We start from the raw sequence: 56368 nt of genomic DNA, 5'->3' as shown, positions 1-56368 counted from the left end.
CCTGAAGTCCGGCGACACCCTGTGGGACGGCCTGGTCAAGCGCTACGGGCTGGGCGTGAAGTATGTGGACGGCATGGAGACGACCTGGGCGTCTGTCGCGCCCTACGTCGATGCGCAGCGCCACGCCGAGGTGGCTGACTACCTGAAGATCCAGCGCGACGAAGCTCAGTGGTGGCGCGATGCGTCGGTGGCGTGGTTCGGGTCGTTCTCGAAGCGCCCGCTGCCGACGGGTGAGAAGGCCCCGCCGAAGACGCTGGAGGAATACGAGGCGATGACGTTCCCCTACGCGCCGGGAATCTAAACCGAAGCGGGAACGGTGCAACACTCTCCTCCCCCTCTTGGGGGAGGTGGCGCGCCCGCGCAGCGTGGCGTGACGGAGGGGGCTGGTCATGAGTCGGCCGCGCTGGCCCCTCCACCGGCTTCGCCGGTCCCCCTCCCCCAAAGGGGGAGGAGAGGGAAATTTCGCGGTCGTGGGGTGGCGGGTTGGTCCGCGGTATGCGTCGATCCCGTGACTCACCATCTCGGGGCTCCGCATGAAACTCCTCGCCTCGGCCGTCCTGGCCACGCTGCTCGCGACGACCGCGGTCGCCGCCCCGCTGAACGTCCCCGTCGCCAAGAAGGCCATCGACGTCCAGCTGGACCGCGACTACCCGGCGCTGGAGGCGCTGTACAAGGACATCCACGCCCATCCGGAGCTGGGTTTCCAGGAGGTCGAGACCGCCAAGAAACTGGCCGCCCAGATGCGCGCGCTGGGCTTCACCGTCACCGAAAACGTCGGCAAGACCGGCGTCGTGGCGGTGCTGAAGAACGGCGACGGGCCCAAGATCCTGATCCGCACCGAGCTGGACGGCCTGCCGATGCAGGAGAAGACGGGCCTGCCCTTCGCCAGCCAGGCGACGGCGATCTATCGCGACGAGAAGGTCTTCACCGCCCACGCCTGCGGTCACGACATCCACATGGCCGCCTGGGTCGGGACCGCCAAGCAGCTGGTCGCCATGAAGGCCAAATGGAAGGGCACGCTGGTCTTCGTCGCCCAGCCGGCCGAGGAGCTCACGTCCGGCGCGCGGGCCATGCTGGCCGACGGGCTGTGGGACAAGATCGGCGGCAAGCCGGACTACGGTTTTGCCCTGCACGTCGGCAACAGCCCGGCGGGCCAGATCTCGTACAAGCCGGGCGTGCTGACCTCGACCTCGGACGGCATCGACCTGACCTTCATCGGCCAGGGCGGGCACGGCTCGATGCCCAGCGCCACGATCGACCCCATCATGATGGCCAGCCGCTTCGTGGTCGACGTGCAGAGCGTGGTCAGCCGCGAGAAGGACCCCAGCCAGTTCGGGGTCGTCACCATAGGCTCGATCCAGGGCGGCAGCGCGGGCAACATCATCCCCGACCGGGTCCGGCTGCGCGGCACGATCCGCACCCAGGACGCGGCCGTGCGGGAGAAGATCCTGGCCGGCGTCCAGCGCACCGCCAAGGCCGTCGCCGCCATGGCCGGGGCGCCCGAGCCGGAGCTGAAGCTGACCTCCGGCGGCAAGATGGTGGTCAATGACGCCGATCTGACCGCCCGGACGGGCGCGGTGTTCAAGGCCGCCTTCGGGGCCAAGGCGGTTCTTGAGGACAAGCCGGGCTCGGCGTCCGAGGACTATTCGGAGTTCGTGCTGGCGGGGGTGCCGTCGGTCTATTTCGGCATCGGCGGCTATGCGCCGGCCGAGATCGAGAAATTGAAAGCCGAAGGCAAGCCCGTGCCGACCAACCACTCGCCGTTCTTCGCGCCGACGCCGGAGCCGACCATTCGCACGGGGGTGGAGGCGATGACGTTGGCGGTGTTGGGGGTTCTGCAGAAGTAGCGCCGGAGAGCGCCCCCTCCGTCTCGCTGCGTATCCGCAGCGATCCACCTCCCCCGCTTCGCAAGGGAGGAGGCAGCTGCACCCTCCTGCCCTGCTTGGGGGGGAGGTGGCGCGGCGCCGATAGGCGACGTGACGGAGGGGGCGCTGCGGCTACAGTCCCAGCACCCGCCGCACCACGAACTCCAACGCCTCCGCCGTCACCGGCCGCCCCGTCGCGTGGTTGTTCATCGCCAGGCCGCTCAGCACGTCGATCACCAGGTCCGGATCGGTATCGGCCGCGATCTCGCCCCGCGCCATGGCCCGTTCGACCACCGCGCGGTTGTGCGCCCGGCGGCGGGGGAAGACGTCCTGGTGCCAGGCGACCAGCTCGGGACGCACCGGCGCCTCGGCGATCATGAAGCTCATGCACGGGCCCAGCACCGGGTCATTGTAGAGCCGCAGCATCGACTGGCCCATGATGACGAGGTCGGCCACCACGTCGCCGGTGTCCGGCGGGGCCTCGAAGCGGAAGGCTTCGTCGAAGGCCTCGGCCACGGCGTCCAGCGGCCCGGCCCAGCGGCGGTAGAAGGTGGCGCGCGGCGCGCCGGCGCGCTCGCAGATGCGCTCCAGGGTCAGGCCCGAGAAGCCGCGCTCGGCCAGGACGTCCAGCGCCGCGCGTTTCAACCGCCGCTCGACCTCCGGGTCGCGCGGCCGGCCGGGGCCGCGTTTCAGGGTGATGGCTTCGGCGGTCATCGGGTGAGCATAGGGGAGGAGCGCCCCCTCCGTCACGATGCGTATCCGCATCGCGCCACCTCCCCCGTTTTACGAGGGAGGAGGAAGCGGCTCTTCTCCTGCCCCGCTTGCGGGGGAGGTGGATCGGCGCCGATAGGCGACGAGACGGAGGGGGCGCTACTCCGCCGCGCAGTTATCCCGGATAAACTGCATATGCTCCGGCATCGCCTCCGCCGACCTGGCGATCACCGACTTGATCTCGGCCATGCGGGCCTTGAACAGCCCCTCGTCCATCGGATCCGCCATCGGGTCCCAGCTCTCGGGCAGGATCCCCTGGCCGATCAGCACCGCGAACCATGAGGTATCGTTGAACAGCTCCTCGTTCTCGCGGAAGATCCGGCCCGAGCCTTTGAACAGCGCGATCTTGTCGGCCAGGTAGTCGGGGATCTCCATCTCCCGCAGATAGTCCCAGTACGGCGTGTCGTTCCGCTGGGTGGCCTTGAAGTGCAGGATCAGGAAGTCCCGGATCTTCTCGTACTCGAAGGTCATGGTGCGGTTGTAGCGGTCGATGTCGGCCTGGAAGAACCGGCGGTCGGGGAAGTGGGCCAAGAGGCGCGAGATGCCGACCTGGATCAGGTGGATCGACTGGCTCTCCAGCGGCTCCATGAAGCCGGCCGACAGGCCGATGGCGATGACGTTCTTGACCCAGCTGCTCCGTCGCCGACCCGCGGTGAAGCGCAGGAAGTTCGGGTCGGCCAGGGGCTCGCCGTCGAGGTTCGCGAGCAGGTCGGCCAGGGCCTCGTCGTCGCTGACATGGGCGCTGGAATAGGCGTAGCCGTTGCCCAGGCGGTGCTGCAGCGGGATGCGCCACTGCCAGCCGTGCGGCCGGGCCGTGGCTCGCGTCGCCGGGGCCAGCGAGCCGCCCAGCGCACACGGCATGGCCACCGCGCGGTCGTTGAGCAGCCAGTGGCTCCAGTCCTCGTAGCCGGCCTTCAGGGTCTGCTCGATCAGCAGCCCCCAGAAGCCGGAACAGTCGATGAAGAGATCGCCCTCGATCACCTGACCGCTTTCCAGCGTCACCGAGGTAACGTGCCCGCTCTCGCCGTCCTGCTGCACCGACTGGATGCGGCCCTCCTGGCGCACGATGCCCCGCGCCTCGGCATATTCCCGCAGGAACTTGGCATAGAGCCCGGCGTCGAACTGGAAGGCGTAGGCGATACTGCCCAGCGGCGAGTTGGCCTGGCCGTTGGGGCGCATGAACTTGCTCTGGCGACCGGCCACGGTCTGCAGGCTGTATTCGCCCAGGTCGTCGGACAGGCCCATGGCCCGCGCCTTCAGCCAGTAGGCGTGGAACGATACCCCCTCCATGTCGACGCCATAGGGGCCGAACGGGTGGTGGTAGCTGTGGCCGATGTGCTTCCAGTCGACGAAGTCGATGCCCAGCTTGAACGTCGCCTTGGTCTTCTTGACGAAGTCGTTCTCGTCCAGCCCCAGCATGCGGTTGAAGATGTTGATCTGCGGGATCGTGGACTCGCCCACCCCGACCGTGCCGATGGCCTCGGACTCGACCAGCGTCACCTTCGTGTAGCCGTCCTTCAGGAAGCGCCCCAAAGCGGCGGCGGTCATCCAGCCGGCGGTGCCGCCGCCGACGATGACGACGCGGCGCAGGCGATGGTTCTCAGTCATTTCGCAAATTCCGGGGCCGCGCAGTAGCGGGCGATGAAGGCTTCGTGGGTGGGCAGGGCCTGGGCGGTCTGGCCGATGATCGTCGACAGGCGGGTCAGCTGGGCTTTCAGCATGTCGGCGGGCAGGGCGTCGGCCAGCGGGTCGTGACGGCGCGGCATGATCCCCTGGCCCAGCAGCACGGCGATCCAGTTGGCGTCGGCGAACAGGTCGTAGTCCGAGCCGAACAGCCGTCCCGAGGCGGCGAAGAGATCCATCTTGCGCCGCAGGGTCTCGGGGATCGCCATCTCGCGGGCCGCTTTCCAGTAGGGCTCGTCCCGGCCGTTGGCGTGGAAGTGCAGGATGATGAAGTCGCGGATCAGCTCGACCTGCAAGGCGGTCAGGCGATTGTACTCGGCGATCTCGACCGGATCGAAACCGCGATCCGGGAACAGGGCCAAAAGCTTGGTGATCCCCGCCTGGATCAGGTGGATCGAGGTGCTCTCCAGCGGCTCCAGGAAGCCGGACGACAGGCCGATGGCCACCACGTTCTTGACCCAGGCGTCCTTGCGCCGACCGGCCTGGAACCGCAGGAAGTTCGGCTCGGCCAGGGCTTCGCCGTCCAGCGTGGCGCGCAGGCGGGCGACGGCCTCGTCATCGCTGATGTGCTTGCTGGAATAGACGTAGCCGTTGCCGGTGCGGTGCTGCAGCGGAATCCGCCAGCGCCAGCCGGCCGTGTCCGCCGTGGCGCGGGTATAGGGGGTGAGGCCGTCGCCGCCGGTCACGCAGGGCATGGCCACGGCGCGGTCGTTTGGCAGCCAATGGCTCCAGTCCTCGAAACCGGCCTTCAGGGTCTGCTCGATCAACAGGCCCCGGAAGCCGGAGCAGTCGACGAACAGGTCCGCCTCCAGCGTGCGGCCGTCGTCCAGCGTCACGCCGGTGACGAAGCCGGTCTCGCCATGCTGCTGCACGCTGGCGACCTTGCCCTCGACGCGGATGACACCGCGCTTTTCGGCCTGGCCGCGCAGGAATTTGGCATAGAGCCCGGCGTCGAAGTGGAAGGCGTATTTCAGGCTCGACATCACCTGGCCCGGGTCTTTCGACGGCAGGGCGAAACGGCCCAGGTGCGAGGCCTGGGCCGACAGGTTGAAGGCGTCGATGGGCGGGGCCCAGCCTTCATGATGGGCGCGCAGCCAGACCTGGTGGAACTTCAGCGCCTCGATATCCAGGCCATAGGCCCCGAACGGGTGCAGGTAGCGGTGGCCCGGTCCCATCCAGTCGACGAACTCGATGGCCAGCTTGAAGCTGGCCTTGGTGGCCAGCATGAACTCGGCCTCGTCGATGCCGAGGATCTCGTTGAAGGTGCTGATCGGCGGGATGGTGGCTTCGCCGACGCCGACGGTGCCGATCTGCTCGGACTCGACCAGGGTGATGGCGGTGGTCGCGGGCAGGGTCTTGGACAGCGCCGCGGCTGTCATCCAGCCGGCGGTGCCGCCGCCGACGATGAGGACGGTGCGGATGGGGGAGGGGCTCATGGGTTGCGGCCCGTATCAAAAAAGCTCGTCATCCCGGCCGCAGCGAAGCGGAGAGCCGGGACCCAGGGGCGACTGCGTTGCGTGGGCCCCTGGGTCCCGGGTCGGCTACGCCGCCCGGGATGACGAGGGTTGTTGGCGATAGGGTCACCCACGCGGCATCGCCTCCGCCGTCTGTTCCAGCACGGCCTTCATCCGCCCCAGCATCTCCCGCGTCTGCGCCAGCGGCGCGCGCTCGACCAACGGATCCCACCGCTTGGGCGTGACGCCCCGCGCCAGCAGCGCATGCACCCACGACCCCTCCGGCCAGGTCTCCTCGTCGTACATCACCACGCGTCCCCGGCTTTCGAACTGCCCGATCTTCCAGGCCAGCTCTTCCGGCGGCGCATCAAGCACTCCCCAGCGCAGGATCGCCATGTCCCGAGCCCGCTCGACGGCCATGGCGGTCAGGCGGTTGAACTCCGCCACCGCCGCCGGACCCGTCGGCAGCAGGGCCGCCAGCCGCGAGACGGTGGTCTGCAGCAGATGCAGGTCGCCGCCATCGGCCGCGCCGATCGACGCCAGCGCGCCGCCGACGGCCACGACATCGCCCTCGACCGCCCGCGCCCGACGGCCGGCCTTCAGCGGCGCGTCGTGGGCGAAGGTCGCGATGCGGTCTTCGACGCCGGTCAGCCGTGCGCCGGTCGGAAGCCAGGCGCTCCAGTCGATCCAATCGCCAGGTTCGCCCGAGGCGTCGACCACCAGGTCGGCGTCGGGACGGTGGTCGACCAGCTCGGCGCCGGCCTTCAGGGCGACCGCTTTCAGGGTCTCGGCGTACGCGGCGGCATCCAGCAGCAGGCCGTGATCCAGCGTCGACAGCGGCGACCGGGGATCGGCGCTCCTCGGCGCGAAGCGGCCCTTCGCCGCCGCCCGGGCCGTCAGGCTCCAGGCCTCCAGCGGCGCGGTCTCGCCATGCGCCTTGGCCCGCAGCCAGTAGTGGTGGAAGGGCAGGCCCTCCATCATGGCGCCGGTGTCGCCGAACGGCTCCAGCATGTCGCCATGGCGCAAGCCCAGCAGCGGCGCGCCGACCTCGATCCCCAGCCGCGCGTGCAGGCCCAGCAGCGCGGGGAGGCCCACCAGCTGGCCATGCGCCGGCGGGGCGGTCTCGCGCACGGCGATCCGCGCCGCGCGGCCCGCGGCCCCGGCCAGCACGGCGGCGGTCAGCCAGGCGTCGACGCCGGTTCCGACGATCAGGATCTTCATGCCCGGGTCCTCCCCTCGACGAAGGCGCGCAGGAAGTCTTCGTGCGCCGGCATGGCCTGGACGGTGCGGGCCACCGCGGTCTTGGTCTCGGCCAGGATCTGGGCGGCGTGGGCGGGATCCAGGGCTTCGGCCAGCGGGTCATAGCCGTCGGGCATGATGTTCTGGCCCAGATAGACGGCCACCCAAGACGGCTCCTTGAAGAAGCCGTCCTTGTAGTTGGCCACCACGCCGCGCTCGCGCCAAAGCTCCATCTTCCAGGCCAGGCTGTCGGGGATGGGCTTGTCGCGGCGGTCGCGCCAGAAGTCGGAATCCTCACGCTGGTTAGCGTGGTAGTGCAGCACCAGGAAGTCGCGGATCCGTTCGAACTCCAGGTCCATGACCCGGTTGTACTCGTCCTGGTCGGCCTGCTCGCAGCCTCGGTGCGGGAAGAGCTCGAGCAGGGTGGTGATCGCCACCTGGATCAGGTGGATCGAGGTGCTCTCCAGCGGCTCCAGGAAGCCCGACGACAGGCCCACGGCGACCACGTTCTTCAGCCACTGCTTCTTGCGCCGGCCGGTCACGAACCGCAGGAAGCGCGGATCGGCCTGAGCCTTGCCGTCCAGCTTTTCCACCAGCACGCGGGCGGCCTCGTCGTCGGCGATGAAGCCCGAGCAGTAGACATAGCCGTTGCCCACCCGGTGCTGCAGCGGAATGCGCCAGCGCCAGCCGGCGTCGTCGGCCGTGGCGCGGGTATAGGGCTTGGCCGGTTCGACGGAATCGCAGGGCACGGCGACGGCGCGGTCGCAGGGCAGCCATTGCGTCCAGTCATCGTAGCCGGCCTTCAGCGCGCCCTCGATCAGCAGGCCCCGGAAGCCCGAGCAGTCGACGAACAGATCGCCCTCGATCGCCTGGCCGCTCTCCAGCGTAATGCCGGTGACGAAGCCGTCCTCGGGACGTTGCTGGACGCTGGTCACCTTGCCCTCGGTGCGGACCACGCCCCGGGCCTCGGCATAGTCGCGCAGATAGAGGGCGTAGAGCGTCGCGTCGAACTGGTAGGCGTAGTTGAAGGTCGAGCCCAGCGAGCGCGGATCGGCGGCGGGCGGCACGAACTTGCCGGCGAAGGCGGCCATGATCGGCAGGCTGTAGACCTCGATCGGGTCGACCGTTCCTTGCCCCCGCGCGGCAAGATGTCGCGCCCGCAGCCAATGCTGATGGAACGGCGCGCCGCCGATCGGATGGCCATAGGCGCCGAACGGATGGATGTAGGTCTCGCCCTTGCGCCCCCAGTCGCGGAACTCGATGCCCAGCTTGTAGGTGGCCTGGGTCCGGCGCATGAAGTCGGCCTCGTCCAGGCCCAGGCGCGCGTTGTAGTGGCGGATGTGGGGGACCGTGGCCTCGCCCACGCCGACCGTGCCGATCTCGGCCGACTCGATCAGGGCGATCTCGATGGGCAGGCCCTTGAGCATGGCCGAAAGCCCGGCGGCGGTCATCCAGCCGGCGGTGCCGCCGCCGACGATGACGATCTTGCGGATCGCTTCGGTCATCTGATGCTCCCTCCCCAGAGCATTCGTCCCCATTGTCGTGACCGGGGGACAAAACAGCAAATTGACAACGCTGTCTTACGTTGTCATCCTTCTTATCAAGCCGGACGTCGAGATCCGGTTCGTCGTGGCCGCACCACGAGTGGGGAGGATACCAGGTCGGGACCAGAGGCTGCAGGACCGCGGTGACGCGAGGCCTCTCTCCAGAATGGTAGCGTTCCCATTCCTACGGCTACTCGAACCGGACCCGTGTGACAACGGCTTGACGAGCAGTGGTCTATCATGTGATCTGACAACAATGGTCACGGTAACATGACCGATGGTAGCGCTACCTTGCTGCCATAACGAACAAAAGGGGAGGTGGACTAATGGGAACGGCCAACAGGCCGTCCGCGACTCGCGGACGTATTTCTTTCGCTGACAATCTGAAGTACGGGGCCTCGGCGCTTGCGCTGGGCATGCTGATGGTCGGCGCGCCGGCCATGGCGCAGGACAAGAAGGATGACGCGCAGACGGTCGACGAAGTCGTCGTCACCAGCATCCGTCAGAGCCTGAAGAGCAGCCAGCAACTGAAGCAGTCGTCCGACATCATCGGCGACTCGATCACCGCTGAAGACATCGGCGCCCTGCCGGACCGCTCGGTCACCGAAGCGCTGTCGCGCGTGCCGGGCGTGTCGATCAACCGCTTCGCCGCGGGCGTCGACCCCGACCACTTCTCGACCGAAGGTTCGGGCGTGGTCGTGCGCGGCCTGAACTTCGTGCGTTCGGAACTGAACGGCCGCGACACCTTCACGGCCAACAACGGCCGTATCCTCAGCTTCGCTGACGTTCCCTCGGAACTGATGGGCGGCGTGGACGTGTTCAAGAGCCCCTCGGCCGACCTGATCGAAGGCGGCATCTCGGGCACGGTGAACCTGCGCACGCGCCTGCCGTTCGACAGCAAGGACCGCATCCTGTCGATGTCGGCGGAAGTCAGCTACGGCGACTTCTCCAAGAAGTACCGTCCGACCTACACCCTCCTGTACAGCAACCGCTGGGACACCGCCGCCGGCGAGTTCGGCCTGCTGGCCAGCTATGTGGACTCGCGCCTGGCCAGCCGCAGCGACGCCATCCAGGTGTCGAACTTCGGCTGCCGCACCAATCTGGGCCAAGCGATCTCGGATTGCGGCAATGGCACGAAGGGCGTGTGGTTCCCGCGTGGCGCGGCGTTCCGCTCGACGGAAAACGAGCGTCGTCGCGAAGGCCGCGCCTTCGCCGCTCAATGGAAGAGCAACGACGGCACCATGCAGGCCGCGTTCCAGTACCTGCGTTCCAAGGCCAAGGCCGAGTGGACCGAGCGCGCCATCGAAATCGCCACCGACAACGTCACCAGCAACGGCGACTCGCGTCCGGTCGAGGGCACCACGTTCTCGTTCGACGACCAGGGGGTCTTCACCAAGGGCGTCATCACCGGCACGACCGGTTGGCGTGACGACCAGAACGGCGCGGATCCGCGCACGCCGATCGACGGCCTGCAGTCGAACAACATCCGTCGTGACGAAAGCCAGACGACGATCACGTCGGACTACGGCTTCAACTTCAAATGGACCCCGAACGAGCACTGGGGTGTCCTGTTCGACGCCCAGCACGTGGACTCGTCGGTCGACGCCATCAGCATGGGCCTGTGGGCTTCGACGTTCCAGAACGCCGCGATCGCGCTGAACGGCAGCGGCCTGCCGGACATCAGCTTCCTGCCGCCGTCCAACGGCCAGACGATCTCGAACTGCGCGCCGACCAGCGCCAGCTGCCCGTCTTATATGCGCGGGGCCCACAGCAGCTTCAGCGACCCGTACAACAACTTCTGGCGCTCGGCGATGGACCACATCGAGCAGTCGGAAGGCAAGGAAGACGCCGTCAAGGTGGACGTCGAGTACAAGTTCAACGACGACACCTGGTTCGACTCGGTGAAGGCCGGCGTGCGCTGGTCGGAACGCGATCAGACCACCCGCTTCTCGACCTACAACTGGGGCGTGCTGTCCGAGATCTGGGGCGGCGGCGGTCCGGTCTGGATGGACGATCCGATCAACAGCAACCCGACCACGGCCGGCGGCTTCAACAGCACCTCGCAGGTCGAGTCCTACGCGTTCGACAACTTCCTGCGCGGCAAGATGGTCGTCCCGACCGGCAACCAGCCGCGTCTGTTCTACGTCAACAACACGGTCGACAACTACGCCGCCGTCTCGCAGTTCGCCCTGTCGGTCGGCGACGAGTGGCGCGACCGCCTGACTGGCGGCTGCCCGCAGAACTGGGTCCCGCTGGCGCAGCGTTGTAACGTCGTCGCCGGCACGCCCTTCCTGCCGCAGGAAATCAATCCTGTGAACGAGAAGACCCAGTCGGCCTATCTGATGACCCGCTTCGCCGGCGACATCGGCGAGGCCCGCGTCAGCGGCAATATCGGCCTGCGCTACACCAAGACCAACCGTCAGGCCTCGGGCTTCCTGTCGTTCCCGCAGGCCACCGGCCTGGCGACCGAGCAGGACTGCGTGGACGCCTTCGCCGAGTGGCAGGCGCTGCCGGATCCGAAGGAGCCCTTCACGCCGTCGTCGTTCTGCGGTCTGACGCCGCAGGTCCGCGCCGCCGCCCGGGCCTGGGCGAACGGCGCGGTCACGCCCAGCACGGTGAAGACCTCGTTCGACTACTGGCTGCCCAGCCTGAACGTGAAGGTGGTCATGCCGCATGGCCTGCAGTATCGCTTCGGCCTGTCGAAGACGATCACGCCGCCGGACATCGGCCTGACCCGCAACTACTTCGGCCTGGCGCTGAACACCAATGCCGACGGCATCTCCAACGGCGTGCCCTCGGGCAACGTGACGGTGGGCAACCCCTACCTGAAGCCGACCCAATCGAAGAACATCGACGCCTCGGTCGAGTGGTACTTCGCCCCGGTCGGTTCGCTGACGGTGGCGGCCTTCTGGAAGCAGCTGACCGACGTCAACTTCAACTCGACCGCCCGCGTGCCGTTCACCAACAACGGCGCCACGTTCGACGTGCTGGTGACGACGCCCGGCAACTCGACCGTCAAGTCGACGGTCAAGGGCTTCGAAGTCGGCTACCAGCAGTTCTACGACTTCCTGCCCAAGCCGTTCGACAAGCTGGGCATCAACGCCAACTACAGCTACATCGACAGCTCGGGCGTGCCGCAAAGCACGCTGTCGGCGACCGACCCCGACGTGGCCGCCGGCCGCATCACCACGGTCGACACCAGCAAGCTGCCGCTGCAGGGCCTGTCCAAGCACAACGCCAACTTCGCGGTGGTCTACGAGACCAGCAAGGTGTCGGCGCGCCTGGCCTACAACTGGCGTTCGGACTTCCTGCTGACCGTCCGCGACGTGATCGTGCCGTTCGCCCCCGTGATGAACGAGGCGACCGGCCAGCTGGACGGCTCGATCTTCTACAACGTCACGCCGAAGATGAAGATCGGCCTGCAGGGCGTGAACCTGACCAACGAGACGACCCGTACGACGCAGATCCTCAACAACGAACTGCTGAAGACCGGTCGCTCGTGGTTCATGGCCGACCGCCGCTACACGCTGGTCCTGCGCGCCAGCTTCTAAGGTTCGTGGACGCCGGCTCGAGGGTCTCCCCCTCGGGCCGGCGGATACGGATGGATGGGCTTTTCCGGCTTTCGATCCTCGTTTCGAAAGTCGGCCGGAAGAGCCCGGTTACTCCTGCCAACTGTCTTTGTTTTGGCGCGCATCGTTCCTCCAAGACGGTGCGCGCCTTTTTCTTGGGAGCGTGACGCATGAGCCTTTCGCGTCGAGATCTTCTGGCCCTGGGCGCGGCTGGAGCCGCCAGCGCCTACGCCGGCTGCGCCTTTGCTGATGAAACCCCGCTGCGCGACCTGGCCAAGGCCAAGGGCGTCTATTTCGGCAGCGCCGTCGGGGCGGGCCCCAAGGGCTCGATCACCGGCTCGTTCGAAGACCACGCCTATCTCGAGATCCTGGCCCGCGAGTGCGGCGTGCTGGTGCCCGAGAACGAGCTGAAGTGGTACGTCGTCCGCGCCCGCGGGCCCCAGTACTATGACTTCGGCCGCGCCGACCGCATCGCCGAATTCGCCAAGCAGAACGGCCAGGCCCTGCGCGGCCACACCCTGCTGTGGCACCACCCGCAGTGGTTCCCCGAATGGACCAAGACCTACGACTTCGGCTCGAAGCCCGCCGAGGCGGCGGCCAAGATGGTCACCGAGCACATCCAGGCCCTGTGCGGCCGCTATCCGCAGATGATCTCGTGGGACGTGGTCAACGAGACGGTCGATCCCAAGGACGGCTCGATCCGCTCGACGTTCCTATCCGACGCCATGGGCAAGGAGCAGGTGCTGGACCTGTCGTTCCAGGTCGCCCGCCAGGCCGCGCCCAAGGCCCGGCTGGTCTACAACGATTACATGAGCCAGGAAGTCGGCAACGAGAAGCACCGCTACGGCGTGCTCAAGCTGCTGGAGGGCTTCAAGAAGCGCGGCACGCCCGTCGACGCCCTGGGCATCCAGAGCCACATCGGGGCCGAGAACGCCGACAGCTTCACCGGTTTCGGCAAGCCGCAGACCCAGGAATGGACGGCCTTCCTGAACGACGTCACCGGCATGGGTTACGACCTGCTGGTCACCGAGTTCGACGTCCACGACAAGGGCCTGCCGGCCGCCTTCGGCCCGCGCGACGCCGAGGTCGCGGCCTACGCCAAGGCCTTCCTCGACCAGATGCTGTCCTACAAGCAGACCAAGGAGATCCTGGCCTGGGGCATGGTCGACAAATATTCGTGGCTGCAGAACCAATGGTACCGCCAGGACAAGCTGCCCAAGCGCCCGACGTTGTATGATGACGACTACAAGCCCAAGCCGCTGCGCGAGGCTGTGGCGGCGGCGTTCCGGGCGGCGCCGGCGCGGTAGGGCTTGCTGACCTTTGGGATGATTTCAGAAATCCCGTTTCCCCGGCGAAAGCCGGGGCCCAGATCATGGGGCTGTGAGCGCCAGGATTGGTCAAAGCTCAGGCTGAATCTGGGTCCCGGCTTTCGCCGGGAAGACGGAATAGGGGAGTGTTGTTGATGCGTATTGTGACCGCCGCCCTGGCTCTGGCCCTGCTGGCCACCACAGCCCAAGCCGCCTCCAACACCGCCCAGTTCACCAACTTCATCTACAGCGGCAGCGACCCGTCGGACTCGGTCAAAACCGCCCCCGGCCAGTACCGCAACCCGATCGTCCAGGGCTTCTACCCCGACCCGTCGGTCACCCGGGTTGGCAACGACTTCTACCTGGTCAACTCGACCTTCGCCTGGTTCCCGGGCCTGCCGGTGCACCACTCGACCGACCTGGTCCACTGGGAGCAGATCGGTAATGCGCTGGACCGCCCCGGCATGCTGGACTTCAAGCGCCTGGGCCTGTCGCGGGCCGTGTTCGCGCCGGCCATCACCCATCACGACGGGCTGTTCTACATCCTCAACACCTGCGTCGACTGCGGCGGCAACTTCCTGATCACCGCCAAGGATCCCAAGGGGCCGTGGTCGGATCCGGTGTGGCTGCCGGAAGTCGGCGGCATCGACGCCTCGCTGTTCTTCGACGATGATGGCCGGGCGTGGATCGTCAACAACGACAACCCGCCTGGCCCTGCCGAATACCAGGGCCACCGCGCCATCTGGATCCAGGAATACGACCCCAAGGCCCAGAAGACGATCGGCCCCCGCAAGGTGCTGCTGGACAAGGGCGTGGATCCCTCCACCAAGCCGATCTGGCCCGAGGGGCCGCACATCCTCAAGAAGGACGGCTGGTACTATCTGGTCGCCGCCGAGGGCGGCACGGCAGAGGGTCACAGCCAGGTGGTGCTGCGGTCCAAGTCGGCGACCGGGCCATATGCTCCGTATAAGGACAATCCGATCCTGACCCAGCGCGGCCTGCCCAAGGACCGCCCGCTGCCGATCACCTCGGCCGGCCACGCCGACATCGTCGACGCCCCGGATGGCACGTGGTGGGCGACCTTCCTGGCCGTGCGCCCCTACGGCGACGACACCTACAACACCGGCCGCGAGACTTTCCTGCTGCCGGTCGAGTGGAAGGATGGCTGGCCGGTGATCCTGCCCAACGGCCAGACGATCCCGTACACGCACGCCGCGCCGAAACTGCCGGCCCTGAAGGCGCCGCCGACCTCGGGTCCGTTCCGGGTCGCCGAGACCTTCGCCGGGCCCGAGCTGCCCAAGAGCTGGATGACCATGCGCATCCCGACCTCGCGCTGGTGGTCGGTGAAGAGCGGCATCCTCAGCCTGGAGGCCCGCGCGGCCAAGATCGGCGACAACGACCAGCCCAGCGTCTGGGCCCGCCGCCAGCAGCACATGAACGCCACGGTCCAGACGACGGTGCTGTTCACGCCCAAGGCCGATGGCGACAAGGCCGGCCTGGTGGCGGTGCAGAACGACGACTTCTACTGGTTCGTCGGCCTGGTGCGCGACGGTGGGCGGACGGTGGTGCGCGTGGAGAAGCGGGCCGGGAAGAATGATCCGGTCGACGGCGTCGTGGTGGCGGAAAAAGCTGTTTCCCTCAAATCGGGCCAGGGTTTGAACTTGAAGATCACGGCCAAGGGCGGGGCGCTGGATTTCGCCTGGGGCACGGCGCCGGGGGCTTGGGACACGCTGGTGGCGGGGGCGGACGGGACCTCGCTGAGCACCAAGGTCGCGGGTGGGTTCGTCGGGACGATGCTGGGCGTCTACGCGCATGGCGCGGAGCAGTAGCGCGAGGCTGGACGGTTCTTCTCTCCTCCCCCTTTGGGGGAGGGGGACCGCCGAATGGCGGTGGAGGGGCCAGCGCCGGCCGACTCATGACCAGCCCCCTCCGTCACGCCACGCTGCGCGGGCGCGCCACCTCCCCCAAGAGGGGGAGGTGAGGGTGAGCCGCCGGCCCCTACCGGTACTTGTACAGCTTCACCCGCTGCACCCCGAACGCCGTCGGCGGCAGCCGCACATGCCGCCCCTGGTGGGTCTGGTCCCCGTTCAGCCAGCGCCCGTCGACCCACTGACCGCCGTCGAAGCTCACCTCCCGCACGCTCTCCAGCCCCACGCTCGCCCCCTGCGTCGCGAAGGTGATCGTGATCCCCCGACCCGCCACCAGGAACTCATCGGCCGAGAGCTGGATCACCAGCCCGCCATGGCTGGCATAGTCCTGCGCATCCTTCGGCGTCCACGGATCGACCACCGTCACCGTGAAATCCCACGCCCCGAAGCTGGCCTTCCGAGGCGTCAGGTCCACCGTCCCGTCATAGGCCACCGGCGCCCGGAACCCTCGCATGGTCTTGCCGCCGTTGTGGGTGATGATCAGCGGCGTCAGCTGGTCCAGCAGCCGATACGCCGCGCCCAGGGCCTTCACCCCCTCGGGCGGCAGGTTCTCGATCGAAAAGGGCGAGAAGCCGATCGCGTCATGCTCGCCGATCGCCCAGAAGGCGTTGCCGGGGGCGGGCGTCTTGCCGGCCTGGTCGGCCTCGGGGATGAACAAGGGCTGGTCGGCCCGGTCGTAGGGCGGCATCCATTTGACGAAGTCGGCGAAGTAGATGTCCGGGCTCAGCATGTCCAAGGACGGCGCCGCCGCCCGCCACAGGTCGATCAGATGCGGCAGCGGCCCGGCGCTGGGATAGCCGCCAGGGACCGTACCCGGCCGGGGCAGGGCGGCGTTGACATACATCGGCAGCCCATAGGCCTTTTTGCCGGCCGCCGTCACCGCCTCGACATAGCGACCGAAGGTCCAGGCCTGCCACAGCTCGTCGGTCGCCGCAGAGGCGCCGAACACCGCTTCCCAGGCGCCGGTCTTCTTGGCCCCGGTCGCCTTCAGCACCGCCGCCGGCACGGGCTTCCTGAAGTCGTCCTCGGCCGCTTTGCCGTGGTCCCGCGCCTGGGGCAGCATGCCGATCTCGTTCTCGACCTGGACCATCAGGACCGTGCGCTTTTCCCCGTCCACGGCCTTCAGGTGCGCCATCATCGCGGCATAGGCCTTGGCGTCGGCGTTGCGGGTGGCGGGGTACGAGGCGCTGAGGATCTCGACCGCCTTGCCTTCCGCCGTGCGGGCCAGGGGGAAGCGGATCTGGTCATGTTTCACCCAGGCAGGCGTGTAGGTCGACATGCTGTTCTTCCACGCCCCGAACCACAGTAGGACAAGGCGCATGTCGTTGGCGCGAGCTTGCTGGATCATGCCGTCCAGCACGGTGAAGTCGAACTTCCCCTCGACCGGTTCGATCTGCTCCCAGGTCACCGGCGCCAGCACCGTGTTCAGGTTCGCCGCCTTCAGCACCGCCCAGTGGCCGGACAGATCCTTGAGGTCCGAGCTGCTCGAATTGCCCAGCTCGCCGCCCAGGATCAGGAACGGTTTGCCGCCCACCAGCAGCCGATGCGCGCCGTCCTGACGGGCGATGCGGGGGATGTCTTCGGCATGGGCGGGGATAGCAAGGCCCAGGGCCAGGGCGGCGCTCAAGGTGGTAAGACTGTTTCGCATGGCAGAGGTCAGATGACGTCATGACACTTGTAAGATCAATGCTCAAAATGGCCGTGGCGGTGGGCCTCGCGGTCGCCACCCCGGCCGCCGCCCAGTTCCCGCAACGCGACGTCGCCGCCGGTCAGGCCGAGCATGCGCGGATGCTGAAAAGCCTGGGCATCGACAAGCCGCTGCGCCCCGGCGTCGACGGCTACAACAAGGCCGCGCCCAACGCCGTGAACTACGACGAGGCCAAGGCCGGGCCGTTCAGCCTGCTGCCCGACCCGCTGGCCTTCCCGGACGGGCGCCCGGTCCCCGACGCCGACGCCTGGTGGAAGACCCGCCGGCCCCAATTGGTCGAGTTGTTCGAACGCGAGGAACACGGGCGGATCCCGAAGAATGCGCCGAAGGTCACCTGGACGGTGGTCAAGGAAACCAAGACCGTCCGCGCCGGTGTGCCGGTGGTCGAAAAGCGCCTGGCCGGGGTCGCCGACAACCGCCGGGCGCCGTCGATCAGCGTGACCCTCGACCTCCTGGTGGTGACGCCCGAGGGCAAGACTGGCGTCCCGCTGATTCTGGAGCTTGGCTTCCCCGACGGCCCGCCCTGGGCGCGCAATCGTCCGCCGCCGCCCGGTCCGGATTGGCGCGACCTGGTGCTCGCAAGGGGATGGGGCTACGCGATCCTGGATCCCACCAGCGTCCAGGCCGACGACCCGGGCAAGCTGAATCAGGGCATCATCGGCCTGACCAATCGCGGCCACCCCCGCAAGCCCGACGACTGGGGCGCCCTGCGCGCCTGGGGCTGGGGCGTCAGCCGCAGCATCGACTACTTCGAGACCGACCCGGCGATCGACGCCAAGCGGGTCGGGATCGAGGGGCTGTCGCGCTACGGCAAGGGCGCGCTGGTGGCCATGGCCTACGAGCCGCGCCTGGCGGTCGGCCTGATCGCCTCGTCCGGCGAGGGCGGCGCCAAGCTGCATCGCCGCAAGCGCGGCGAGCAGGTCGAGAACCTGGCCGCCGAGGGCGAGCACCACTGGATGGCCGGGAACTTCCTGAAATATGCCGGCCCGCTGACCGCCGACGAGCTGCCGGTGGATAGCCACGAGCTGATCGCCCTGGTCGCGCCGAGGCCGCTGTTCATCAGCGTCGGCAATGACGAGGCCGACGCCTGGACCGACCCGCGTGGGATGTTCATGGCCACCGTGGCGGCCGGGCCGGTCTACCGCCTGCTGGGCAAGAAAGACCTGGGGGCGACGACCTTCCCCGCGCCCCTGACCCTGATCGCCGACGGCGACCTGGCCTTCCGCCAGCACGAGGGCGGGCATACGCCGGGTCCCAACTGGCCGTTCTTCCTGGACTTCGCGGCGCGGTACTTCGAGGGGAAGTAGCGGCGAAGCGCCCCCTCCGTCACGCTGCGTATCCGCAGCGCGCCACCTCCCCCGTTTCACGAGGGAGGAGGAGGCTGAACCCTCCTGCCCCGCTTGCGGGGGAGGTGGATCGGCGCCGATAGGCGACGAGACGGAGGGGGCGCTTCACCGCCACGCAACCCCCAATCCCGGGGGTGTCCCCATAACGGCGTTCCGTGAGAGTTGCGGCCGTGCTTGTCCTGCCCCAAGCTCGGCTCATCCATGCGTACGTCGTCACCCACCACCCTGTTGCTCGGCGTCGTCCTGCTGTGCGTGGCGACCGCCCTGGCTGGCGTGTGGATGGCGTTGAGCCCGGCTTGGCTGGGGGCGGGCTTCGACACGCGTCCTGATGGGGCGATCACCATCACCCGCCTGGACCCGCAAGGGCCGCTGGCGCGGGCCGGGGCCAAGGTGGGGGATCGGCTGGCTGGAATCGGCGCCGACCCGACGGCCCCGGCCTTGCGCGCCGCCGAGATCGGCGGGCTGGACAGTCCGGCCACCCAGGCAGAGGCCCATCAGCGCCGCCGCCTGCAAGGCGCCTTCGCTGACGCCCTGAAGGCGCGGCCGCTGGTGGTGCGGCTGGCGGGCGCCGACAATGTCCAGCGCCCCGTGACCGTGGACGACCGGCCCCGGCCGCTGACCACCTTGAACTCCGAGTTCTGGGCTAACCTGGCGTTCGGCCTGATCGCGGCCCTGATCGTCGGCTGGGTCTGGGCGCTGCGGCCGCGCGACCTGGCCACCCAGCTGTTCGGGCTGACGGGCCTGTCGATGCTGGCCTTCACCTTCGGCTGGGCCGTCAATTCCAGCGTCGAACTGGTCGCCGACGCTGCCCTGGCCCTGACGTCCCAGCTCTTGAACATGACCGGCGCGGTGGCGTTCGGCGGGGCGATGATCGCCTTCTTCCTGGCCTATCCCAAGCGGGTGACGCGGTGGCCGGTGGCGTGGCTGATCCCGCTGTGGCTGCTGGGCTGGGCGATGACGCCGCTGCTGCCCGGCAACCCCTCGCTGGACAGCACCGGCCAGGCGGTGACCTCGCTGGAGATGGCCCTGATCATCGTCGCCATCGGCGTCCAGGCCTTCGCCAGCCGCAAGGATCCCGCCGCCATGGCCGCGACCCGGTGGCTCGGCCTGTCGGTGATCGTCGGCGCCGGCGCCTTCATCGGCAATGTCGCCGTGCCCATCGCTCTCGGCCGCGCGCCGTTCCTGGACCCCCGCTACTCGCTGGGCTTCTTCGTGATCATCTATGTCGGCATGGCCGTGGGCCTGCGCCGCCACAAGCTGTTCGAGCTGGACCAGTGGGCGTTCCGGATCCTGTTCTACCTGAGCGCTGGCGCGGCCATGCTGGCCCTGGACGGCCTGCTGATCACCGCCCTGGGCGCGGCGCCCAGCACGGCGCTGGGCGTGTCGCTGCTGGTCGTCGCCTTCGCCTACCTGCCGTTCCGCGACGTGCTGTGGCGGCGCACGATCGGCCGCAAGACCATGAAGGAGCACGAGATGTTCGCCGCCGTGGCCCAGGTCGCCCTGATCCACGACGCCGAGGCCCGCGCTGGGGCGTGGAAGGCCCTGCTGTCGCGGGTCTACGAGCCATTGGAGATTTCCGCTGGCGGGCCGCTGGTCCGCGCCCAGATCCTGGACGAGGGCGTGGCGCTGGGCCTGCCCGCCGCCGCCGGGACCACGGCCCTGACCTTGCGCTTCCCGTTCCGGGGGCGAGGCCTGTTCGGCACGGCCCAGGCCCAGCTGGCCGATCAGCTGGTGGGGCTGCTCAGCCAGATCGAGGAAGGTCGCGACGCCTATGCCCGCGGGGTCGTGGAGGAGCGCCTGCGCATCGCCCGCGACCTGCATGACGACGTCGGGGCGCGGCTGCTGTCGGGCCTGCACCGCCAGGACCTGTCCCAGACCCGCGAAGCCATGCGCGGCGCGATCGGCGACCTGCGGGCCATCGTCTCGGGCCTGTCGGGCCACGACCTGCCGCTGGAGGCGGTGCTGGCCGACCTGCGCCATGAGACGTCCGAGCGGCTGGAGGCGGCGGGCCTCTCCCTGGACTGGCCGCCCGTCGAGCTGGCCGACCCCGACCGCACCGCGCCCTACCGCGTCTACAAGAACCTGACCTCGGCCGTGCGCGAGGTGGTGTCCAACGCCATCCGCCACGCCGGCGCGACGACCGTGGCGGTGACCGTGCATGAGGACGGCGGGCGGCTGGAGCTGACCCTTAGCGACGACGGCGTCGGCCTGCCCGGTGAGCCGGGCCGGCGCAGCGGCCTGGCCAACCTGGAACGCCGCCTGGGCGAGATCGGCGGGGCGGTCGAGATCCCCGAGACCACCAAGGGCACGGTCATCCGCCTGTCGGCCCCGATCGACGCGAGCGCCGCCGCATGAGCCTGCCGTCTACCGCCCTCGTTCTGGAGGATCAGGCCGAGACCCGCGAGCACCTGCTGGCGGCGTTGTCGGAGGCCTTTCCGGGCGTGGTGGCGAAGGGGGCGGCAGACCTGGCCGAGGCGCGGTCGTTCCTGGACGCCGGGGCGCCGGATCTGGCGCTGGTGGACTTGGGGCTGCCGGACGGGCGCGGCGTCGACTTCCTGCGCGACCTGGCCGAGCGCTCCGGCGGCGCGACCCGGTCGGTGGTGGTGACCATCTATGCCGACGATCACCACCTGTTCGACGCCATCGCGGCGGGGGCGGGCGGCTACCTGCTCAAGGACATGGGCCGCGACGAGCTGGTCCGCTACCTGCGGCGGCTGGAAGCGGGCGAGACCCCGCTATCGCCGGCCGTGGCGCGGCGGATGCTCGACTACTTCCGCAAGCCCCAGGCGGTCACGGAGCCCGAGGCGGCTTTGACCCCGCGCGAGACCGAGGTGCTGCGGCTGATCGGCCGGGGCCTGCGCTCGGGCGAGGCGGCCAAGGTGATGGGCGTCACCGAGCTGACCGTGGCGGGCTATGTGAAGGCGATCTACCGCAAGCTCAACATCTGTTCGCGGGCGGAGGCGGCGCTGGAGGCGGCGAAGCGGGGGTTGGTCTAGGGCGGCTGGCAAGACCAACAAAATCCCGTTTCCCCGGCGAAGGCCGGGGCCCAGGTTCAGCCTGAGCGGCTGGGGATGATCCGAGATACGGCCCGTTAGCGCGGGGAGCGCTTGTGGGTTCGATCTGGGCCCCGGCTTTCGCCGGGGAGACGGAGGAGGGGCGAACTTTCGCCGCGAACTTCGGCTCAAGGATCGCTACGGTGTCGCCGACTGACACCAGCGTTCGAAAGACTCTTGATGCGCCTTCTCGCTCCTCTGGCCCTTGCGGCCTTCCTCGCCGCCGGCGCGGCTCACGCCCAGGTCACGCCGACCGCGCCGCCGCAGCTGAACGCCGGGCCGTCGGCCAATGCCGTGGCCGGCAAGGCCTTCCTGGAGAAGAACGCCAAGGCGCCGGGCGTCGTCACCCTGCCGTCGGGCCTGCAATACAAGATCACCACCAGCGGCCCCAAGACCGGCCCGTCGCCGAAGCTGGGCGACATCGTCAAGGTCCACTACGAGGGCAAGCTGCTGGACGGCACGGTGTTTGACTCGAGCTTCGCGCGCGGCAAGGCGGTGATCATGCCGGCCGACGGCCTGATCCCGGGCTGGCTGGAGGCCCTGCCGCTGATGAAGGTCGGGGACGAGTGGACGCTGTATATCCCGGCCGAGCTGGGCTACGGCGGCCGCGACATGGGCGAGATCCCGCCGGATAGTACGCTGGTGTTCCGGCTGCAGCTGATCGGGATGCTGGCGGTGGACTAGCGGTCTTACTTGCCCCCTCCGCGCTTCGCGCTCCTCCCCCGGAGGGGGAAGAAGGATCGTGGCGCACCTTCCGCCCCCTTCGGGGGCGGACGACCGCGAAGCGGTCAGGTGGGGGCAAGTGACCGGTTGTTACTTCTGCCGCGACTTCATCAACGGCTGGATCCGCTCCCCGAAATCCTCCACCCCCTTCACGAAGTCATCAAACGTCAGCAGCACCCCGGCCGTGCCCGGCACCGCCGCGATCTCGTCCATCATCCGGGCGATGCTCTCATAGCTGCCCACCAAGGTGCCCATGTTCAGGTTCACCGCCGATTCCGGCGCCGCCAGCTGGGTCGTGTTGGTCGTGGCCCCGGCCTTGGCATTGGGCGCGGCCTGGTTGGTCAGCCACGCCAGCGCCTCCTGGTCCGCCCCCTCGCGGTAGGACTGCCACTTGGCCATGGCCTTCTCGTCGGTCTCGTCGGCGATGATCATGAACAGCAGGAACGACTGCACGTCGCGGCCGGTCTTTTCCGCCGCCGCCTCCAGGCGCTTGTTCACCGAGGCGAAGGCAGTCGGCGTGTTGGTCCCCTTGCCCAGGGCGAAGCTGTAGTCGGCATATTGCGCCGTGAAGGCCAGGCCCTCGTCGGACGAGCCGGCGCAGATCAGCTTGGTCTCCTTGGGGTGCGGGCTGACCCGGCAGTCGTCCATGGTGAAGTACTTGCCCTTGAAGTCGGAAACCCCGGTCTCCAGCAGCTCCTTCAGCACGGTCGTGTATTCGGCCAGGTAGTTGTAGCGGTCGGTATAGTGCGCCTCGCCCGGCCACAGGCCCATCTGCGAGTACTCGGCCTTCTGCCAGCCGGTGACCAGGTTGATGCCGAAGCGCCCCGGGGCGATCGAGTCGATGGTCGAGGCCATGCGCGCCACGATGGCCGGCGGGATGGTCAGGGTGGCGACGGTGGCGAAGATCTTGATCTTGCTGGTCACGGCCGCCAGGCCCGACATCAGGGTGAAGCTCTCGAGATTGTGCTCCCAGAACTGGGTCTTGCCCCCGAACCCGCGCAGCTTGATCATCGAGAGCGCGAAGTCGAAGCCGTACTTCTCGGCCTTCTGGGTGATTTCTTTATTGAGCTCGAAGCTGGGCATGTACTGCGGAGAGTTCTCCGAGATCAGCCAGCCGTTGTTGCCGATGGGGATGAAGACGCCGACCTGCATGGGAATTGCCCCTTTGTCTGATCTCTAAAGTCCGTTTCCCCGGCGAAGGCCGGGGCCCAGATTCATCCGGGACGGTTTGGGTTGATCCGAGATGCGCCCCGTCAGTTCGCGGGAGGCCCTGGGTTCGATCTGGGCCCCGGCTTTCGCCGGGGAGACGGGGGAGGGGAGAGGCATCACGCCCCCTCCAGGAACTTCACCAGTCCCTCGTTGAACGTCTCCGGATCCGTCACCGTGAACCCATGCCCGCCCCAGGCGACCTGCTGGAAGTCCGCGTTCGGAAGGCGGCCGGCCAGGCGTTGCGAGCACAGCGGCGGCACCAGCATGTCGTCGGCGGACGCCGAGATCAGCACCCGGTGGGTGATCTCCTCCAGCCGCGCGTCGATGTCGAAGGCCAGCAAGGCGTTGATCCGGGCCAGCATCACCTCGCGCGGCGGGAAGCCGGCCACGTGGTGGGCCTCCTCGGCCTGGAGCCGGGTGTGGTTCCGCGAGATCCAGTCGGCCGGATAGAGGAAGATCGGCTGGGCGTGGACGTACGCTTCCGGCCCGGTGTCGTTCAGCAGGTGGATGCGGGTGTCGAAGCAGCGGCGGATGTGCGGGTCGGGCCGGCTCCAGCCGTTGACCACCACCAGCTTGGCCAGGCGGTCGGGATGGTCGAGGGCCAGTTGCAGGCCGGCATTGCCGCCGGCCGCGTGGCCGACGACATGCGCTTTCGCGAGGCCCAGGGCGTCCATGACCTTGACCATGTCGTCTGCCATGTGGGCGACGGTGTAGTGGGGCGGCAGTTCGCGGGTGCTGCGCCCCGTGCCCCGGTGGTCGTAGGTGACCACCGGCCAGCGCTCCAGCAGCGCCGCCATCTGCGGCCCCCAGAACGCGCCGGAACCGCCCAGGCCCGACGACAGCAGCACGACCTCGCGGCCGGCCACGGGGCCGCCATGCAGTTCGTAGAACAGGCCGTCGACGACGCCGGAACTCACAACCCCACCCCCAATCCGACCATCCCCGCGAAAGCGGGGACCCAAGCTGAGTGAGCGGATTTCAGCTCGGCCGCGCCACGCCCCGAAAGGCCGCTTGGGTCCCCGCTTTCGCGGGGATGATCGGGGGACGGGGAAGTCATTATTTCTTACCGATGTGCGCCACGGACGCGATCTCGACCACGAAGCCGGGCTTCACCAGGCCGCACTGGATGCAGTAGCGGGCCGGTTTGTCGCCGGGGAAATACTCGGCATAGACCTTGTTCATCGGCGCGTAGTGCGACCAGTCGGTCAGGAAGATGTGGTTCATGGTCACGTCCTCCATCGTGCCGCCGGCGGTCTCGATCACCGACTTGATGGTCTCCAGCACCTGCCGGGTCTGGGACTCGGCGTCGTCGGGGAAGGCGACGTTGTTGTCCTTGTCGAAGGCCAGGGTGCCCGAGACATAGACGATCCCGTCGGCCAGCGTGCCGGGCGAGAAGGGGGCGATGGGGACGCCGGTCCCGGGCGGGGTGATGACGGTCTTGGGCATCCTGGTTTCCTTCTCATCCTCACCAAAACCCCGTTTCCCCGGCGAAAGCCGGGGCCCAGATTCATCCGGGGCGTTTGGGGTGATCGCGCTCTTCGGTCTGTCAGTTGCTCAAAGGCTTGTGGGTTCGATCTGGGCCCCGGCTTTCGCCGGGGAGACGGGTTAGGGAAAACGGGTCAGGGGGAGGGCGCCAGCTGCCCGAACGCCCCCTTGAAGTCCGCCGTCGTCGACACCCACCCAAAGAACGTCTCGATGTTGAACAGGGCCGCCTTCTGGACGAACTCCGGGCCTGCCTGGTGGGTGGCGTCCTCCAGCACTGTGCCGAAATATTCGAGCATGAAGCCGTCGCGCAGGGTCGACTCCACGCAGACATTGGTGGCGATGCCGACGAACACCAGGTGCCGGATGCCGCGCGCCCGCAGCACGCTGTCCAGCTGGCTGTTGAAGAAGCCGCTGTAGCGCGTCTTGTGCAGCTGGATGTCGCCGGCTTGCGGCTTCAGCTCGTCGACAAGCTCATAGTCCCACTGGCCGCGCGCCAGCAGCTTGCCGTGCAGCTCGGGCTTGGCGCGCATGGTCTTGAGGGCGTTGGACTTCCACCAGTTGGGCGAGCCGGGACCGCCGGCCTCCACGTACTGTTCGTCCCAGCCGTTCTGGAAATAAACCACCTGCATGCCGGCCGAGCGGGCCACCTCGAGCACGCCCTTGATCTGCTGGATCACCGCCGCCGCGCCCGAGATGTCGAAGCCTGCCAGGTCCAGGTAGCCGCCCGGCGAGGCGTAGGCGTTCTGCATGTCGATGACGATCACCGCCGTGGTCTTGGGATCCACGGGAATGGGCTCGGGCCGCGCGGGCAGCATGACGGCGCCGGGGCTGAGCGGGGTGATCGGAGAGCTCATCGACTTGGGCTCCTTGTGGTTCTCGGCGGGTATGGAATACCATCTCGCCGAACGTTGCAATCCGAACCATTCGGTCCATGTTTGACCAAATGGTCCAAGTTCGAGATCGCATGACCGACCCGGCGACCAAGACCGTCAAGGCTCCGCGCAAGACCGCCGCGAAACCGGCTTCCGGCGCCCGCAAGCTGGTCAAGGCCGCCCAAACCGTGGGCGACGGCGGGCCTGTGGATAACTTTCCGAAAGGGCGGCGCGCGCAAGCCAGCGAGGCCCGCAAGGCCGCGATCCTGAAGGCGGCCCTGGCCGTCTTCGCTCGCCAGGGCCTGGACGGCGCCAGCCTGGAGGCCATCGCCCAGGCGGCCGGGATCTCGAAGGCCAATCTGCTCTACTACCACCCCTCCAAGGAGGCCCTGTACGTGGCGGTGCTGGAGCAGGGGCTGTCGCTGTGGCTGGCCCCCTTGAGCCGCTTCACCGACGGCGACGACCCCGCCGACGCCATCGCCGCCCTGATCGGCGCCAAGCTGGCCATGAGCCGCGACCATCCCGAGGTCTCGCGCCTGTTCGCCCTGGAGATGCTACGCGGGGCGCCGCTGCTGAAGCCGGTCCTGTCAGGTCCGCTGAAGGCCGTGTTCGACGCCAAGGTCGCGGTGGTCCAGGCCTGGATCGACGCTGGCAAGCTGGGCAAGGTCGATCCGCCGCATCTAATCTTTTCGATCTGGGCCCTGACCCAGCACTATGCCGATTTCGCCGTCCAGGTGCGGGCGCTGGCGGGTAAGTCCTTGTCGGACAAGGCTTTCATGGACGAGACCCAGAGCGCCCTGACCGCCCTGGTGCTGGACGGCGTCCGACCCCGCTAGGCGCGCTGCGGCCACGCGTCACGTTCCCCTCGCGGGCGAGCGCGGCCAAGGTGGCCGCATGGTGGGGACCGCATCCAAAACACAGGCTGCCGGCGAGCGGCAGACGCGACTGATCGTCGGGATCGTCGGCGCGGCCGCCGTGCTGGTCATCGTCTCGATCCTGGGCGCCCTGGCCCTGATGGCCATGGCCGCGCGCCAGCTGGACCGCATGGAGTCGGTCGACGAGGTCGCCATCACTCAGCGCACCATCGCCCGCGGCCTGGAGCGGATGGAGCGCGAGCTGACCTCGGCCACCGTCTGGGACGCGGCCTACACGGCCATGGGCTGGACAATGGATCCGGTCTGGGCCGACGCCAATTTCGCCACCTATTATCACGACCAGTTCGACCACGACCTGACCTTCGTCCTGCGTTCGGGCCAGGTCGGCTACGCCTCGCGCGGCGGCAAGCGGGTCAAGACCCAGGACCTGGGCGACTTCCCCGAGGAGACCGTGTCGATCGCCGCCGAGCTGTCGGCCGAGGCCCGCCTGGCCCGCCAGGCCGGCAAGCTCAGCACGGCCGGCGAGGTGACCCGCACGGGCCTGATGGCCGTCGACGGATCGGTCTATCTGGTCGCCTTCGCCGCCGTCACGCCCGAGAGCGCCCAGGGCGCGGCCGCTTACGAAGGCCCGCCCGCCATTGTCGTCACCGCCCGCCGGATGGGGCCGGTCTTCGTGACCCGCCTGGCCGCCGACCTGGGCTTGCACGACCTGGTGCTGGTGACCGACCGCGAGGCCCGCGAGCCGCACGTCAACCTGACCGACATTCGCGGCCGGCCGCTGGGCGCCTTGGCCTGGGACGCCGAGAACCCGGGCCTGACCCTGCTCAAGAGCATCGCCCCCTGGGTCGTCGCGGGCTTCCTCGTCCTGGGCGCGGCGGGCGTCGTGCTGCTGCGCCGCGTGGCCGAGGCCCTGCGCAAGCTGGAGACCGGCCGCCTGGACCTGATCGCCGCCAAGGAGCAGGCCGAGGCCGCCAACGAGGCCAAGACCCGTTTCCTGGCCAATATGAGCCACGAGGTCCGCACCCCGCTGAACGGCGTGCTGGGCATGGCCCAGGTGATGTCGGCCGACACCCTGTCCGAGCCCCAGGCCAAGCGCCTGCGGATCCTGGAGGAGTCGGGCCAGTCGCTGCTGGCCTTGCTGAACGACATCCTTGACATTGCGCGCCTGGAGAGCCGCGCCGTGCGCCTGCGGGCCGAGATCTTCGACCTGGCCGGCCTGGTCGAAGCCTCCTGCGCGGCCTTCTCGGGCGCGGCGGCCGCCAAGGGCCTGACCCTGACCGTCGACATCGCCCCGGACCTGCGCGGTCGCTGGACGGGCGATCCGATGCGCCTGCGCCAGGTGCTGGGCAACCTGGTCGCCAACGCCGTCAAGTTCACGGGCGAGGGCGGGGTCACCGTCCGTGTGCGTCCGGCGACCAAGGGCGGCCTGCGCTTCGAGGTCGAGGACACCGGCATGGGCGTAGCGACCGAGCACCAGGCCGAGCTCTTCAAGACCTTCTCCCAGGTCGACAGCTCGATCACCCGCGCCCACGACGGGGCGGGCCTGGGCCTGTCGATCTGCCGCGAGCTGGTCGAACTGATGGGCGGCACGATCGGCATGCACAGCTCGCTGGGCCTGGGGTCGAGTTTCCACTTCACCGTGCCGCTGACCCTGGCCAGCGTGGACCGGCCGGCGCTTCGGGTGGTGCGCTGAAAACCCTCTCTCATGGAGAGAGGGAGGGGCCCGCGCCGAAGGCGTGGGAGGGTGAGTGGGTAGGCGAAGCCCCTGGACGATCTTGGCGTTGTTGCGAGCGATGTGCCGGCACGCCGGTTGAGGGTGAAGCCACTCACCCTCCCACCGCTTCGCGGCGGGCCCCTCCCTCTCTCTAAGAGAGAGGGTTCAATTGTGGGCCTGCACAGTTCGCGCGCACCTGGACTGTCAGGGCGCCGATAAATCGGGGCCTCACCCCGACCCTGCCCTTTTAACCACCTCCGCCTCTCGCCCCATCGCCCCACGCCATGACCCCCTAGCTCCGCACCGTCGGAGTCGGCGGTTCAGTAGGGGATGGGCTTTCAAGATGGATTCGCGTTCAGGGGCGCCGACCCGGCGTCAGCTGCTTTCCGCCATCGCCAAGGTCGGCGGCACGGCGGCCCTCTATCAGGCGATGACCACGCTGGGCCACGCGGCCGAGACCCAGTTCCACGGGCCGCCGAACCTGCAAGGCGCGCGCTCGGGGGCCAAGGTGATCGTGCTGGGCGCGGGGCTGGCGGGCATGCTGGCGGCGTTCGAGCTGCGCAAGGCCGGCTATGAGGTCCAGGTGCTGGAGTTCCAGAACCGGGCCGGCGGCCGCAACTGGTCCCTGCGGGGCGGCGATACCTATACGGAACTGGGCGGCGCGACCCAGAAGGTCGGCTTCGCCCAGGGCAACTACCTCAACCCCGGCCCCTGGCGGATCCCGCACCACCACCGCACCCTGCTGCACTACTGCAAGCAGTTTGGCGTGGCCCTGGAGCCGTTCATCCAGTTCAACCATTCGGGCTGGGTGCACTCGTCCCAGGCCTTCGGGGGCAAGCCGGTGCGCTTCAACGCCGCCGCCGCCGACTTCGAGGGCAATATCGCTGAGCTCCTGGCCAAGTCGGTCAACGCCAAGGCCCTCGACGACACCGTCACCCAGGAAGACCGCGACCGGCTGCTGGAGGCCCTGAAGGGCTGGGGCATGCTGGACAAGGACTACAAGTACTCGGCCTCCTTAAGGGCCTCGTCGCACCGCGGCTTCGAGCGGCCGGGCGGCGGCGGCGTCGACGGCGCGCCGATCCCGTCCAAGGACCTCTACAGCCTGCACGACGTGCTGGACCCGCAGGTCTGGACCTCGATGGCCTTCTTCATGGGCAGCGAGATGCAGACCACCATGTTCCAGCCGGTGGGCGGCATGGACATGATCGGCAAGGCGTTCGCCAAGCAGGTGGACGGGCTGATCACCTACAACGCCAAGGTCAGCAAGATCGCCCAGGACGACAAGGGCGTGGTGGTCAGCTGGACCGACACCGTCACCGGCAAGGCCGCCGACGCCAAGGCCGACTACTGCGTCTGCACCATCCCGCTAGGCATCCTGGGCCAGATGGACCTGGCCGTGACCGACGAGATGATGGCCGCCATCAAGGCCGTGCCGTACTCCGGCCAGGTCAAGATCGGCCTGGAGATGAAGCGCCGCTTCTGGGAGGAGGACGACTTCATCTATGGCGGCCACAGCTTCACCGACCAGGAGATCGGCCTGATCTCGTATCCGAACAACAACATGTTCGGGAACGGGCCGGCGGTGCTGCTGGGCGCCTTCGCCCGCGACCTGGGGGCCTTCCGCCTGGCCGGCATGACGCCCGAGCAGCGGATCGAGGTCGCCCTGCAGCAGGGCTCGGTGCTGCACCCGGGCAGCTACCGCAAGGAGTTCGCCAGCGGGGCCTCGGTGGCCTGGAGCCGCGTGCCCTGGACCCTGGGCTGCTGCGCCCGCTGGAACGAGGAGACCCGCAAGGAGCACTACCAGACCCTGGTGGCCATGGACCGCCGGATCGTCCTGGCCGGCGAGCACGCCTCGTATGTCGGCTGCTGGATGGAGGGCGCGCTGCTGTCGTCCATCGACGCCATCACCCGTCTGCACAAGCGCGCCCTGGAGGCTTGAGGCTCATGAAGAAGTTCGTTGTTCTGACGGCGCTGCTGCTGGCGTCTCCCGCCGTGGCCCAAGACTCGGCCGGCGGTGTCGTCCGCGTCCCCAAGCCGGTGACCGGCGAGCAGGTCTATGGCGCGGTCTGCCAAGCCTGCCACATGGCCGACGCCAAGGGCGCGACGGGAGCGGGGACCATTCCGCCGCTGGCGAGCAACCCGAAGCTGGCGGGGGCGGCCTATCCGATCATGGTGGTGGCTGGCGGGAAGGGCGCGATGCCGGGGTTCAGCGGGACCTTGTCCAACGCCCAGATGGCCGAGGTGGTGACCTATGTGCGGACCCACTTTGGCAATGCTTATGCCAAGCCGGTGACGGAAGCGGATGTGGCGAAGATTGCGAAGCCGCCGCCGGCGGCGTCGCACTAAGCGAGGGAGCATAGGTCATCTCTCCTCCCCCTTTGGGGGAGGGGGACCGCCGAAGGCGGTGGAGGGGCCAGCGCCGGCCGGCTCATGACCAGCCCCCTCCGTCACACCGCGCTTCGCGGGTGCGCCACCTCCCCCAAGAGGGGGAGGAGAGGTGAGCCCCGGGCCGACTAGCCCTCCACCACCGGCACGATCGCCTCCAGCAGCAGCCGCGTCCCTTCCTCGCGCCCTTCGGCCGAGTAGTACCCGTCCAGGAACGCCCCAACCTCCGTCACCACCAGCCGCGTCCCGGCCCCCTCGGCCCGAAACTCCAGCGTCGCCACCGACGCCGAGGCCAGCGGCTCGCCGTGGTGCATCCAGTACGTGTAGACGATCCGCGCGTTCGGGATGATCTCCAGATACCGGTTGTAGAACCGGTGCGGCGGCTCGCCCGGCGGGCCGCCGATGCTGTGTTCCTCGCCGCCGACGCGGAAGTCGTACTTCTGGTCGGGGACGCCCCATTCGTCGGGGCCCTTGAACCACTTCTTCTTCTTCTCCGGGTCGGCGAAGGCCGCGAACACCCGGGCGGGCGAGGCGGCGTAGGTGCGCTCGACGGTGAAGGTGGCGTGGATCACGTTGCGGTCGGTCATTTCGGGTCCTCTTCGGCCGCCAGGAAGTCCCCCAGGCGGTCGAGGCGTCGCTCCCACTGGGTGCGCCTCTGGTTGATCCACTGTTCGGCCAGACTCAGGACGTCGGGGTTCATCCGGCAGGTGCGCACCCGGCCGACCTTTTCCGACGTCACGATCCCGCCCGCCTCCAGCATGGCCAGGTGCTGCATGACCGCCGGCAGGGACATGTCGAGCGGCCTGGCCAGTTCGCTCACCGAGGCGGGGCCTTGGCTGAGCCGCTCGACCATGCCGCGCCGCGCGGGGTCCGCGAGGGCCTGGAACATGAGGTCGAGCGAGGGTTGTTGGTTAGGCATGTGCTTAAGTATCTCGACATGCGGAAATAGTCAAGCGATCGCCTAACTATCGAGCCCAGCCTTAGGTGGATCGCCACTCAACAGTGAGCTAACCCCAGCCCGACTTTCCCCGCGAAAGCGGGGATCCAAGCCGAGTCACAGGGTCACCTCTCGGTCTAGCCCCATCCTGAAAGTCAGCTTGGGTCCCCGCTTTCGCGGGGATGATCGGTGATGGGGGATGAGCTTCCCGTTGACTGCGCCTGGAGCCTCAGGCGGCCTTTTTCATGAAGGTCATCAGGCTGTCGGCCCGGTGCAGGAAGATCATCTGCGGGTGCTGCATGATCACGGTCTCGATGAACCGGGTCACGCCGTCCAGATAGTGGCTGTTCTGGTAGTCGTGGAAGCAGATCAGGCCGGTGTCGGCCACGAACGGGAACCAGGCGTCGAAGTCGGCCTGGGTGCCGTCGAACGAGTGGTCGCCGTCGATGAACAGCATCCGCGCCTGGCCCGTGAAGTCGCGCGCCACGTCGACGCCCGAGCCGACCAGAGGCCGCACATGCGCCTGCAGCCCGGCGGCGGCGATGTTCTGGGTGAAGGCGCCGTAGGTGGTGCCTTCGTTGACGATCTCGGCGGTCTCTTCGTGGCCGCCCTTCTGGTGCTCGGGCGAGCCTTCGAAGTGGTCGACGGCATAGACCACGCCGCGCCCGGACGTGGCGCAGCCTTGAGCCAGAAAGCAGGTCGAGCGGCCCTTGAAGCTGCCGATCTCGACCACGTCGCCTTCGGCCGGCCACTCCTCGGCCAGGGTCAGGAGAGCGTAGCCCTCCTGCCAAGACAGGAACCCCGGCACGCCGGCGAACGCCGCGACCCGCTCGAAGCGGGCGGTGTTCAGGCTGATCTGCGAGAGAAATTCCTGGGGTGTCATCGCGGGCGTCCTATCAATCCAGACGAGTAGACGCGGGCGCCCGCGATTCGAGAACCCTTAGCCCAGCTTCACCTTGCCATCGACCCGGCGGGCGATGCCCAGCGGGTTTTCGGTCTTCAGCTCGGCCGGCAGCAGCGCTTCGGGCAGGTTCTGGTAGCTGACCGGACGCAGGAAGCGGGCGATGGCCAGGGTGCCGACCGAGGTCGCGCGACCGTCCGAGGTGGCCGGGAACGGGCCGCCATGGACCATGGCCGGTGCCACTTCCACGCCGGTGCCGAAGCCGTTCACGAGAATGCGGCCGGCCTTCAGCTCCAGCGCCGGCAGCAGGGCGGCGGTCAGGGCGTGGTCGGCCTCTTCCAGGTGGACGGCGATGGTCAGCTGGCCTTCCAGGGCGTCGATGACCTTGGCCAACTCGGCCTCGTCCTTGGCCCGGACCACGACCGAGGCGGCGCCGAAGACCTCCTCGTGCAGGCGCGGATTGGCCAGGAAGTCGGCGGCGGCGACGCTGAACAGCGCCGCGCGGCCGGTGTGGCTGCCGTCCGGACCGGGCACGCCGCGCGCCACGGTGGTGACTTCCTTGGCCTCGGTCAGGGCCGCGACCCCGTGGGCGAAGGCCTTGCAGATGCCGGGGGTCAGCATGACCGAGGCCGGAGCGGCCTCGACCGCCTTACCAGCCGCTTCGACGAACGCATCCAGCTCCGGCCCGTCGATGGCCAGGATCAGGCCGGGATTGGTGCAGAACTGGCCCGCGCCCAGGGTCAGGGCGGCCACGAAGTCCGGAGCGATCTTTTCCGCGCGGGCCTTCAGGGCGCCCGGCAGCAGGATCACGGGATTGATGCTGCTCATCTCGGCATAGAACGGGATCGGCTCGGGGCGGCCCTGGGCGATGGCCAGCAAAGCCAGGCCGCCGCGGCGCGAACCGGTGAAGCCGGCGGCCTTGACGCGCGGATCGGCGACCAGGGCCTGGCTGACCTCATAGCCGCTGTCGTGGATCATCGAGAACACGCCCGGATGCAGGCCGACCGAAGCCACGGCGGCCTGGATGGCGCGGCCGACCAACTCGGACGTGCCGGGGTGCGCCGGGTGGGCCTTGACGATGACCGGGCAACCGGCCGCCAGGGCGCTGGCGGTGTCGCCGCCGGCCACCGAGAAGGCCAGCGGGAAGTTCGACGCGCCGAACACGGCCACGGGGCCCAGCGGCACGTTGCGCAGGCGCAGGTCCGGACGCGGAAGCGGCTTGCGGTCGGGCATGGCCGGGTCGACGCGGGCTTCCAGGAAGCCGCCGTCGCGCAGCACGCTGGCGAACAGGCGCAGCTGGCCGGTGGTGCGGGCGCGCTCGCCCTCCAGGCGCGGACGGGGCAGGCCGGTCTCGGCCATGACGCGAACGATCAGGTCGTCGCCCAGCGCCTCGATGTGCTCGGCGATGGCTTCCAGGAAGGTAGCGCGGGTCTCGTAGGGCAGGGCGCGATAGCCGGCGAAGGCATCAAACGCCAGGGCGGCGGCCTCTTCGACATCGGCCTTGGTCGCGCCGCCGAACGCGGGCTCCAGGACCTCGCCGGTCGCGGGGTTCTCGCCACGGATCTCGCCGTTGGTTCCCTTGCGGCTCTTGCCGCCGATCAGAAGCTCGCCCGTCAGATTCACGTTCGTGGTCCTTTAGTTCCAATATTGTCGGACATATGGGCGCGGTACCATGACAAGTCCAATACGATTGGCGGATCGGTGGGGCGTTGGCGGTGGATCGTCCACAGGAAGGTCAATTCAGCACAGGCCCCCACCTGACCTGCTCACGCAGGTCTGTCCGCCCCCAAACGGGGCGGAGAGGGAAGCCGTCCCTCCGTCCGGGTGGCGCTCTCTCCTCCCCCTCTTTGGGGGAGGGGGACCGGCGAAGCCGGTGGAGGGGGCTGGTCAGGCCCTTCGACTACGGGGATTGAGCGACCTGAACGCTCTGAATTCGCGAGATCGACTCGCGTGAAATCAACGACTTGTCACTTTTACGCGGTCCTCGATCATCCGCGCCCGCTGGCGCCGTATCTTTGTGTCATGGCCGGAAGAAGCGACGAGGCGAAGGGCTGGAGCGAGACGCTGCAGACCCGCCTCAGCGAGAAGATGGACAAGCTTCTCGAGAGATTCCTGGAGACCGAAGACCCCGCCGAAAAGGCCCAGATCGAGAAGGACGCCCGCACCTGCGGGGTGTTCGCCCGATCGGCCAAGGCGATCGCGACCATGGTCCCCGAACCCAAGACCATAGCCGCCGCCGACGAGGCGGCCAATGACGACGAGGCTTCCATGCATGACGGCATCCCCGACGATCCCGAAGAGCTTCAGGCCGCTCTTGCCGAGCGCTTTGCTCGCATGGCTGACCTCATCGAACAGAAGCGGCGCGCCGCCCTGGCCGAACCTGGAGCCGCCGGATCAGCAACGGCTGTTGAGCGCGCTGCTGGCCGATCCGGCGCTTCACCAGCAGAGCCCGGATCATGAGGCCTGGTCGACCTGGCTGATGCTGGGCGGGCGCGGCGCCGGCAAGACCTTCGCCGGCGCGCGCTGGATCACCTTGCAGGCTCTTGCGCATCCCGCCCTGGCCCTGGTCGGTCCCACCCTGCACGACGTGCGTGAAGTGATGATCGAGGGACCGTCGGGCCTGAAGGCGATGGGCGGTCCGTTGTTTCGCCCCCGCTGGGAAGCCTCGCGCCGGCGGCTGGTCTGGCCCAATGGCGCGGTGGCCTACGCCTTCTCGGCGGAGGATCCCGACAGCCTGCGCGGGCCCCAGTTCCACGCCGCCTGGGCCGATGAGTTCTGCGCCTGGCGACGGCCGGCCGAGACCCTGGCCATGCTGCGCTTCGGCCTGCGCCTGGGGACCGATCCTAGGCTGGTGGTGACCTCGACGCCCAAGCCCACGCGGGCGTTGAAGACCTTGATGGTCGAGCCAGGCGTCCACCTGACGCGCGCCGGCACCTCGCTCAACGCCGGCAACCTGGCGCCCGCCTTCCTGCGGACGCTGGAGAGCCTGTACGGCGGCACGCGCCTGGCCGCCCAGGAGCTGGATGGGATCATCGTCGAGACCGACGGCGGCCTGTTCCGCGCCGAGGATCTTGCCCGCTGCCGGGCGGCGCGACCCGCGCGGCTGGACCGCGTGGTCGTGGCGGTGGACCCGCCCGCCACGGCCGGCGGCGACGCCTGCGGGATCGTGGTCGTGGGCCGCCGGGACGACCGGGCGTTCGTGCTGGCCGACGAGACCGCGCGGGGCCTGTCGCCGGCGGGCTGGGCGGCGAGGGCGGTTAGCGCCGCGCGGACGTGGGCGGCTGACGCGCTGGTGGCCGAGGCCAACCAGGGCGGCGACATGGTTCGCTCGGTATTGGCCCAGGCCGATCCGCCGTGCCGGATCAGGCTGGTGAAGGCCTCGGTGGGCAAGCGCGCAAGGGCCGAGCCGGTGGCGGCCTTGTACGAACAGGGCCGGGTCTTGCACTGCGGGGCCTTTCCGGCGCTGGAGGAGGAACTGATGGCGCTCGGGTCGGGGGACCTGGAGCACAGCCCGGACCGCGCGGATGCGCTGGTTTGGGCGGTGAGTGAGTTGATGCTGAGCGGACGGGGCGCGCCGCGGTTGCGCGGCCTCTAAGACCCTCCGCCTAGCGGGGGAGGTGGCCCGAAGGGCCGGAAGAATGGCAACGCAAACCTTCTTCCCCCTCCGGGGGAGGAGGATGCGCAGCATCCGGAGGGGGCAAGTGAGCGATGTGTTCTCGCATCGTCGAAAGCGTATCGTCTACTGAAGCCAAGACGTCGCGGGCGGGAATGCGAAGCGTCCGTATGCCGATCGCGACGAGCCATTGATCGCGCGTAGCGTCCCGCCGAGGTCGTGATCCAAGGCAGTGGTCGTAGCCGTCCACCTCCACGGCCAGCCGCAAGGATGCGCAATAGAAATCCAGGACGTACGGCCCAACCGGATGTTGGCGGCGGAACTTCAGATCGTTCAGGCCGCCACGCCGTAGAGCGTGCCAGAGGTTCAACTCCGGTTTGGACATTTGCTTCCTGAGGCGTCGCGCATTCGCGACGGTCGTCTTGGGCGCTGGCATTGCGAATTCCCTGACTTGCCCCCTCCGGGCCTGCGGCCCTCCTCCCCCGGAGGGGGAAGAAGGCAGGTTTGTCGCCTTCCTCACTCCTATAAATTGTTCTCTCTTTGTTCTCAACTCCGAAATCGGAGCTCTCAACCATGCCCCTCTTCAAACCCCGCCCGCCGGAGCGCAAAGACTCCCGCGCCGCGCGCCTCATCGCCCTGACCACCGGCGGCCGGCCGCAGTGGACGCCGCGCGACTACGGCGCTCTCGCCGCCGAGGGGTTCGCCAAGAACCCCGTCGCCTATCGCTGCACGCGCCTGATCGCCGAGGCGGCCGCCTCCACGCCGCTGGCCGTCTTCGCCGATGGCCGCCGCGCCGATGATCACCCGCTGAAGACGCTCCTCGACCGACCCAATTCCGAGCAGGGCGGGCCAGACCTGATGGAGCAGTTCTTCGGCAACCTGCAGGTCGCCGGCAACGCCTACCTGGAAGCGTCCGGCGACGCCCAGACGCCAAACGCCATTGGCGAGCTCTACGCCCTGCGCCCCGACCGCATGACCCTGGTGCCCGGCCCGCGCGGCTGGCCGCTGGCCTATGACTACCAGGCCGCCGGCCGCACGGTGCGGATCGCCCGCGACGCCGACGGCTGGCTGCCCGTCCTGCACCTGAAACTGTTCAACCCGACCAGCGACCACTACGGCTTCTCGCCGCTCGAAGCGGCGGCCTTCGCGATCGACGTCCACAACGCCTCCAGCGCCTGGAACAAGGCGCTGCTGGACAATTCGGCCCGGCCGTCGGGCGCGCTGGTCTACTCCTCCAAGGACGCCGGCGACCGCCTGACCGACGAGCAGTTCGACCGGCTGAAGACCGAGCTGGCCAGCGCCCATTCGGGCCAGGCCAATGCCGGCCGGCCGCTGCTGCTGGAAGGCGGGCTGGACTGGCGGGCCATGTCGCTGACGCCGGCCGAGATGGACTTCACGCAGGGCAAGCACGCCGCCGCCCGCGAGATCGCCCTGGCCTTCGGCGTGCCGCCGCAGCTCTTGGGCATCCCCGGCGACAACACCTACGCCAACTATCGCGAGGCCAATGCCGCCTTCTGGCGCGGCACGGTGATCCCGCTGGCCGAGCGGGCGGCGCGGGCGCTGACCGGCTGGCTGGGCGCGAAGTTCCCCGGCGCGCGGATCGCGCCCGACCTGGACGCCGTGCCGGCCCTGTCGGCCGAGCGCGACGCCCTGTGGAGCCGGCTGCAGGCCGCGAGCTTCCTCACCGATCCCGAGCGTCGCCGCCTCGCGGGGCTGGAACATTGAGCGGCCCCGCAACCCGTTGGCGGTTCGATCGCCAGGTGTCGCTGGGCCTGGTCATCACCGTCTTCCTGCAGGCCGCCGCCGCCCTGATGTGGGCCGGCCGCGCCTCGGCCCGGATCGACGACATGCAGCGCCGCCTGGACGCTCAAGCGCCAGTGGCCGAGCGCCTCGCCCGCCTGGAGGAACAGGCCACCGCCAGCCGCCAGAGCCTGGCCCGTATCGAAGCCCGCCTGGAGCGCAGCCATGACTGATGAGCTGAAGGTTGAAGGCTACGCGTCCCTGTTCTGGACCCGCGACCTCAACGACGACGTCACCGCCGCCGGGGCCTTCGCCGAAAGCCTGGCCGGCGGCGCGCCGGTCGTGATGCTGCACCAGCATGACGAGGCCGAGCCCGTCGGCGTCTGGGACGAGGTTGTCGAGGACGCCAAGGGCCTGTTCGTGCGTGGCCGGATCCTGCGGACCACGCCCCGCGGCCGCCTGGTCGCCGCGCTGGTCGAGGCCGGCGCCCTGGACGGCCTCTCCATCGGCTTTCGCCAGGTCAAGGCCCGCACCCAGGGCCGCCTGCGCGTGCTGTCCCGCGTCGAGCTGTGGGAGGTGTCGATCGTGACCTTCCCGATGCTGCCCCAAGCCCGCCTGAATTTGGCGCGGCTAACCCGATCCGCCTAGCGGATATCTGCTCCCTAAAACCCGGAGATCCCCATGAAGGAAACCAAACACGCGGCCTCGCCCGAGGCCCGCGCGGCGCTGGCTGACGTCCTGACGGCGTTCGAGAGCTTCAAGGCCGCCAACGACGCGCGGCTGGCGGCGATCGAGACCAAGCGGGCCGACGTCCTGCTGGAAGAGAAGGTCGGCCGCATCGACGAGGCCATGTCCCGCGCCCAGGACCGCCTGGACCGCATCATGGCCGACCTGCGCAGGCCCTCTCTTTCGGCCGATGCGCCGCTGGCGCATGTCGACGAACGCAAGGCCGCCTTCGACCGCTATGTGAAGACCGGCGAGACCCCCGCCGCCCTTCTGGAAGCCAAGGGCCTGTCCGAAGGCGTCGCCACGGCCGGCGGCTATGTCGCCCCGCCGGAGCTGGAGCGGCTGATCCTGCGTCGCCTGGCTGCCACCAGCCCGATGCGGGAGATCTGCCAGGTCCGCACCATCGGCGCCGGGACCTTCCGCAAGCCCGTGTCGCCGACGGGCCTGGCCGCCGCCTGGGTGGCCGAGACCGCCGCGCGGCCGGAGACCACGGCCCCGACTCTGGACGTCATCGACTTCCCGGCCGGCGAGCTCTACGCCAGCCCGGCCGCGACCCAGGCCCTGCTGGACGACGCCTATGTCAGCATCGACGAGTGGCTGGCCGAGGAGGTGCAGGACGCCTTCGCCGCCCAGGAGACCACGGCCTTCGTGACCGGCGACGGGGTCAACAAGCCCAAGGGCCTCTTGGCCTACACCGCCGCGCCGGACGCCAGCTACACGTGGGGCCAGGTCGGCTATCTGGCGACCGGCGTCGCGGGCGCATGGCCGGCGTCGAACCCGACCGACAAGCTGATCGACCTGATCTATGCGGCCAAGACCCAGTACCGCCAGAACGGCCGCTTCGTCATGAACCGCCGCACGGTCAGCGCGGTGCGCAAGTTCAAGGACGCGCAGGGCAACTACATCTGGAACGCGGCCCTGCAGCCGGGCCAGTCGGCGTCGTTGCTGGGCTTCCCGGTCACCGAGATCGAGGCCATGCCGGACGTGGCGGCGGGCGCCTGCCCGATCGCGTTCGGCGACTTCGAGAAGGGCTACCTGATCGTCGACCGCGCCGGCGTGCGGGTGCTGCGCGACCCGTACTCGGCCAAGCCGCACGTGCTGTTCTACACCACCAAGCGTGTCGGCGGCGGGGTGCAGAATTTTGATGCGGTGAAGCTGCTGAAGTTCGCGGCGAGCTAAGTCCCGTCACTTGCCCCCTCCGCGCTCCGCGCTCCGCCCCCTGCGGGGGGCGGACGGCCGCGCAGCGGCCAGGTGGGGGCAAGTGACCCCAATCCAGGAAACCCCCATGCAATCCCTCACCCTGGCCGAGGCCCGGGCGTTCCTGCGCGTGCCTGACACGTCGGAAGACGCCGTCCTCACCCTGCTGATCGACGCCGCCGAAGCCCGCATCGCGGCCGCCGCCGGCCTCGCGCTCAGCCCCGCCAGCCCAGCGCCGCTGCGCCTGGCCGTCCTCACCCTCGTCGCCCACGCCTACGAGCATCGAGACGCCGGCGAACCCTCGCTGGCCCTCGTCGAGCCGTGGCTGACGCCCTATCGAAAGGCGCGGCTGTGAGCGACAAGCCCCTGATCGACGCCCTGGTCGCGGCGCTGAAGGCCGCGCCCGCCGTCACCGCCGTGGCCGGCCAGCGGATCCACGCGACCGCCCCGCGCCTGCCGACATACCCTTGCGTCGTCGTCACCCGCACCGAGAACCGCCCGGTCGGCGAGAACGACGCGACAGAGCACCTGCTGACCATCACCTGCGCCAGCCGCTTCGGCGGACCCGAGGAGGCCCGCGCCCTGGTCGCGGCCGTCCGCGCGGCGCTGCATGACGCGAGACCCGCGCTGAGCGGCCGGCGGCTGGTGAACCTGCGCGTGCCCTATGCCGACGTCTTCGCCGGCGCCGATCGCGAGACCACCCTGGGCGTCGTCCGCGTGCGCGCCGTCACCGAAAATCCCTAAGCCCGGAGAACCGCCATGGCCGCCCAAGCCGGCAAGGACATGCTGCTGAAGATCAGCGACGGGGCCCAGACCCCGACCTTTCACACCGTCGCGGGCCTGCGCGTCCGGACCATCAGCCTGAACGCCAAGACCATCGACGCCACCGACAGCGACAGCGCCGGCCGCTGGCGGGAATTGCTGGCCGGGGCGGGGGTCAAGTCGGTGGCCGTGTCGGGCTCGGGCGTCTTCCGCGACGCCGCCTCCGACGCCCAGGTGCGCCAGAGCTTCTTCGACCAGTCGGCCCGCGTGTGGCGGCTGGTGATCCCCGACTTCGGCCAGCTGGAGGGCGCGTTCCTGGTCGCGGCCCTGGACTATGCCGGCGAGCACGACGGTGAGGCGGCGTTCGCGCTGAGCCTGGCCTCGGCCGGCGTCGTGACCTTCACGGCGCTCTGATGCTGGCCCCCAATCCCGCGCGCGGCGAGGTCGTCGTGACGATCGCCGGCGCCCCTCGGCGGCTGTGCCTGACGCTGGGCGCCCTGGTCCGGATCGAGGCGGCGCTGGGTCTGAGCGACTGGAGCCAGCTGCCCGACCGGATCGCCTCCCTGTCGGCCGGGGACCTCTCGTCTGTGCTGGCGGCCCTTCTGGACGGCGGTGGCGAACCGCCCGAGATCGCCGCCCGCGCCTCGGTCCCTGAAGCCGCCAGCGCCCTGGCCGCCGCCCTGGCGGCCTGCGCGTGAGCTGGGCCGCGCCGCTGCGGTTGGCGATGTCCCTGGGGATCGCGCCCGAGGCCTTCTGGCGCTTGTCGCTGAAGGAGTGGCGTGCGCTGACCGAGACGCCGGCGGCGCCCGTGCTGACCCGCACCGACCTTAGCGCCCTGATCGCCCGCTATCCCGACGAGGAGACCCGATGAGCTTCGAAGAAGACGGTCTGTCGACTATCCCCGCGAAAGCCGCTCAAGCCGCCGCCGCGCTGGAGACCCTGAAGGCCCCCGCCGAACGCGCCGCGCGTTCGATCGACGAGGCCTTCACCCGCGCCGGGACCTCCCTGGCGCGGTCGCTGGCCAGGGCCGCCGCGGACGGCCAGGTGTCGCTCGGCGAACTGGCGAGGGCGGTGCTGGGCGCGGCGAGCACCGCGCTGAAGGGAGGCCTGGGCGAGGCGCTGTCGAAGAGCTTTTCCGGCGCCCGCGCGGACGGTGGTCCGGTGCTGCCCGGCGGCGCCTATCTGGTCGGCGAGCGGGGGCCGGAAGTCTTTCGTCCGACCGCCGCCGGCAATATCGAGCCGGCCGGCGGAGGAGGGGTCTCGGTGACCGTGAACGTTCAGGGCGGCGAGATCAGCGGCCTGGTCCGCTCCGACGCCCAGCTGGCCCAGGCCCTGGCCCGGGCCGTCAGCCTGGGGGCAAAGCGGCTCTAGGCCGCCGCTGGCGCCTCGACGACGGCTGCCGGTTTGCGCCTGCGGCTGCCGACATAGATGAAGAAGCTCCAGTTCACGATCGAGATGGCCAGGTTCATGACCGTCGCCGACATCGGCGTCCCGCTCGGGTTGATGGCGTTGAGGAAGCCGATGATGAACCCGATGACGAAGCCGGCGCAGGGCGGGAACAGCACCCACCAGGGCGAGGCGCCGAAGTCCCGCAGGCGACGGGCGCCGAAGACCGCCCAGGGGATGAAGCTGGCGAAGCTCCAGAAAAGCCTGTTGGGATAGATGAGCATGACGCCCAGGGTGATCGCCGTCACGGTGGCGACCATCCAGATCCAGAACTCGCGCCGGCCGCCTCGGCCGGTCACATAGGCCTTCAACTTGTCCATTCGCCGCGCCCCAAGGTTGATCTTGGGTTGTAGAGGCGCGGCGGCTGGAACGTAAACCCCTACAGCGCCAGAGCCGCCGTGTTGGGCGGCACGGGGCCGTACTTGTTCTCGCTGGTCACGCCGGTGCTGCAGCCGACCCACAGGGTGAAGGCCAGCCAGATCGCGAAGGCGACGAAGAACGACATCACCAGGCCGCCGATGCTGGCCAGCATGGCCGCCGTCGGTTCGCCGTCGTTGAAGCCGGTCATGATGGCCGAGATGCCGACCGAGGCGATGGCGCCGAACACCAGGACCGGGCCCAGCACCCACGGCAGCACTTGCCACCAGCCGGTCTGACCCATGTCGTGCAGGCGCTTGGTATGGATGCAGACGCTGGAATAGATCGTCGCCAGCGAAATGGCCCAGCCGATCACCGGCAGCCAGCCGGCGACCACGTTGACGCCCAGCAGGACAAGCCATCCGATCCAGAACGCCTGGCGGCCGATGCGGCCTTCCGGCGACAGGAACAGGGTCTTCCAATCCATTTCGATCTCCAATCTCAGGCTCAATAGTTAGAGCCCGACGACCCGCCGATGAAGTGAAAAGCGGGTCATGACGCAGTCTTAATGGCGTTCGAGCCGAACGGCTCCGCTTTTCCGCAAACCTTTTCACCAAATGGGGGCGTCGCCATGAGCGAGTTCCATGAGGCGCGCCTGCCCGCGCGCCTGGCGTTCGGCTGCACGGGCGGCGTCGAGCGGCGGGTCGACATTGTCACCCTGGCGTCCGGTTTCGAGCGTCGCACCAGTCCGTGGACGACCGGCCGTCGTCGCTACCTGATCGCCACCAGCGCCCGGCCGCTGGACGAGATCGCCGAGCTGCTGGCCTTCTTCGAGGCGCGGGGCGGGCGGCTGGCGGGGTTTCGGTTTCGGGATCCGACGGACTTCAAGTCGTGCGCGCCTTCGGCCCAGCCGGCGGCGGGCGACCAGGGGATCGGGACCGGCGACGGGACGAAGAAGGTTTTCCAGCTGGTCAAGGCGGGGCGGACGATCGCCAAGCCTGTCGCCGGGACCGTGAAGATCGCCGTGGCCGGCGTGGCCGCACCGTTCTCGCTGGATGCGACCACCGGCCTGGTGACCCTGGTCACCGCCCCGGCGGTCGGCGCGGCGGTGACGGCTGGGTTCGAGTTCGACACGCCGGTGCGCTTCGACCTCGACCGGTTGGACGTGACCCTGGAGGGCTTCGCCGCGGCGCGGGTGACGGCCTGCGCGCTGGTCGAGGTGCGGGTCTGATGCGCGCGCTGCCGGAAGGGCTGGATGCGGGCCGGCTGTGCCAGGCCTGGATCGTCACGCGGACCGATGGGGTGAAGCTGGGCTTCACCGACCACGATCGCGACCTGGTGGTCGACGGGGTCGTGTGCCGCGCCGGCGGCGGCTGGAGCCCCGGTGCGACCGAGACCGCCGTTGGCTATGCGCCGGGGCAGGGCGCGGCGCTGGGTGTGCTGGACGCCGACGGGGTCACCGAGGAGGACCTGACGGCGGGGCTCTATGACGGCGCGCGGGTCGCGGCGCTGCGGGTGGACTGGAGCGCGCCGAGCCGCCTGGTGCGGCTGTGGACCGCGAGGATCGCGGCGGTGTCGCGCGAGGGCGAGGCGTTCACCGCGACCCTGGCGGGGCCGCTGGCCGAACTGGAGCGGGTGGCGGGGCGGACCTTCACGCGGCTGTGCGACGCGCGGTTGGGCGATGAACGGTGCGGGATTTCTCCGGCGGCGGACGCGGCTTGCGACAAACGCTGGGCGACCTGTGTCGGCGTGTTTGCGAACGGCGTGAACTTCCGGGGTTTCCCGACGGCGCCAGGCGAGGACTTCCTGACGCTGTATCCGGTCGAGGGGGAGCGGAATGATGGGGGGCGGCGGTGAGGGGCGGGGCCGCTCCATCAAGATGCTCCCCCGCGATGCGAGGGAGCTGTCGCGGAGCGACTGAGGGGGCTAGCTGGAGCGAGGCCGAGCTGGCCTCCTCCGGCCCTTTGGGCCACCTCCCCCGCATCGCGGGGGAGGATCTAGTGGCGCTCACCCGCCCCTGGCTGGGCACGCCCTACCGCCACCAGGCCTCGGCCCTGCACGCCGGCTGCGACTGCCTGGGCCTGGTCCGAGGCGTCTACCGCGGCCTCCACGGCGCCGAACCCGAACCCCCGCCGCCGTACCGCCCCGACTGGGCCGAGACGGGCGGTCGCGAGCTGCTGCTCGAAGCCTTCCACCGCTGGCTGATCCCCGTCCACACGCCACAGCCCGGCGACGTCCTGGTCTTCCGCATGGCCCCGGGCGCCGTCGCCAAGCACTGCGCGATCCAGTCCGGCCCCGACCGCATGATCCACGCCTATTGGGGCCGGGCCTGCGTCGAGAGCGTGCTGGGCCGCTGGTGGCGCGAGCGCCTGGTCGCCGCTTTCCGTTTTCCTCTCCCCTGAAGGAGCCCGCATGGCCCAGATGATCCTCACCAGCGTCGGCGCGGCGGTCGGCGGCGTGTTCGGGGCGGCGGCCGGGGCCGTGGTCGGCGGGCTGATCGACCATGCCGTCATGGCCGAGACCAAGGCCGGTCCGCGCATCCCCGAGCTGCGCCTGACCGGGGCGGCCGAGGGGGCGGCCCTGCCTTGCGTGTTCGGCCGCGCCCGCGTCGGCGGCCAGGTGATCTGGGCCGCGCGCTTCCGCGAAAAGCGGGTCGAGGCCCGCGTCGGCGGCTTCAAGGGCCAGAAGACGGCGGCCTACGCCTACAGCCTGTCGTTCGCGGTGGCGGTCGCCGAAGGCCCGATCGACGGGATCGGCCGCGTCTGGGCCGACGGCAAAGTGATGGACATGACCGGCGTCACGATGCGCGTGCATCGCGGGACCGAGGACCAGGCGCCGGACCCGCTGATCGCCGCCATCGAAAGCGCGGCCCCGGCCTATCGCGGCGTGGCCTATGTGGTGTTCGAGGACCTGCCGCTGGAGCCCTACGGCAATCGCCCGCCGCAGCTGTCGTTCGAGGTCTTCCGCCGGCCGCGCGCCAGCGGCGCGCCAGCGGGCCTGGAAGAAAGGCTGAAGGGCGTCTGCCTGATCCCCGGCGCGGGGGAGTTCGTCTATGCGACCGAGGCCGTCCTGCGCCGCGAGGGCCTGACCCGCACGGCGTCCGAGAGCGTGCACAATGCCGAGGGGCGGCCGGATCTGGTCGTGGCCTTGGACCAGCTGCAAGCCCAGTTGCCGAATGTCGACCACGTCACCCTGGTGGTCAGCTGGTTCGGGACCGACCTGCGCTGCGGCCAGTGCCAGATCAAGCCGGGCGTCGAGGGCGCGGGGAAAGAGACGTTGCCGCTGACGTGGAGCGTCGCTGGCGTTGATCGTGCCGGCGCGCACCTGATCTCGCTGAAGGACGGCGCCCCGGCCTATGGCGGCACGCCGGCCGACGCGGTGGTCTTGCAGGCGATCGCCGAGCTGAAGCGGCGCGGGCTGAAGGTGACCCTCTATCCGTTCATCCTGATGGACACGCCGACCTATCCCTGGCGTGGCCGGATCACCTGCGAGGCGGGCAGCGACGGGACGGCTTCGGCCGCGACCCAGGTGAGCGCCTTCTTCGACGGCGAGTGGGGCCTGCGCCGCATGGTGCTGCACCAGGCGTCGCTCGCCGCCCAGGCCGGCGGCGTGGACGGCTTCGTCATCGGCTCGGAGCTGCGCGGCGTCACCACGATCCGGGGCGCGGGCGGGAGCTATCCGGCGGTCGCCAAGCTGAAGAGCCTGGCCGCCGAGGTGCGGGCGGTGGTCGGTCCGGCGACCAGGCTGGGCTATGCGGCCGACTGGTCGGAATATTTCGGGCACCAACCCGGCGGCGGCCATGCTGTCTTCCATCTCGACCCGCTGTGGGCCGACGCCAATATCGATTTCGTCGGCATCGACTGGTACCCGCCGGTCACCGATTGGCGCGAGGGCGAGAGCCACCTGGACGCCGTCGCGGGTTTCGACGGCCCGCATGATCCGGCCTATCTGCGGGCCGGTCTGACGGGCGGCGAGAGCTTCGACTGGTTCTACGCCAGCCAGGCCGCTCGCGACGCCCAGGCCCGCACCCCGATCACCGATGGCGCCCATGGCGAGCCGTGGATCTGGCGGGCCAAGGACCTGGTCTCGTGGTGGAGCCAGCCGCACCACGACCGTCCCGGCGGCGTGCGTTCGGCGACGCCCACGGCCTGGGTCCCCAAGTCCAAGCCGATCCGCCTGACCGAGTTCGGCTGCCCGGCCGTCGACAAGGGCGCCAATTCGCCGAATCTCTTCATCGATCCCAAGAGTTCCGAGAGCTTCCTGCCGCCCTATTCGACGGGCGAGCGCGACGACTTCGGCCAGCGGCGCTATCTGGAGGCCGTGCTGGCCTGGCTGGACGAGCCGGCCGCCAATCCGGTCTCGCCGGTCTATGGCGGGCCGATGGTCGAGGCCGCCAGCGCCTGGTGCTGGGACGCGCGGCCGTTTCCGGACTTTCCGGCCCGCGCGGACGTCTGGAGTGACGGCGGCAACTGGGTGCTGGGCCACTGGCTCACGGGCCGCGCCGGCATCGCGCCGCTGCCCGAGCTGATCCAGGCCCTGGGCGCGCGGGCGGGTGTTTCGATCGATCCCGGCGAGGCGGGCGGGGCGGTGGGCGGCTATGTCGTCGACCGGCCGATGCGGCTGCGCGACGCGCTCTCGCCCCTGACCGAAGCCTTCGCCCTGGATCCCGTGGAGCGCGGCGACCACGTGAAGATGCTGGCCCGCGCCGGTCGGGCGATCGGGACGCTGGCGGCGGACGACCTGGTCCTGCCCGACGATGGCCCGGCGGAGACGGAAAGCCGCGCGCTGGAACCCGCTGCCGAGGCCTTGCGCCTGCGCTTCATCGACGCCGCCCGCGACTACCAGGTCGGGGCGCTGATGGTCCGCCGCGAGGCCGGGCAGGGGACCCGCGACGCCGACGCGCCGATCGTGCTGGCTAGCGCCGAAGCCGAGGCCGTCGCGCGCCGCATGCTGGCCGCCGACGAGGCCGCCCGCCGCGCGCGGATCGTGCGGTTGTCGCCCTCGGCGGCCCTGCGGCTGGAGGCCGGCGATCGCCTGAGCGTCGATGGCCAGGCCTGGCGCGTGCAGCGCCTGGATCTCGACGAGCGCCCGCGCGCCACCCTGGTCCCGGTGCTGGCCGGCGTCGGCGTGGTCGGCGGCGTCGACTGGATCCCTGCCCCGCCGCGCGACCCGGCCGCCCCGCCGGTGCTGCATGTGCTGGACCTGCCGTCGGACGGGGCGCTGGCGGACGACGCCCGGCCCCTGGTCGCCGCGGCCTGCGAGCCCTGGCGGCCGCTGGACGTCCATGCCGGCGCCGGTGTCGAGACCCTGAAAGTCCGCGCCCGCCTCGCCGAGCCCGCGACCTTGGGCGAGACCCTGACCGATCTGAAGCCAGCCTCGCCGCATCGCCTTGGTCGCGGCGAGCTGACCGTCCGCCTGGAGGGCAGGGTCCTGGCCTCCGCGCCGCTGGCCGCCGTGCTGGCCGGCGACAACGCATTGGCCATCCGCGCGCCCTCCGGCGACTGGGAAGTCATCGCCTTCCAGAGCGCGCAGCTGGTCGCGGCCGACACCTGGACGCTCTCGGGCCTGCTGCGCGGCCAGCGCGACGGCGTGGCGAGCGCGGTCGTGATCCCGGCCGGCGCGCCCGTGGTGCTGCTGGACGAGGCGGTGGTCCCCATGGAGGTCGCCGCCTTCGAGCGCGGAACGCCGCTGATCGTCCGCGCCGCTCCGGCGGGCGGACCGCCGGCGGGTTCAGCGATGACCGAGGTCTCCACGACCTGGACCGGCCGGGCCCTGCGCCCGCTCGCGCCGGCGCACCTGAAGGCCCGTCTGGTCGCCGGCGACCTCCAGCTCACCTGGATCCGCCGCGCCCGCGTCGGCGGCGACGTCTGGGAGGGCGAGGTTCCGCTGGGCGAGGGCTCGGAGCGTTATCGCATCCGCATCCTGGACGGCGCGACCGTGCTGCGCGAGGCCGAGGTTGCGACGTCGGCCTTCACCTACACCGCGGCCATGCGCGCGGCCGACGCGCCCTCTGCCGCCGTCCGGATCGAGGTCGTCCAGGGCGGCGCGCTGTACGGCTGGGGCGGCCCTGTGACATCAGGTCTGTGGTAAACGGGCCACACGGGCTCTTGCGCACCGCTCTGGACGTTCTAGATGGAGGACGTTACCCCACCCGCTCAATTGTCTTAGAGGACCTTCCTTGGCCCGCGACCCGTATCAGGAACTCGGCGTTTCCCGCACCGCGAGCGCGGACGAGATCCGCAAGGCGTTCCGCAAGCTGGCCAAGCAGTATCATCCCGACACCAATCCGGGGGACAAGAAGGCCGAGGAGAAGTTCAAGCAGGTCAGCGCCGCCTTCGACATCGTCGGCGACGCCGAAAAGCGCAAGAAGTTCGACCTGGGCCAGATCGACGCCGACGGGCGCGAGACCATGCGCGGCTTCGGCGGCCAGCCCGGCAACGGCCCGTTCAACGCTGGCGGTTTCGGCCAGGGCGGCTTCCACCGCGAACAGGGTCCGGAGATCGATCTCTCCGACCTCTTTGGCGGCATGTTCAATCAAGGCGGTGGTGGTCGCGGTCCGTTCGGCGGCGGGGCCGGTGGCGGCTTCTCGGCCAAGGGCGCGGACATCAAGGCCCGCCTGGACATCGACCTGGAAGAGGCGATCAAGGGCGGCAAGAAGCGCGTGGCCTTCTCGGACGGCCGCACGATCGACGTCACCATCCCGGCCGGCGCCCAGGAAGGCCAGACCCTACGCCTGAAGGGCCAGGGCAGCCCGGGTCGTGGCGGCCAGGGCGACGCCCTGATCGAACTGTCGATCAAGCCGCACCCGATCTATCGCCGCGAGGGCGACGCGCTGGTCATGGACCTGCCCATCTCGATCCCCGACGCGGTGCTAGGCGGCAAGGTCGAGGCCCCGACCCCCGACGGCAACGTCATGCTGAACGTGCCCAAGGGTTCGAACAGCGGCCAGACGCTTCGCTTGAAGGGAAGAGGCATGCCCGACGCCAAGGGCAAGCGCGGCGACCTGCTGGCCAAGCTGGTCGTCACCCTGCCCGAAACCGTCGACGAGGACCTCGAAAAGTTCGCCCAGGCCTGGCGGGATCAAAAGCCGTATACGCCCAAGCGGAAGTAACGCTCCGAGCGCGGATGACGCGCTTGTTTGTTGCAAGCCGCGCATACCCGCCTTAGGGGAATTCTCGGGCTTTCAGATAACGGCGTCGGGTCGGCATCCATGGTTCTGGTCAGCTTGCTGGCGCTGCTGCAAGTCAGCGCGCCGGTGCAGGAGACACCGGTTTCCCCCTTGCCGCCGGAGAGCGAGCAGACGGGGCTGCTCGACAGCCTGGTGATCAAGGCCACGCGCGGCAAGGCCAACGGTCCGGCCCAGCCCGAGCTGACCCTGGACGCGTCGGAGATCCAGGCCACCGGGGCCAGCACCGTGCAGGATCTGGTGAACCTGCTGGCCGCCGAGATCTCGACCGGCGATCCAGACAATCCGCCGCCGATCTACCTGGCCAATGGCCGGCGTATTTCCGGCTTTTCGGAGATCAGCGGGCTGCCCAGCCAGGCGATCGAGCGCATGGACGTGCTGCCGCCGGCCTCGGCCGTCGCCTACGGCTACCGGCCTAACCAGAAGGTCGTGAACTTCGTCCTGAAGAAGCGCTTCCGCTCGGCCGCCGTCGAACTGGAAGAAGTGGCCACGACCGCCGCCGGCCGCACGGTCGAGCGCTTCGACGGCGACGTCTTCCGCCTGGCCGGCGACGAGCGCACGACGGTCGGCCTGGACTGGCGCCAGGAGTCGACCCTGTTCGAGACCGAGCGCGATATCTATCGCGTGCCGTCGGCGAGCTCGCCGTACGGCCTGGTCGGCAATGTCGCGGCCACCAGCTTCGGGCGCGAGATCGATCCGGCCCTGTCGGCCCTGGCCGGCGACGTGGTCACCGTGGCCCGCGCGCCGGACGCGGCCTGGGACGGGCCCGTGACGCTGTCGGCCTTCTCGGCGGGCAATCCGGAGCTGTCGGGCATCGTCGCCAACCGCAGCCTGCTGCCGTCGCTGGGGCAGGGAAACTTCAAGACCGCCATCACCCGGGATCTCGCCCGCCAGGTCAGCGTCACGGTCAGCGTCGACCTGGAAGACGCAAAGCGCACCAGCTTCCTGGGCTTGCCCGCCACCTCGGTGCGGCTGCCGGCCGGTAGTCCGTTCTCGCCGTTCGCCGGCGACGTCACCGTCTATCGCTACCTGGACGCTCCGTGGTCGCAGCTGCGGGTGCAGGACAATTTCCGAGGCCAGCTGGGCCTGGCCGCCAATGGCTATGTCGCCGACTGGCGCTGGTCGCTGACCGGCGCCTACGACCACAACGACAGCGAGACGGCCAGCGGCCGCGGCGTCGACAGCGCCCCCTGGAAGGCGGCGATCGCGGCGCGCGATCCGGCGGTCAATCCGTTCGGCCCGATCGCCCGCGCCCTCTTGAAGGTCAACGCCCGCGACATCGCCAAGTCCAAGTCCCGCGCCGCCAAGGCCGAGCTCGTGCTCAACGGCGACGTCGCCGAGATCCCGGCCGGCCGCGTCTCCTCGACCCTCAAGCTGGGCGGCGAGCGGGTCGAGCAGACCTCGGACGCCCTGCGCAACGGCGCGCCGATGCGCAGCAACTACGACCGCCGGACGATGTCGATGCAGGGCGATATCGACGTGCCCCTGGCCAGCCGCTCGCACGAGGTGTTGCCCGTGCTGGGCGAGCTGACCGCCAGCGTCAACGCCGGCTACAATGTCGAGACTTTCAAGGATCGCCTGGCGATGGGCGCGGGCCTGAACTGGTCGCCGGACAAGCTGGTCAGCGTCAATCTCAGCCTCAGCGAGGAGCAGTCGGCCCCGGCCGCCAACCAGATCGTCGATCCGGTGCTGCAGACCCCCAATGTCACGGTGTTCGACTTCAGCACCGGGACCAGCGTGACGGTCAACCGCACAGAGGGCGGCAATCGCGGTCTGGAGAACGACCGCCGCCGCACCCTGCGGGCCGGGGTCAATCTGCGGCCGGTGGGACGCGACGGCGGCGACACCCGGCTGACGGTCAACGCCAACTATGTGCGCACCCACATCGAGGACCCGATCTCGAACTTCCCGGTGATCACCCCGGCGCTGGAGGCGGCCTTCCCCGAGCGGTTCACCCGCAACGCCGACGGCGTGCTGACGGCCATCGACAGCCGGCCGCTGAACTTCGACGCCATCGACCGCGAGGAGCTGCGCGGCGGCCTGAACCTGACCCGCTTCTTCGGCCGCCCCAAGAAGGGCGCGCCCAAGGGGACCAAGCCCGATCCCAAGAAGGTTGGCCAGGTGCAGGTATCGGTGAACTACACCTTCCGCCTGCGCGATGAGACGACCCTGCGTCACGGCCTGCCGCCGCTGGACCTGCTGAACGGCGCCAGCACCAGCCGCCGGGGCCAGCCCAAGGAAGAGCTGAACTTCCGCGTCAACGCCTTCCGGCAGGGCGTGGGCCTGAACCTGAACGGCGCCTGGCGCGGCGGCAGCGTCATCGACGCTGGACCCACCACCGGCGCGCTGCGCTTCGACGACCAGACGACGGTCAACCTGTCGGCCTTCTACGAGGTCCCGAGCGACGTGAAGGCGGGCCCGGCGTCGAGCTGGCTGGCCGGAACTCGCGTCACCCTGGCGGCCGACAATCTGTTCTACAGCCGGCCTGTCGTGCGGGATGCGCGGGGCGCGACGCCGCAGGCTTACCAGCCCGATTATCTGGACCCGCTGGGCAGGACGGTGAAGCTGACGTTCCGGAAGAGCCTGATCGCGCTGTAGTGAACGCCCCCTCCGTCTCGCTGCGTATCCGCAGCGATCCACCTCCCCCGTTCCACGGGTGAGGAGGCGGCTGCACCCTCCTGCCCCGCTTGCGGGGGAGGTGGCGCGGCGCGAATACGCGCCGTGACGGAGGGGGCGCTGCTGCGAACTTTGTGACTGCTCCCGACGGAACTGCGCTGGTGGGTTCGTTCCAAGCGTGTCCGCCCGTGACAGAACGCCACAGCCCGTTCATAACCCCTGCGTTCAGTCTCCATTCAGCCGAGGTCCGTTAGACCAGAGAGCATGAAAACGATCCGTGTCCTTCTTGTCACCGCCGCGTTGATCGCCGCCCTTCCGGGCGCGGCGTCGGCGCAACGTCGTGGCCCCGACTCGCTGGGCGCCGATTGGCGCGCGCAGTCGGACCAGGCGCGTGGCGGCGTGCAGTCGGGTCGTCTGGTGCCTCTGGCGCGCGTGATCGACATGATCGGCCGGCGTGTGCCGGGACGCGTGTTGGACGCGGGCCTCGAAGGTCGTAACTGGCGGGTCCGCTGGGCCGCCGCCGACGGCCGTCGCATCGACTTCATCGTCGACGCCGAGACCGGACAGATCATCAGCGGGGGCTGAGGAGTTTCACATCCATGCGCATCCTGCTCGTCGAGGACGATCCCGACCTGTCGCGTCAGCTGAAGCTGACCCTGGCCGACGCCGGCTATGCCGTCGACCACGCCCCGGACGGCGAGGAAGCCCAGTATCTGGGCGAGAACGAGCCGTATGACGCGGTCATCCTCGACCTGGGCCTGCCCAAGGTGGACGGCGTGTCGGTGCTTGAGCGCTGGCGGCGAGGCAATGTCGCCACGCCGGTGCTGATCCTGACCGCGCGCGGCGCCTGGAGCGACAAGGTCGCCGGCTTCGACGCCGGGGCCGACGACTATCTGGCCAAGCCCTTCCACACCGAGGAGCTGCTGGCGCGCCTGCGGGCCCTGCTGCGCCGCTCGGCCGGCCATGCCGCGCCGTCGCTGTCGTGTGGCGCCCTGCGCCTGGATCCGCGCGCCGCGCGGGCCAGCGTCAATGGCGAGCCGCTGCGCCTGACCTCGCTGGAATACCGCCTGCTGCACTACATGATGATGCACCAGGGCCGGGTGATCGGCCGCACCGAGCTGGTCGAGCACCTGTACGACCAGGACTTCGACCGCGACAGCAACACCATCGAGGTGTTCATCGGCCGCCTGCGCAAGAAGCTGGGCGCCGACCGCATCGAGACCGTGCGCGGCCTGGGCTATCGCCTGACGCCGCTCGAGGGCGAGGCGACGGCGTAACCGCCGTGCTGGATCTTCGCCGCCGATCACTGGTCCGCCGCCTGGTGCTGTTCGCCGGCGGCTGGACGCTGCTGGTGGTGCTGGTGGCGGGGGTCTTCCTGACCGTCCAGTTCCGTGAGGCGGCGATCCGGCGGTTCGATCAGTCGCTGGCGGTGCTGACCGACGATCTCTATGCCGGCTCGACCATCGAGGACGGCCAGTTGCGCGCGCCGTTCCTGACCGATATCCGCGCGACCCGAGCCTATTCGGGCCGCTACTGGGTGATCCTGGACAAGACGCCGGACGGGGCGATGCGGCCCGTCGTGCGGTCGCGCTCGCTGATCGACAGCGACCTGATGTTGTCCTCGGCCCAGATCGATCGTCTGGAGGCGGCGCCGGGCAAGACGCAATACTTCGACATGCGTGGACCGCAGGACAAGCCGCTGCGCGCCGCCGTCATCCAGGCCCAGCTGCCGGGATACGCCAATCCGGTGGTGTTCCTGGCCGCCGAGGATCGCTCGCCGATCGACGCCGACGCTGACCATTTCGCGCGCATCACAGCCTTTGCCCTGCTGATCCTGGGCGGCGGCCTGATCTTGGCGGTGGTGGTGCAGGTGCGGTTCGGCCTGCAGCCGCTGTTCCGCCTGCGCCGCGAGGTGGCCTCGGTCCGGCGCGGCAAGGCCGAGCGCCTGGCCGACGACTATCCCGAAGAGCTGGAGCCGCTGTCGCGCGAGCTGAACGCCCTCCTGGCTCACAACCAGGAAGTCGTCGAGCGCCAGCGCACCCACGTCGGCAACCTGGCCCACGCCCTGAAGACGCCGCTGTCGGTGATGCTGACCGAGGCCTCCCAGCAGCCGGGCCAGCTGGCCGAGGTGGTCGAGCGCCAGGCCCAGACCATGCGCGAACAGGTCGACCACCACCTGCGCCGCGCCCGCGCCGCCGCCCGCTCCCAGACCTCGGGCGAGCGCACGCCGGTCGAGCCGATCCTGGACGAACTGGCCGTGACCCTGGAGCGGATCTTCCAGGGAAAGTCAGACGGACGGGGCGTCGAGATCGACTGGCGCTGCCCCGAGGACCTGGCCTTCCAGGGCGAGAAGCAGGACTTCATGGAACTGGCCGGCAACGTCATGGAAAACGCCGGCAAGTGGTGCAAGGGCCGCATCCGCGCCGAGGCCGCGCCCTCCGGCGAGGCCCGCATGTTGCTGACCGTCGACGACGACGGGCCGGGCCTGCCGCCCGAGGAACGGGCTCTGGCGCTCAAGCGCGGCCAGCGCCTGGACGAGAACGCGCCGGGCACCGGCCTGGGCCTGTCGATCGTCGACGAGCTGGCCCGCGCCTATGGCGGATCGGTCAAGCTTGGTGAATCACCCCTGGGCGGTTTGCGGGTCACGCTGGACCTTCCGCGCGCCGAAACATAACCCGGGGTTGCGGCGAACGGTCGCGACCAGGGTTGTGGGCCGCATCTGCCACCGGTGACCTAAACCTGTAGTAGCCAAAGGCTTTTTGAGCCGCGACATCTCGTTCCAAGGCGCTGGATTTTTTGCCAGTTTCGGAAATCCTTAACCTCGTTTCGAACATGGTTGACGTCTGTCGGCCGTGTGAGTCCGACACGGGGGACCATGGCCGCTATCGCCGCGCATAAATTGCAGATCATCCGGACGCTGGTGGAAACCGCTCCGGACGCGGCGCTGCGCAGCCTGGAGCTGGCGCTGTCCAGCGCCGGCGCGACCGGATCCCTGGCCGCCGTGCGCGGCCTGGTCGAGGACGAGACCGCCAACCGCTTCGTCCGCAACAACATCCTGGCCCCCATCGTGCCGCTGTGTCAGCCGCGCGGCGAAGGCTGTGTCTCGTTCCCGTCGCCCGTGCTGGGGCGCCTGTGGAAGGCGCTGAAGGTCATCGTGCCGGCGCGGGTCGAGGAGGCCACCGCCAAGTGCAATCCGTGGGACCTGGAGCAGGGCACCCCGGAAGTCTTCGACGACCTGTGCAAGGCCGCCGCCGCCGGTCTGCGCGATCCCGAGAACGCCGCCTTCGACAGCGTGCGCTCGCTGTGCGACCCCGAGCATCTGGCCCTGTGTCTGCAGCTGTCGGCCATCGCCCGCTCGTGCCTGCCCAAGCTGGCCGAGTGGGTCAGCCGCATGTCGGACGAGCGCGCCTTCGCCGCCAAGCTGGCCTATCGCGACGCCTGCCGGATCAGCGAGGACGCCGGCCCGCTGCTGCTGGACATGCTGTCGGCCCACCTGCCGGACGACTGGCGGATCCTGCGCGTGATCTCGGCGGTCATGGACCGGCCGACCGACCGCTACCTGGCCTCGTCCGAGGCCAAGGGCTTTGGCGAGCGCGTGTTGGCCGACATCGACGCCTCGATCCTTCGCATCGAGACCTTCAGCTTCGCCGACGGCGAGAAGGCCGGCCGGGAGGCCGCCCAGGGCGCCCACCGCGCCCAGCTGCAGATCACCGAGTTCCAGCAGTCGATCGAAGTCGCCAAGGACGGCCCGTGGGGCAAGCGCCTGGCGCGTCACAAGCAACAGATGGCCAAGGTCTGCGAGCAGCGCATGGACCAGGCCGACAAGCAGCTGGAAGCGGCCCTGCCGACCCGTCCGCTGACCATGATGGCCAAGAAGGGCAGCAAGGGCGCGGCCAAGCTGACCGAGGAGCCGGACGAGGCCATGATCCGCCGGGCCCAGTCGGCGCTGGCCTTCGTCGCCGAGCTGCGCTCGTGCGCCGACAAGGCCGGCTACGGCAGCTCGCGCAACAAGATCCTGGAAAAGCTGAACAGCCGCCTGGACCCCTATATCGAAGACGTCCTGCACGTGGCCCGCACGGGCGACGGCGGCGACTCCGGTCTGGCGGTGAAGTACCTGGACGTGGCGGCGGGCTTCATCGCCTACACGCGGGATGACA

At 69.4% G+C, this 56368-nt stretch carries 50 protein-coding genes and 4 pseudogenes (2 of these 54 cut by a window edge); 37 read left to right on the top strand and 17 right to left on the bottom strand.

Annotated features, from left to right (window positions below; genetic code table 11):
• Positions 1-301, top strand: the end of a protein-coding gene (locus tag J7528_RS14765) for an alpha-glucuronidase family glycosyl hydrolase (RefSeq protein ID WP_291875749.1). The gene continues 1805 nt to the left of window position 1, outside the view; only the last 301 of its 2106 coding nucleotides appear in the window; its start codon lies off the left edge, out of view; its stop codon occupies positions 299-301.
• 232 nt (positions 302-533) lie between these two features.
• Positions 534-1847 carry an amidohydrolase gene (locus J7528_RS14760; protein WP_291875746.1) on the top strand — a complete coding sequence of 438 codons (1314 nt, stop codon included), beginning with the start codon at positions 534-536 and terminating at the stop codon, positions 1845-1847.
• Between the two features lie 150 nt (positions 1848-1997).
• Here J7528_RS14760 and J7528_RS14755 read toward each other — a convergent pair whose 3' ends face one another.
• Positions 1998-2630 (bottom strand): TetR/AcrR family transcriptional regulator, encoded by a 633-nt coding sequence (locus J7528_RS14755; protein ID WP_291875744.1) that lies wholly within the window; start codon positions 2628-2630, stop codon positions 1998-2000.
• Here J7528_RS14755 and J7528_RS14750 point away from each other — a divergent pair.
• Positions 2583-2715 (top strand): annotated as a pseudogene (locus J7528_RS14750) (hypothetical protein). The gene J7528_RS14755 and the pseudogene J7528_RS14750 sit on opposite strands and share 48 nt — an antisense overlap.
• Positions 2716-2735: 20 nt before the next feature.
• Here the strand turns inward: J7528_RS14750 and J7528_RS14745 are convergent.
• Positions 2736-4244 (bottom strand): tryptophan halogenase family protein, encoded by a 1509-nt coding sequence (locus J7528_RS14745; RefSeq protein ID WP_291875742.1) that lies wholly within the window; start codon positions 4242-4244, stop codon positions 2736-2738.
• Entirely contained in the window at positions 4241-5755 is a 1515-nt protein-coding gene (locus J7528_RS14740; RefSeq protein ID WP_291875739.1) for a tryptophan halogenase family protein, read from the bottom strand. Before J7528_RS14740 ends, J7528_RS14745 begins: the two co-directional genes overlap by 4 nt.
• Positions 5756-5769: 14 nt before the next feature.
• On the opposite strand from J7528_RS14740, the pseudogene J7528_RS14735 reads away from it, so the two are divergent.
• Positions 5770-5897: pseudogene (locus tag J7528_RS14735) on the top strand (hypothetical protein).
• A 2-nt stretch (positions 5898-5899) separates the two neighbouring features.
• On the opposite strand, the gene J7528_RS14730 reads toward J7528_RS14735, so the two are convergent.
• The gene (locus J7528_RS14730; protein ID WP_291875737.1) at positions 5900-6994 is read right to left on the bottom strand and encodes a tryptophan 7-halogenase; all 1095 of its coding nucleotides are present in this window, start codon (positions 6992-6994) and stop codon (positions 5900-5902) included.
• Positions 6991-8517, bottom strand: coding sequence for a tryptophan halogenase family protein (locus J7528_RS14725; protein WP_291875733.1), 1527 nt, complete (start codon positions 8515-8517; stop codon positions 6991-6993). The genes J7528_RS14730 and J7528_RS14725 overlap by 4 nt, the downstream gene beginning before the upstream one ends.
• Positions 8518-8882: 365 nt before the next feature.
• Between J7528_RS14725 and J7528_RS14720 the strand changes: the two genes are divergently transcribed.
• From J7528_RS14720 to J7528_RS14710, 3 genes are all read left to right on the top strand, one after another.
• The gene (locus J7528_RS14720; protein ID WP_291875730.1) at positions 8883-12107 is read left to right on the top strand and encodes a TonB-dependent receptor; all 3225 of its coding nucleotides are present in this window, start codon (positions 8883-8885) and stop codon (positions 12105-12107) included.
• Between the two features lie 188 nt (positions 12108-12295).
• Positions 12296-13432, top strand: coding sequence for an endo-1,4-beta-xylanase (locus tag J7528_RS14715; RefSeq protein WP_291875727.1), 1137 nt, complete (start codon positions 12296-12298; stop codon positions 13430-13432).
• 155 nt (positions 13433-13587) lie between these two features.
• A complete protein-coding gene (locus J7528_RS14710) occupies positions 13588-15261 on the top strand; it encodes a glycoside hydrolase family 43 protein (protein ID WP_291875724.1) in 1674 nt (557 codons plus the stop codon).
• Positions 15262-15430: 169 nt separating this feature from the next.
• Here the strand turns inward: J7528_RS14710 and J7528_RS14705 are convergent, their stop codons facing one another.
• Positions 15431-17008 carry a DUF5597 domain-containing protein gene (locus tag J7528_RS14705; RefSeq protein ID WP_291875721.1) on the bottom strand — a complete coding sequence of 526 codons (1578 nt, stop codon included), beginning with the start codon at positions 17006-17008 and terminating at the stop codon, positions 15431-15433.
• A gap of 47 nt (positions 17009-17055) precedes the next feature.
• Between J7528_RS14705 and J7528_RS14700 the strand changes: the two genes are divergently transcribed.
• From J7528_RS14700 to J7528_RS14685, 4 genes are all read left to right on the top strand, one after another.
• The gene (locus tag J7528_RS14700; protein ID WP_291875718.1) at positions 17056-18375 is read left to right on the top strand and encodes an acetylxylan esterase; all 1320 of its coding nucleotides are present in this window, start codon (positions 17056-17058) and stop codon (positions 18373-18375) included.
• Between the two features lie 240 nt (positions 18376-18615).
• Positions 18616-20769, top strand: coding sequence for an ATP-binding protein (locus tag J7528_RS14695; protein ID WP_291875715.1), 2154 nt, complete (start codon positions 18616-18618; stop codon positions 20767-20769).
• On the top strand, positions 20766-21410 hold the full coding sequence (locus J7528_RS14690) for a response regulator transcription factor (protein WP_291875712.1): 645 nt from the start codon (positions 20766-20768) through the stop codon (positions 21408-21410). The genes J7528_RS14695 and J7528_RS14690 overlap by 4 nt, the downstream gene beginning before the upstream one ends.
• 237 nt (positions 21411-21647) lie before the next feature.
• Positions 21648-22151 carry an FKBP-type peptidyl-prolyl cis-trans isomerase gene (locus J7528_RS14685; RefSeq protein WP_291875709.1) on the top strand — a complete coding sequence of 168 codons (504 nt, stop codon included), beginning with the start codon at positions 21648-21650 and terminating at the stop codon, positions 22149-22151.
• A gap of 129 nt (positions 22152-22280) precedes the next feature.
• On the opposite strand, the gene rutA is transcribed toward J7528_RS14685, so the two are convergent.
• The 4 genes from rutA to rutB all read right to left on the bottom strand — a co-directional run bounded on the left by rutA (position 22281) and on the right by rutB (position 25738).
• A complete protein-coding gene (rutA, locus tag J7528_RS14680) occupies positions 22281-23342 on the bottom strand; it encodes a pyrimidine utilization protein A (RefSeq protein WP_291875706.1) in 1062 nt (353 codons plus the stop codon).
• Between the two features lie 173 nt (positions 23343-23515).
• A complete protein-coding gene (rutD, locus tag J7528_RS14675) occupies positions 23516-24316 on the bottom strand; it encodes a pyrimidine utilization protein D (protein ID WP_291875704.1) in 801 nt (266 codons plus the stop codon).
• A gap of 139 nt (positions 24317-24455) precedes the next feature.
• Entirely contained in the window at positions 24456-24845 is a 390-nt protein-coding gene (gene rutC, locus J7528_RS14670; protein WP_291875701.1) for a pyrimidine utilization protein C, read from the bottom strand.
• Between the two features lie 173 nt (positions 24846-25018).
• On the bottom strand, positions 25019-25738 hold the full coding sequence (rutB, locus tag J7528_RS14665) for a pyrimidine utilization protein B (protein ID WP_291875699.1): 720 nt from the start codon (positions 25736-25738) through the stop codon (positions 25019-25021).
• Positions 25739-25848: 110 nt separating this feature from the next.
• Between rutB and rutR the strand changes: the two genes are divergently transcribed.
• From rutR to J7528_RS14645, 4 genes are all read left to right on the top strand, one after another.
• Entirely contained in the window at positions 25849-26592 is a 744-nt protein-coding gene (gene rutR, locus J7528_RS14660) for an HTH-type transcriptional regulator RutR (RefSeq protein ID WP_291875696.1), read from the top strand.
• Between the two features lie 58 nt (positions 26593-26650).
• A complete protein-coding gene (locus J7528_RS14655; protein WP_291875693.1) occupies positions 26651-28324 on the top strand; it encodes an ATP-binding protein in 1674 nt (557 codons plus the stop codon).
• A 364-nt stretch (positions 28325-28688) separates the two neighbouring features.
• Positions 28689-30284, top strand: a complete 1596-nt coding sequence (locus J7528_RS14650; protein ID WP_291875690.1) for a flavin monoamine oxidase family protein — start codon at positions 28689-28691, stop codon at positions 30282-30284.
• Positions 30285-30289: 5 nt separating this feature from the next.
• Positions 30290-30691: a cytochrome c gene (locus J7528_RS14645; RefSeq protein WP_291875688.1), complete on the top strand. Its 402-nt coding sequence runs from the start codon at positions 30290-30292 to the stop codon at positions 30689-30691.
• Between the two features lie 167 nt (positions 30692-30858).
• Here J7528_RS14645 and J7528_RS14640 read toward each other — a convergent pair whose 3' ends face one another.
• The 4 genes from J7528_RS14640 to J7528_RS14625 all read right to left on the bottom strand — a co-directional run bounded on the left by J7528_RS14640 (position 30859) and on the right by J7528_RS14625 (position 34191).
• Complete coding sequence (locus J7528_RS14640) at positions 30859-31317, bottom strand: SRPBCC family protein (RefSeq protein WP_291875686.1); 459 nt, start codon at positions 31315-31317, stop codon at positions 30859-30861.
• The gene (locus tag J7528_RS14635; RefSeq protein WP_291875684.1) at positions 31314-31649 is read right to left on the bottom strand and encodes a metalloregulator ArsR/SmtB family transcription factor; all 336 of its coding nucleotides are present in this window, start codon (positions 31647-31649) and stop codon (positions 31314-31316) included. The genes J7528_RS14640 and J7528_RS14635 overlap by 4 nt, the downstream gene beginning before the upstream one ends.
• Before the next feature lie 247 nt (positions 31650-31896).
• Positions 31897-32550, bottom strand: coding sequence for a class I SAM-dependent methyltransferase (locus J7528_RS14630; protein ID WP_291875681.1), 654 nt, complete (start codon positions 32548-32550; stop codon positions 31897-31899).
• Between the two features lie 57 nt (positions 32551-32607).
• A complete protein-coding gene (locus J7528_RS14625; RefSeq protein ID WP_291875678.1) occupies positions 32608-34191 on the bottom strand; it encodes an aldehyde dehydrogenase (NADP(+)) in 1584 nt (527 codons plus the stop codon).
• A 628-nt stretch (positions 34192-34819) separates the two neighbouring features.
• Here J7528_RS14625 and J7528_RS14620 point away from each other — a divergent pair.
• Positions 34820-36163 carry a terminase family protein gene (locus J7528_RS14620; protein ID WP_291875675.1) on the top strand — a complete coding sequence of 448 codons (1344 nt, stop codon included), beginning with the start codon at positions 34820-34822 and terminating at the stop codon, positions 36161-36163.
• Positions 36164-36173: 10 nt separating this feature from the next.
• Here the strand turns inward: J7528_RS14620 and J7528_RS14615 are convergent, their stop codons facing one another.
• On the bottom strand, positions 36174-36566 hold the full coding sequence (locus tag J7528_RS14615) for an endonuclease domain-containing protein (protein ID WP_291875672.1): 393 nt from the start codon (positions 36564-36566) through the stop codon (positions 36174-36176).
• A 7-nt stretch (positions 36567-36573) separates the two neighbouring features.
• Here J7528_RS14615 and J7528_RS14610 point away from each other — a divergent pair.
• The 10 genes and pseudogenes from J7528_RS14610 to J7528_RS14565 all read left to right on the top strand — a co-directional run bounded on the left by J7528_RS14610 (position 36574) and on the right by J7528_RS14565 (position 41977).
• Positions 36574-37906, top strand: a pseudogene (locus J7528_RS14610) (phage portal protein).
• Complete coding sequence (locus J7528_RS14605) at positions 37903-38154, top strand: hypothetical protein (protein WP_291875668.1); 252 nt, start codon at positions 37903-37905, stop codon at positions 38152-38154. The pseudogene J7528_RS14610 and the gene J7528_RS14605 overlap by 4 nt, the downstream one beginning before the upstream one ends.
• Positions 38147-38569 (top strand): HK97 family phage prohead protease, encoded by a 423-nt coding sequence (locus J7528_RS14600; RefSeq protein ID WP_291875665.1) that lies wholly within the window; start codon positions 38147-38149, stop codon positions 38567-38569. Before J7528_RS14605 ends, J7528_RS14600 begins: the two co-directional genes overlap by 8 nt.
• 33 nt (positions 38570-38602) lie before the next feature.
• The gene (locus J7528_RS14595) at positions 38603-39826 is read left to right on the top strand and encodes a phage major capsid protein (protein WP_291875662.1); all 1224 of its coding nucleotides are present in this window, start codon (positions 38603-38605) and stop codon (positions 39824-39826) included.
• A 106-nt stretch (positions 39827-39932) separates the two neighbouring features.
• Positions 39933-40199 (top strand): head-tail connector protein, encoded by a 267-nt coding sequence (locus J7528_RS14590; RefSeq protein ID WP_291875659.1) that lies wholly within the window; start codon positions 39933-39935, stop codon positions 40197-40199.
• Complete coding sequence (locus tag J7528_RS14585; protein ID WP_291875656.1) at positions 40196-40588, top strand: DUF3168 domain-containing protein; 393 nt, start codon at positions 40196-40198, stop codon at positions 40586-40588. Before J7528_RS14590 ends, J7528_RS14585 begins: the two co-directional genes overlap by 4 nt.
• A 15-nt stretch (positions 40589-40603) precedes the next feature.
• Positions 40604-41020: a phage major tail protein, TP901-1 family gene (locus tag J7528_RS14580; protein ID WP_291875654.1), complete on the top strand. Its 417-nt coding sequence runs from the start codon at positions 40604-40606 to the stop codon at positions 41018-41020.
• On the top strand, positions 41020-41304 hold the full coding sequence (locus J7528_RS14575) for a GTA-gp10 family protein (RefSeq protein WP_291875651.1): 285 nt from the start codon (positions 41020-41022) through the stop codon (positions 41302-41304). The genes J7528_RS14580 and J7528_RS14575 overlap by 1 nt, the downstream gene beginning before the upstream one ends.
• Entirely contained in the window at positions 41301-41477 is a 177-nt protein-coding gene (locus J7528_RS14570; protein ID WP_291875648.1) for a phage tail assembly chaperone, read from the top strand. The genes J7528_RS14575 and J7528_RS14570 overlap by 4 nt, the downstream gene beginning before the upstream one ends.
• Positions 41474-41977 (top strand): phage tail tape measure protein, encoded by a 504-nt coding sequence (locus J7528_RS14565; protein ID WP_291875645.1) that lies wholly within the window; start codon positions 41474-41476, stop codon positions 41975-41977. Before J7528_RS14570 ends, J7528_RS14565 begins: the two co-directional genes overlap by 4 nt.
• On the opposite strand, the gene J7528_RS14560 is transcribed toward J7528_RS14565, so the two are convergent.
• Together J7528_RS14560 and J7528_RS14555 are read right to left on the bottom strand one after the other, a co-directional pair.
• Positions 41974-42372 carry a DUF805 domain-containing protein gene (locus J7528_RS14560; protein ID WP_291875644.1) on the bottom strand — a complete coding sequence of 133 codons (399 nt, stop codon included), beginning with the start codon at positions 42370-42372 and terminating at the stop codon, positions 41974-41976. The two genes, J7528_RS14565 and J7528_RS14560, sit on opposite strands and share 4 nt — an antisense overlap.
• A gap of 59 nt (positions 42373-42431) precedes the next feature.
• Positions 42432-42896, bottom strand: a complete 465-nt coding sequence (locus J7528_RS14555) for a DUF805 domain-containing protein (protein ID WP_291875641.1) — start codon at positions 42894-42896, stop codon at positions 42432-42434.
• 144 nt (positions 42897-43040) lie between these two features.
• Here J7528_RS14555 and J7528_RS14550 point away from each other — a divergent pair, with 144 nt between their 5' ends.
• From J7528_RS14550 to J7528_RS14500, 11 genes and pseudogenes are all read left to right on the top strand, one after another.
• Entirely contained in the window at positions 43041-43640 is a 600-nt protein-coding gene (locus tag J7528_RS14550) for a DUF2460 domain-containing protein (protein ID WP_291875638.1), read from the top strand.
• Positions 43640-44266 carry a DUF2163 domain-containing protein gene (locus J7528_RS14545; protein ID WP_291875635.1) on the top strand — a complete coding sequence of 209 codons (627 nt, stop codon included), beginning with the start codon at positions 43640-43642 and terminating at the stop codon, positions 44264-44266. The genes J7528_RS14550 and J7528_RS14545 overlap by 1 nt, the downstream gene beginning before the upstream one ends.
• Before the next feature lie 143 nt (positions 44267-44409).
• Positions 44410-44811, top strand: a complete 402-nt coding sequence (locus tag J7528_RS14540; RefSeq protein WP_291875632.1) for an NlpC/P60 family protein — start codon at positions 44410-44412, stop codon at positions 44809-44811.
• A gap of 10 nt (positions 44812-44821) precedes the next feature.
• The gene (locus tag J7528_RS14535; RefSeq protein WP_291875629.1) at positions 44822-48499 is read left to right on the top strand and encodes a glycoside hydrolase/phage tail family protein; all 3678 of its coding nucleotides are present in this window, start codon (positions 44822-44824) and stop codon (positions 48497-48499) included.
• A gap of 88 nt (positions 48500-48587) precedes the next feature.
• A complete protein-coding gene (locus J7528_RS14530) occupies positions 48588-49520 on the top strand; it encodes a J domain-containing protein (RefSeq protein WP_291875625.1) in 933 nt (310 codons plus the stop codon).
• Between the two features lie 99 nt (positions 49521-49619).
• On the top strand, positions 49620-52193 hold the full coding sequence (locus J7528_RS14525) for a TonB-dependent receptor (protein WP_291875623.1): 2574 nt from the start codon (positions 49620-49622) through the stop codon (positions 52191-52193).
• Position 52194: 1 nt separating this feature from the next.
• Positions 52195-52320 (top strand): annotated as a pseudogene (locus tag J7528_RS14520) (hypothetical protein); the annotation flags it as partial.
• 155 nt (positions 52321-52475) lie between these two features.
• Entirely contained in the window at positions 52476-52796 is a 321-nt protein-coding gene (locus tag J7528_RS14515) for a PepSY domain-containing protein (RefSeq protein WP_291875621.1), read from the top strand.
• Between the two features lie 14 nt (positions 52797-52810).
• The gene (locus tag J7528_RS14510) at positions 52811-53488 is read left to right on the top strand and encodes a response regulator transcription factor (RefSeq protein ID WP_291875619.1); all 678 of its coding nucleotides are present in this window, start codon (positions 52811-52813) and stop codon (positions 53486-53488) included.
• 5 nt (positions 53489-53493) lie between these two features.
• The gene (locus J7528_RS14505; protein ID WP_291875616.1) at positions 53494-54885 is read left to right on the top strand and encodes an ATP-binding protein; all 1392 of its coding nucleotides are present in this window, start codon (positions 53494-53496) and stop codon (positions 54883-54885) included.
• A gap of 162 nt (positions 54886-55047) precedes the next feature.
• A protein-coding gene (locus J7528_RS14500; RefSeq protein WP_291875613.1) for a hypothetical protein crosses the window boundary here: on the top strand, positions 55048-56368 show its 5' portion. The gene runs 50 nt beyond the window's last position; only the first 1321 of its 1371 coding nucleotides appear in the window; the start codon lies at positions 55048-55050; its stop codon lies beyond the right edge, outside the window.

The organism is Caulobacter sp. (assembly GCF_017744445.1).
Classification (GTDB): Bacteria; Pseudomonadota; Alphaproteobacteria; order Caulobacterales; family Caulobacteraceae; genus Caulobacter.
Note: the sequence above shows the minus strand (reverse complement) of the source record. Positions and strands in the feature narration are given on the sequence as shown.

What these genes read in the sequence shown, in the direction of transcription:
- J7528_RS14760 (WP_291875746.1), top strand. Translation starts at nt 534, where the DNA reads ATGAAACTCCTCGCCTCGGCCGTCCTGGCCACGCTGCTCGCGACGACC.
- J7528_RS14755 (WP_291875744.1), bottom strand. Translation starts at nt 2,630, where the DNA reads ATGCGGATACGCATCGTGACGGAGGGGGCGCTCCTCCCCTATGCTCAC.
- J7528_RS14745 (WP_291875742.1), bottom strand. Translation starts at nt 4,244, where the DNA reads ATGACTGAGAACCATCGCCTGCGCCGCGTCGTCATCGTCGGCGGCGGC.
- J7528_RS14740 (WP_291875739.1), bottom strand. Translation starts at nt 5,755, where the DNA reads ATGAGCCCCTCCCCCATCCGCACCGTCCTCATCGTCGGCGGCGGCACC.
- J7528_RS14730 (WP_291875737.1), bottom strand. Translation starts at nt 6,994, where the DNA reads ATGAAGATCCTGATCGTCGGAACCGGCGTCGACGCCTGGCTGACCGCC.
- J7528_RS14725 (WP_291875733.1), bottom strand. Translation starts at nt 8,517, where the DNA reads ATGACCGAAGCGATCCGCAAGATCGTCATCGTCGGCGGCGGCACCGCC.
- J7528_RS14720 (WP_291875730.1), top strand. Translation starts at nt 8,883, where the DNA reads ATGGGAACGGCCAACAGGCCGTCCGCGACTCGCGGACGTATTTCTTTC.
- J7528_RS14715 (WP_291875727.1), top strand. Translation starts at nt 12,296, where the DNA reads ATGAGCCTTTCGCGTCGAGATCTTCTGGCCCTGGGCGCGGCTGGAGCC.
- J7528_RS14710 (WP_291875724.1), top strand. Translation starts at nt 13,588, where the DNA reads ATGCGTATTGTGACCGCCGCCCTGGCTCTGGCCCTGCTGGCCACCACA.
- J7528_RS14705 (WP_291875721.1), bottom strand. Translation starts at nt 17,008, where the DNA reads ATGCGAAACAGTCTTACCACCTTGAGCGCCGCCCTGGCCCTGGGCCTT.
- J7528_RS14700 (WP_291875718.1), top strand. Translation starts at nt 17,056, where the DNA reads ATGGCCGTGGCGGTGGGCCTCGCGGTCGCCACCCCGGCCGCCGCCCAG.
- J7528_RS14695 (WP_291875715.1), top strand. Translation starts at nt 18,616, where the DNA reads ATGCGTACGTCGTCACCCACCACCCTGTTGCTCGGCGTCGTCCTGCTG.
- J7528_RS14690 (WP_291875712.1), top strand. Translation starts at nt 20,766, where the DNA reads ATGAGCCTGCCGTCTACCGCCCTCGTTCTGGAGGATCAGGCCGAGACC.
- J7528_RS14685 (WP_291875709.1), top strand. Translation starts at nt 21,648, where the DNA reads ATGCGCCTTCTCGCTCCTCTGGCCCTTGCGGCCTTCCTCGCCGCCGGC.
- rutA (WP_291875706.1), bottom strand. Translation starts at nt 23,342, where the DNA reads ATGCAGGTCGGCGTCTTCATCCCCATCGGCAACAACGGCTGGCTGATC.
- rutC (WP_291875701.1), bottom strand. Translation starts at nt 24,845, where the DNA reads ATGCCCAAGACCGTCATCACCCCGCCCGGGACCGGCGTCCCCATCGCC.
- rutB (WP_291875699.1), bottom strand. Translation starts at nt 25,738, where the DNA reads ATGAGCTCTCCGATCACCCCGCTCAGCCCCGGCGCCGTCATGCTGCCC.
- rutR (WP_291875696.1), top strand. Translation starts at nt 25,849, where the DNA reads ATGACCGACCCGGCGACCAAGACCGTCAAGGCTCCGCGCAAGACCGCC.
- J7528_RS14655 (WP_291875693.1), top strand. Translation starts at nt 26,651, where the DNA reads ATGGTGGGGACCGCATCCAAAACACAGGCTGCCGGCGAGCGGCAGACG.
- J7528_RS14650 (WP_291875690.1), top strand. Translation starts at nt 28,689, where the DNA reads ATGGATTCGCGTTCAGGGGCGCCGACCCGGCGTCAGCTGCTTTCCGCC.
- J7528_RS14645 (WP_291875688.1), top strand. Translation starts at nt 30,290, where the DNA reads ATGAAGAAGTTCGTTGTTCTGACGGCGCTGCTGCTGGCGTCTCCCGCC.
- J7528_RS14640 (WP_291875686.1), bottom strand. Translation starts at nt 31,317, where the DNA reads ATGACCGACCGCAACGTGATCCACGCCACCTTCACCGTCGAGCGCACC.
- J7528_RS14635 (WP_291875684.1), bottom strand. Translation starts at nt 31,649, where the DNA reads ATGCCTAACCAACAACCCTCGCTCGACCTCATGTTCCAGGCCCTCGCG.
- J7528_RS14630 (WP_291875681.1), bottom strand. Translation starts at nt 32,550, where the DNA reads ATGACACCCCAGGAATTTCTCTCGCAGATCAGCCTGAACACCGCCCGC.
- J7528_RS14620 (WP_291875675.1), top strand. Translation starts at nt 34,820, where the DNA reads ATGACGACGAGGCTTCCATGCATGACGGCATCCCCGACGATCCCGAAG.
- J7528_RS14615 (WP_291875672.1), bottom strand. Translation starts at nt 36,566, where the DNA reads ATGTCCAAACCGGAGTTGAACCTCTGGCACGCTCTACGGCGTGGCGGC.
- J7528_RS14600 (WP_291875665.1), top strand. Translation starts at nt 38,147, where the DNA reads ATGACTGATGAGCTGAAGGTTGAAGGCTACGCGTCCCTGTTCTGGACC.
- J7528_RS14595 (WP_291875662.1), top strand. Translation starts at nt 38,603, where the DNA reads ATGAAGGAAACCAAACACGCGGCCTCGCCCGAGGCCCGCGCGGCGCTG.
- J7528_RS14590 (WP_291875659.1), top strand. Translation starts at nt 39,933, where the DNA reads ATGCAATCCCTCACCCTGGCCGAGGCCCGGGCGTTCCTGCGCGTGCCT.
- J7528_RS14580 (WP_291875654.1), top strand. Translation starts at nt 40,604, where the DNA reads ATGGCCGCCCAAGCCGGCAAGGACATGCTGCTGAAGATCAGCGACGGG.
- J7528_RS14575 (WP_291875651.1), top strand. Translation starts at nt 41,020, where the DNA reads ATGCTGGCCCCCAATCCCGCGCGCGGCGAGGTCGTCGTGACGATCGCC.
- J7528_RS14565 (WP_291875645.1), top strand. Translation starts at nt 41,474, where the DNA reads ATGAGCTTCGAAGAAGACGGTCTGTCGACTATCCCCGCGAAAGCCGCT.
- J7528_RS14560 (WP_291875644.1), bottom strand. Translation starts at nt 42,372, where the DNA reads ATGGACAAGTTGAAGGCCTATGTGACCGGCCGAGGCGGCCGGCGCGAG.
- J7528_RS14555 (WP_291875641.1), bottom strand. Translation starts at nt 42,896, where the DNA reads ATGGATTGGAAGACCCTGTTCCTGTCGCCGGAAGGCCGCATCGGCCGC.
- J7528_RS14550 (WP_291875638.1), top strand. Translation starts at nt 43,041, where the DNA reads ATGAGCGAGTTCCATGAGGCGCGCCTGCCCGCGCGCCTGGCGTTCGGC.
- J7528_RS14545 (WP_291875635.1), top strand. Translation starts at nt 43,640, where the DNA reads ATGCGCGCGCTGCCGGAAGGGCTGGATGCGGGCCGGCTGTGCCAGGCC.
- J7528_RS14535 (WP_291875629.1), top strand. Translation starts at nt 44,822, where the DNA reads ATGGCCCAGATGATCCTCACCAGCGTCGGCGCGGCGGTCGGCGGCGTG.
- J7528_RS14525 (WP_291875623.1), top strand. Translation starts at nt 49,620, where the DNA reads ATGGTTCTGGTCAGCTTGCTGGCGCTGCTGCAAGTCAGCGCGCCGGTG.
- J7528_RS14515 (WP_291875621.1), top strand. Translation starts at nt 52,476, where the DNA reads ATGAAAACGATCCGTGTCCTTCTTGTCACCGCCGCGTTGATCGCCGCC.
- J7528_RS14510 (WP_291875619.1), top strand. Translation starts at nt 52,811, where the DNA reads ATGCGCATCCTGCTCGTCGAGGACGATCCCGACCTGTCGCGTCAGCTG.